The sequence below is a fragment of the Paenibacillus polymyxa genome (genome assembly GCF_001719045.1).
In the GTDB taxonomy this organism is placed as follows: domain Bacteria; phylum Bacillota; class Bacilli; order Paenibacillales; family Paenibacillaceae; genus Paenibacillus; species Paenibacillus polymyxa_B.
The window spans coordinates 3,257,501-3,315,171 of sequence record NZ_CP015423.1; the positions used below are offsets into that span (position 1 = coordinate 3,257,501).

Sequence of the window (57,671 nt, forward strand, 5' to 3'; positions counted from 1 at the left end):
AGGGTGAAGGTGCGGTAACACGCACTGGAGGCCCGAACCCACGCATGTTGAAAAATGCGGGGATGAGGTGGGGGTAGCGGAGAAATTCCAATCGAACCCGGAGATAGCTGGTTCTCCCCGAAATAGCTTTAGGGCTAGCCTCGGAAAGAAGAATCGTGGAGGTAGAGCACTGATTGGGTGCGGGGCCCGCAAGGGTTACCAAGCTCAGTCAAACTCCGAATGCCATAGATTTAGTTCCGGGAGTCAGACAGTGAGTGCTAAGATCCATTGTCGAAAGGGAAACAGCCCAGACCATCAGCTAAGGTCCCCAAGTGTGTGTTAAGTGGGAAAGGATGTGGAGTTGCACAGACAACCAGGATGTTGGCTTAGAAGCAGCCACCATTGAAAGAGTGCGTAATAGCTCACTGGTCGAGTGACTCTGCGCCGAAAATGTAACGGGGCTAAACACACCACCGAAGCTATGGCTTGATGCAATGCATCAGGGGTAGGGGAGCGTTGAATGCGGGTTGAAGGTGTACCGTAAGGAGCGCTGGACTGCATTCAAGTGAGAATGCCGGTATGAGTAACGAAAAGATCTGTGAGAATCAGATCCGCCGAAAGCCTAAGGGTTCCTGAGGAAGGTTCGTCCGCTCAGGGTAAGTCGGGACCTAAGGCGAGGCCGATAGGCGTAGTCGAAGGACAACAGGTCGAAATTCCTGTACCACCGTAATCCGTTATGAGCGATGGGGTGACGCAGTAGGGTAGTGACGCGGACTGATGGATGTCCGTCTAAGCAGTGAGGCTGATGTGTAGGCAAATCCGCACATCGTTAAGGCTGGGCTGTGATGGGGAGCGAAAATTGGAGTAGCGAAGGTCATGATCTCAGACTGCCAAGAAAAGCCTCTAGCCAGGAGAAGGTGCCCGTACCGCAAACCGACACAGGTAGGCGAGAAGAGAATTCTAAGGCGCGCGGAAGAACTCTCGTTAAGGAACTCGGCAAAATGACCCCGTAACTTCGGGAGAAGGGGTGCCTCGGTAGGGTGAATAGCCCGAGGGGGCCGCAGTGAAAAGGCCCAAGCGACTGTTTAGCAAAAACACAGGTCTGTGCGAAGCCGCAAGGCGAAGTATACGGGCTGACGCCTGCCCGGTGCTGGAAGGTTAAGGGGAGTGGTAAGCCCTTCGGGGCGAAGCTATGAACCGAAGCCCCAGTAAACGGCGGCCGTAACTATAACGGTCCTAAGGTAGCGAAATTCCTTGTCAGGTAAATTCTGACCCGCACGAATGGCGTAACGACTTGGGCGCTGTCTCAACGAGAGATCCGGTGAAATTTTAATACCTGTGAAGATGCAGGTTACCCGCGACAAGACGGAAAGACCCCATGGAGCTTTACTGCAGCTTGATATTGAATTTGGGTACGATCTGTACAGGATAGGTGGGAGCCGTAGAATCTTGAGCGCCAGCTTGAGAGGAGGCATCCTTGGGATACCACCCTGATCGTATCTAGGTTCTAACTTGGTACCGTGATCCGGTACGAGGACAGTGTCAGGTGGGCAGTTTGACTGGGGCGGTCGCCTCCTAAAGAGTAACGGAGGCGCCCCAAGGTTCCCTCAGAATGGTTGGAAATCATTCGAAGAGTGCAAAGGCAGAAGGGAGCTTGACTGCGAGACCTACAAGTCGAGCAGGGACGAAAGTCGGGCTTAGTGATCCGGTGGTACCGCATGGAAGGGCCATCGCTCAACGGATAAAAGCTACCCTGGGGATAACAGGCTTATCTCCCCCAAGAGTCCACATCGACGGGAGGTTTGGCACCTCGATGTCGGCTCATCGCATCCTGGGGCTGAAGTAGGTCCCAAGGGTTGGGCTGTTCGCCCATTAAAGCGGTACGCGAGCTGGGTTCAGAACGTCGTGAGACAGTTCGGTCCCTATCTGTCGTGGGCGTAGGAAATTTGAGAGGAGCTGTCCTTAGTACGAGAGGACCGGGATGGACGTACCGCTGGTGTACCAGTTGTTCCGCCAGGAGCACCGCTGGGTAGCTATGTACGGAAGGGATAAGCGCTGAAAGCATCTAAGCGTGAAGCCCCCCTCAAGATGAGATTTCCCAGTATGTAAGACCCCTTGAAGACGACGAGGTAGATAGGTTGGGGGTGGAAGTGCAGTAATGCATGGAGCTGACCAATACTAATCGGTCGAGGGCTTATCCTAAGAATAAAACGCAAATAAGTTTCGGATCCAGTTTTCAGGGTGTAACCTTGAATGTAGAATTTACGATGTAAATTCATGTTTGGTGGCGATAGCGGAGGGGTTCCACACGTACCCATCCCGAACACGACCGTTAAGCCCTCCAGCGCCGATGGTACTTGGACCGCAGGGTCCTGGGAGAGTAGGACGTCGCCAAGCAAAATAAAAGAGCACAGCCTTTAAGGCTGTGCTCTTTTTCCTATAACCAATTCATTTATTATTCACATGAAAGGTCTTTCTCATGGATTCGGTCAAAAGTTTTATGATATCCTGGTTGTCCTTTGTATAGTGGTGCTTAGTTAGCATTTTTAACTAAGGACAGTATTAACTGGGGAAGTTAATCTATTTCAACCTGTTCTGTCTGAAGGACACTCAAGGCTTGAAGTTTACGGGTAATTTCTTTTTGCCACTTGGTATCTCCGACTTGTACGGCAAGATTGAGAAGGTCCAAATAATCATCAATATGCAGGGAGGTTTTACTGAAAGTTTCTTTCACTGCGGTCCTGCCTCCTTTAAAGTCTATGTGTATTTATCATTTAATAATGATAATCATTATCATAATATGATCTTATTCATATTATGCCTGTGTTCTAGATAAATTGCAAGTTATGATATGAATGAATTTTGAAGCACGCAAATGAGGGCTTGAAAAAACAAACCCTTCTCCTTAAGTTCACGCATTGTTCACGTCTTTTCTATGGAACATAATGAAAAGAACAAGCGGGCATTGAGTGTCCACCAATAAGGAGGGCAAATTGCGCAATGCTTCAACAAGAGGAGGAAAAAGACCATGAGCAGAACAAAAATGAAAGCGTTTGCTATTGTGGTGGTGAGCGCCTTGGCATTGACGCTGGCAGCTTGTAATAACGGACAAAGCGCAAGTCCGGGAAATTCAGGAGAACCGAGCAGAGGCACCGAAACGAAAGATGTTACGATTACCTTTCAGAACATTAATCCTGATCCGAGCACCCCTTCGTACAAAATGATTAAGCAAATTGTAGGTCAATACGAGCAGGATCATCCTCATGTCAAAATTGAATTGGATTCGCTAAATACAGATCAACAAAAGCTTAAGCTGAAAACACAGGCAGCGGCGAAGGAAGTACCTGATATCACGATTGTAAACCCGGCTGCACAGATGAAGCCATTCGTAGATGCCGGGCTGCTGGCTCCATTAAACGATGTGGCTGATAAAGAGGGGTTAAAAGATACATTTCAGAATGGACTTCTTAATTACTATAGTTTCGACGATAAGCTCTATGCTTTTCCGGACGGTAACAATATAGAAGTGGTGTTTTACAATAAGGAACTGTTCAAGCAGGCGGGAATCCAGAAGTTGCCGACCACCTTTGACGAGCTGATTACGACGGTCAAAACGCTGAAGGCGAAGGGAATTACTCCGATTGCCATTGGGGAAAAGGATTCATGGACGGGGTCCCTCCTTTTTATGAACATTTTGTTGCGTACGAATGAAGGACCGAATTTTCTCAATGATGTACTGGACGGCAAAAAGACGTTTAACGACCCGGCTTTTGTGGAAGCGGTGGATGCATTTCAAGAATTGGTGCAGGCAGGAGCTTTCCCGGATGGAGCTACATCTATTGACTACAATGCAGGCGGTAATATTTTTAAAACAGGAAAAGCCGCGATGTATATCATGGGTACATGGGAAACGGGGTCAATTGATGCTTCTTCGGTAGCGGGTAAGGTAGGAGCGTTTCAATTCCCTACGGTGAATGGCAAGGGTGATGTGAATGAGTATGTAATTGCGCCGGGCAGCGCATTTGCGGTATCTGCGAACAGTGAACATTTACAGGAAACGAAGGATTTTCTGCACTATTTTATTAAGGAGATGCCCAAAATTCAGTTTGATCTGAAAAATGCGATTGGCAGCGGTCAGAAAATGAAAGGTGATCTGAAGGAAGCGGGCTACTCCGAGTTAGCGATTAGTCTTAATGAGCTGTTCAAGAATGTAAAAGGGGGCGATCTCGCTTTTGATAATACGATGAATCCGGCTATTGCGCAGGCGCATCTGAGTAGCATTCAAAACCTGTTCGTGCAAAAGGAAGACTCTGCACAAGTTGCCAAGGAACATCAGAACACTTTTGAAGCGAATAAATAAGTGAGGATTTTGCAAAAATCCAATAAGCGACTTCCAATGAACAATATATAGATCGAAATGGCCTAGTTCGTCTAGATATTACACTTTGGAGCGACTGGCATTGAATTTTGCAAAATACTGAAGTAGCAGGCACTAGGGAGGGGGCAGAATGCTCCTTCCCTGATTGGAAATCATGTAGGTTGCGCATCCTCAGAAGATGTTCAGAATCAACACAAAGGAGATTAGAGCATGAATGTACTGAAGGTGCCAGCACGTACCATTGCCGTTTTCGTGCTACCCTGCCTGTTGTTGTATACCTGCATGGTATTTGTTCCGATTCTGGTGTCGGTGTATTGTGGATTGCTGGATTGGAACGGTATTGCCGAGGCAAAGTTCGTGGGGCTGGCTAATTTTGAGCGGATTTTTACAGCAGATTCAGTATTCTGGCCATCCGTGAAACGGACTATGATGTTTGCTGTGTTTTCCATGCTGGAGATTCCGTTCTGTCTGCTGCTGGCGATCTTGCTTAATCGTTATGTGCGTAAGGCCAATACGCTGGTTACGATGTATTTTTTGCCGGTTATTCTGTCGGTGGTCATTATCGGGCAGCTGTGGAAGACGATCTATAATCCGGCCTCGATGGGTGGAATGCTGAACGGTATTTTGATGGCGATTGGGCTGGAAAGCTGGACACGCTCATGGCTGACGGAACCGCAGATAGCGATGTACGCCCTCTATTTTGTATCGTTGTGGCAGTATTTCGGCTATCATTTGCTTATCCAGTTTACCGGGGTACAAAATATACCGAATGAGCTGTACGAAGCAGCCAAAATTGATGGAGCTGAAGGATTCAAAGCAGACCGCTATATTACGCTGCCGCTCATTGTACCTATTTTCAAGATATCAATTGTATTAGCATTTATCGGCTCCCTGCAATCGTTTGATTTGATCTGGGTGATGACGGGTGGAGGACCAGCCCATGCGACGGATACAGTATCCACGTATATGTACAATATGTCCTTTTTATCGATGAAATACGGATATGGCAGCGCATTGGCTTCAATTCTCGTAGTGATTTGCTTGTCATTTACAATTGTGATAAATTTTGTTTTCAAACGAATCGAAAATAAGGTAAGCTAAAGGAGATGGAACTGTTGAATGCCTTGAAAAAAACGGGAGTCTTTTCCTTATTGGCAATCTTAATTGTCACGCAGCTGTATCCACTCTTTTGGCTGCTGACCTATTCGTTGAAGACGAATGAAGAGATATTGAGCTCAAGCTTCTTTGCACTCCCTCAAGTGCCCCAGTGGCACAACTATCAGGAAGCCTATGAATCAGGGAGCTACTTGCGTTATTTAGGAAACAGTGTGCTGGTGACCGGGGTTACGATGATTTTCGTCATTTTATTAAGCTCGATGACTGCTTATGCGATTACACGTTTTCGTTGGCGCTTCGGGGCTGTTGTGCTGACTTTGTTTTTGATCGGGATGATGATCCCGATGCAAGCCACACTACTGCCACTGATGGTGATGTTTAAAAACGTCCATATTCTGAATACGTATTTCTCACTGATTTTACCCTACATTGCTTTTCAGACACCGATTGCGGTCTTCATCCTATCCGGCTTTATGCGGTCCATTCCCCACGAAATTGAAGAATCCGCTTACATTGACGGAGCAAGCATTTATCGTATTTTCCGCAGTGTAATCTTACCCATCTCGATTCCGCCTATCATGACGGTATGTATTTTAACTTTCATTAACATCTGGAATGAATACATTATGGCTGCCACCTTTATCTCATCCGAGAAGCTCAAAACTCTCCCTTTCGGCGTATATACGTTCGTCAGCCAGTATTCTGTGAACTACGGTAATATTGGTGCTTTTCTAGTCATGGGTGCCTTACCGGTCATTATTATTTATTTTGTTCTGTCCGAAAATATCACCAAGGGCATGGTTGCGGGAGCGGTTAAAGGATAGGCGGCCGATGCGAAAGGAGCGCACGGAGGTATGATGCGCCGTTTTCAATCCATTCAATACCGCTTGTTTGTTCTGTTCCTATTGAGCATGTCCGGCATTGTGCTGGCGGTCAGTCTATTATTTTACAACCGTACTACGGTGCAGTTCCATGATAAGGTCAGCGAACTGGCGCGTAAAAATGTATCCCAGACGGCAGGCCTATTCGAATTGCTACTCGGCAGCTATAACAGTCTCTCCAAATCGATCAGCAACAATATGGATTTGGTGCGTCTGTTGACGACGGATAGTAGTGATTTACCTGCTGTCAATTACATCAACGAACGTACGATTACGAATATTCTGGGGGCTATCTATTATTCGCGTGAGGATCTGATTGGCATCCATGTCATCACAGACACAGGCAAGGTATATAACTATGGAAATTATATGAATGTCATTGATACTCATTACGAACATACGGAATGGTATAAGGAAATTCGAAAGTCGGCTGGCAAAATTGCATGGCTGGGCGTGTATCCTCACTCTGTCATTGATCAGGTGGAAACCAGACCCGTGTTTGCGTTTGGACGGCAGCTCTATGATCTGGATGAACACAAGCCGATTGGTATTGTCCTGTTTGAGGCTGAGCCGCGTTCTGTTTTGTCCGCTCTCCACAATTTGCGGTTAGGCACCAATAGTCAGGTATATTTGTTGGGTCATGAAAATCGAATTGTGTCGGCCACTTCCTCTGATCCGCCACCGGATTTGCAAAATTTAGAGCAGCAGGTACCGGAGGAGGATGTTATTGTAAATCGAAGTAATGAAAGAGTTGTAATCGCTTCCAAGTTGCCGTTTGCCGACTGGTCTGTGATTAGTGTGACACCTAGTGAGGATCTGAACGTGGAGCTGGTGCAAAATCAAAGGTACTTATTTATCGTGGCACCTATACTTATTATTGTGTCGGCGTTAATTGCATCTATCGTCTCCAGGGGCATTTCCCTTCCACTCAAGCGAGTCATTCGGGAAATGAAGCGGGTAGAGACAGGAAATTTCCGTCATACGGTAAACACCAAATCCTATGAAGAAATCAATCAACTAGCTACCTCTTTTAACCATATGGTAAGACGGATTGCAGAGCTAATCGAGCTGGTGCGTATATCATCGGTCAGTGAAAAAAATGCGGAGCTGCACGCGCTGCAGACGCAGGTCAATCCACATTTTCTGTATAATACGCTGGATATGATCTATTGGATGCTGGATGAAAAGGGACAAGATCAGCTCGGAGAGGTGGTTCTCTCCTTATCCCATATGTTCCGTTACAGCAGCCATTGGGAAGAGGGGACTGATGTAAGCCTTCGTGAAGAAGTGGAGCAGGTTGGCCACTATCTTACCATTATCCAAGCCCGGCTGGAGGGCAGGGTATCCGTAGACATCAATATTGAAGAACGATGGATGGATATCCGCTTGCCGAAAATGACCTTACAGCCATTAATTGAAAATGCGGTGAAGCACGGACTGGAGCCTCTTCATGCAGATACAGGTGGCAAGTTGCTCGTCAGAGCGGAGGAATATGGCGGTGTATTGAGTCTGCACATCATCGACAACGGTGCAGGGATGGAGTACGAACGATGGGAGGTGGTCCAGGTCGCTTTGGCAGAACCCGGCAAACAGGCGGGCAGCGGGCAGGCGGGAGGCATCGGCCTGCAAAACCTAAATTTACGGCTACGGCACATGTTCGGAGAAGAGTACGGCCTACGGATCTCTAGCGTACCTGGGGCCGGAACAACAGTCACTGTAAGTGTGCCTCTGCCACAGAAGGAGGAGAAACATGAATATTCTGATAGCTGACGATGAAAATATGATTCGGCAGGGGATTCGGCGTACCATTGGCCAAGCTCTACCAACCTGCGGCATTCATCTCGCTGCTTCCACCGAGGAGGCAGCAGGCATTCTGGCGGAGCATCCTGTAGATATTGTATTAACTGATATCCTGATGCCCGGTATGGATGGTCTGGAATTCATGCGTATTTCTAAGCGAAAGCATCCTCATCTGCAGTGGGTTGTCATTTCGGCCCATTCCGACTTCCATTATGCACAAAGAGCAGTAAAGCTGGGTGCCAAAGACTACCTGTTAAAGCCGATTGGTAAAAGAAAGCTGCTGGAATGCATTGAAATACTGGCAGCCGAAGCGCTTGTGGCCTCGCAGCAGGCGAACGAGGGTAGGCTTCTCAAATCCAATATGGTTTATTTGCGTGAAGCCGTTTTCCAACGCTATGCCCTTGGACTGGACACGGGCAAGCTGGATATACAGCCTTTTGTCGAAAATTATCCGGAATTCCATCTCTTCATGGTTCGCATGGAACCTGATCACAAGCAGACGCATCTGGAGCATTTTATGATTGAAAATGTACTGTCCGAGCTCATTGAGGCAGGAGGCAGCGGCTTTGTCGTCAGTCTAGACCGCCATAGTCTGCTGGGCATTGCAAGGCTAAGGGATGAGGCAGAGGCCGCACGGCTAGAGACGTTGCTCGAATCCCATTTGAAGCGTTATGTGAAGGTGCCCCTACAAATTACACGTTCGGGTGTTCATCACAATTTTGCCTCCATACCTGAAGAGGTGGCGCGACTAAGACGTACACCAGAGGAGATTGCAGCCGCAGCAGCGGATACAGGAGAATGTCTGCGCAAAGGCATGCATACGGTAGATGTGGCATTGCAATACATTCGGGCTCACTTTACAGAGGAGCTGTCGCTGGAGAAGGTGGCTTCAATCGTATTTTTGAATCCGGTGTATTTCAGCCAGTTATTCAAGCAAAAGACGGGACAAGGCTACAAGGATTATGTCATTTGCCTGCGTATGGAGGAGGCGAAGCGGCTGCTCAGTGATCCTCATCTGCGGCTGGCTGATATTTCGGAGCGGATCGGCTATCAGGATATGCGGCATTTTACACAGGTATTCCGGCGCAAATGTGGAATGACTCCAACCGAGTATCGGCATCAAGGAGTCAAGTAAGGCGGTTACCAACGACCGAATGAAGGAAGTTCATCTAGCATCAGACTGTTTCAGGAGTAGAGCGGTAGAGCATCTACTCGGGAACAGTCTTTTTCGCGTCTCCAGCTTGTAGCAGTTCAACAAATTTGCGAGCTGCATTGGATAAATAACGATCTTTGCGCCATACGACGGCAGGCTGTGTGAAGGGGAATGGCTCCTTAATGGAGAGTGTGCGAAATCTGTCCCCGTATTCTTGTCCCAAGCCAGCGTCTGGAATAATGGTAATTCCCATGCCTGTGGAAACGAGCGAGAGAATGGTCGATATTTCTGGACAGTCTAGTACGACGCGCGGAATAAGATGGTGTTCCTGAAATTTGCGGATGACGGTTTCGTATAGTCCGTATCCTTCTGTTCGGCGTCCCAACAAGAGGTCATAGCTGGCAGCTTCCTGTAAGGTAATTTCCCCACTGGGATGGCGATCTGCCCATTCACACGGAAGAACCGCAACAAAAGAAACGCCCTCCAGTTCAATCGTATGGTACGATTTGTCATCTACCGGAAGCAGCAGCAGGGCCAGATCAACTTTATTTTGGTGCAGCAGCTCTTCCAGATGATGTGTGTCTCCGTGTCCTATTTTAACGTATACCTCTGGATAAACCTGATGAAAGCGACTGAGTTGTTCAGTAATCAGAGACATACAGGCGGATGACGTGCCTATAGCAAGTGTGCTGGTTACTTTGTTTTCAAACTCCCCAATTTCTCTACAGGTGTCCTCCATTTCAGCCAATAATCGTTTGGCGCGTGTATACAGTGTATACCCGGCCTCGGTAACTTCCCACTTCTTTCCTTCACGGTAAATCAGCTTTACACCAAGCTCGTCCTCCATATTTTTGAGTTGTTGACTCAGTGGAGGCTGGGCCATGTTGAGCGTTCTGGCGGCCTTGGTGATTTGCCCTTCCTCCACGATGACGCAAAAGTAATGGAGATGCTTCAAGTCCATTGGGGATTCCTCCTCATTTCTAAACAACGCTTCGATTTGAATACTTTTAAAGTATGCATTACATATATTATATATATTTTTCGTGTGCAGGGAACGGGCGTATAATTTTTGACAGTAATGCATGGGTGAACATAAAACGATGGGATGGAAGGAGGGGACATATGAAGAAAATCATTGTAGGAATATCGGGAGCGACAGGGTCGATTTTTGGTATCCGTATATTACAACAATTACGAGAGGCTGGGGTCCAAAGCCATCTGGTGCTATCCCCGTGGGCTATTGCGAACATCCCCTATGAGACAGGCTACACGGTGAAGGAAGTGGAGGCGATGGCGGATGCGGTCTACTCGTATAAGGATCAGGCTGCGCGTATTTCCAGCGGCTCCTTTCGAGTAGACGGCATGGTCGTCGCTCCTTGCAGCATGAAGACCCTTGCCTCCATTCGTATTGGTATGGCGGACAACCTGCTTACCCGATCAGCGGATGTGATACTGAAGGAGCGAAAGAAGCTACTGCTCATGACCAGAGAAACACCATTAAGCAGCATCCATCTGGAAAATATGCTGGAGCTGTCACGTATGGGCGTGATGATCCTGCCGCCGATGCCTGCCTTTTATAATCATCCTGCAAGTATCGAGGAATTGGTGGATCATATTGTTTTTCGTGCATTGGATCAGTTCGGTATTGTCACAACCGCAGCCAAACGCTGGGATGGAATGAAGCAGAATGACTCCAGGCTGCACCAGAATTGAGAAATCGAAAGACGAAGGAGAATGAATAATGGCTTATAAAGACTTTCGCGATTTTCTACACACCTTGGAAAAGGAGGGACAATTACTCACGATCAGCGATGAGGTAAAGCCGGAGCCGGACCTCGCAGCAGCTAACAGAGCATTAAACAATCTTGGAGATAAGACGCCTGCTCTCTTTTTCAACAACATCTATGGATATACGAATGCTCGTATTGCAATGAATGTGATGGGCTCCTGGCCCAATCATGCCCTCATGATGGGAATGCCCAAAAACACGCCGCTCAAGGAGCAGTTTTTTGAATTTGCCAGACGCTATGAACAATTTCCGGTGCCCGTGAAGCGGGAAGAAACCGCACCCTTTCATGAAGTCGAGATTACAGAGGATATTAATTTGTTTGATATTTTGCCGTTGTTTCGTTTGAATCAGGGGGACGGTGGGTTTTATCTGGATAAAGCAATTCTAGTTTCACGCGATCTGGATGACCCGGACACCTACGGTAAGCAAAATGTCGGCTTATACCGGATGCAGGTGAAAGGCAAGAACCGTTTGGGCATCCAGCCTGTACCACAGCATGATATTGCGATCCATATCCGTCAGGCTGAGGAGCGCGGAGAAAATCTGAAGGTGGCTATTGCCCTCGGATGTGAGCCTGTGATTACAACGGCTGCTTCTACGCCGCTGCTGTACGATCAATCCGAATATGAGATGGCGGGCGCCATTCAGGGTGAGCCTTATCGTGTGGTCAAAGCGAAGGATGCAGATCTGGATCTGCCTTGGGGAGCCGAGGTCATTTTGGAAGGCGAAGTGTTAGCAGGTGAACGTGAGTATGAAGGTCCATTCGGTGAATTCACAGGTCACTATTCCGGCGGCCGCGCGATGCCAGTCATTCAGATTAATCGTGTATATCACCGCAAACAGCCTATCTTTGAGCATCTGTACATCGGGATGCCTTGGACCGAAACGGATTATATGATCGGTGTGAATACAAGTGTACCGCTGTTTCAGCAGCTTAAGGATGCTTTTCCTAATGAAATCGTGGCTGTTAATGCCATGTATACGCATGGGCTGGTCGCTATTATTTCCACGAAAACCCGGTATGGCGGCTTTGCAAAGGCTGTGGGAATGCGTGCGTTAACGACTCCGCATGGATTAGGGTATTGCAAGCTCGTGATTGTGGTGGATGAGGAGGTCGATCCGTTCAATCTGCCGCAGGTCATGTGGGCTTTATCCACCAAGCTTCATCCAAAGCATGATGCTGTCATTGTTCCTGGCTTGTCTATTTTACCGCTTGACCCCGGCTCTGATCCGGCAGGTATGACGCACAAAATGATATTGGATGCGACGACACCTGTAGCACCGGATATTAGAGGACATTACTCGCAGTCGCTCGATTCCCCGTTGGGTGTAGCAGAATGGGAGAAAAAGTTGAGCCGAATGCTTCGCTGAATATTTTTAAAAATAAAGAAAGATTAAAGGAGTGCTGACAGATGCATATTTGTCCCCGTTGTGAATCTAATCGTTCGGAGGTTGTTACCCGCTCGCCAGTTAAAGGCGCCTGGGAGGTTTTGTTGTGTCCTGTGTGCCTGTTCACATGGCGGACCTCAGAACCGGATAGCATTACGGATCCAGCAAAGTATAAATCGGCGTTCAAGGTAAACCCCCAAGATATTCCGAATGCTGCTCATGTTCCTCCTATTCCCGAGCGGATATAGGGTCGTTCGTAAGTAGCCGTAAATTATGGTACTTTGAAGTTATAGGCCAAAAGTAAAGGGGAATATACTTCATGCAGACACCAAGGATCGGTAAGGAACTGTTTACGCTGTTGGACGGTAAGGAGCTGAAGGACAAGCAGCATGAAGCAATGATGCTGCTGACGGTCACGGAAGATCAGTGGCCGCACATAGCGATGATTAGTGTGGGCGAGGTTGTAGCGCTGGACGAGGGGAATTTGCGTCTGGCACTATGGCCGGGTACGACCACGACGGGCAACATGATCCGTACTGGGAAGGCGACGCTTGCGGTGTTCACCGGGGGGAAGGCGCATTATGTGCGGTTATCACTGGAACATCTGCCTGCTTTGCCTGGAGCCAAGCATGTACGTGAGCGATTTGCGGCTCATGTTTTTGCAGCCAGAGAAGATTCGGCCCAATATGCGGATATCTTGACAGGTGTCACGGTTCGTCTCAAGGAACCGGAATCGGTGATCCATCGCTGGAAGGAAACGGTGGCTGAGCTGTTAATGTAATGCCATCTGATTACTCCGTCGTTTATATGCACCAACTGGCTCCTAATATGGAAGAATACCATCATTTAAGAGTTCGCGCAGCAGCATATAGCTGTTTGTAAATGCGAGATTGTGGATCTGTTGAGAAAACTCTTCACTATGGCTCTGAAGCTACACAAATTGTAATGTCTAATCTTTATCAGAAACGATCTAGTTAATAAGGACCAAATTTCCTTCGAAGCCTAAACTATTCTTTTCCATATGACGACATAAAACGTAGGTGTAAGGATTTTGCGAAATCCTTAATTTAAGTTTTGAAATGGGAGGGAATTAGATTTTGAAGAATAGATGGTCCGGTTTTCTGGCGTTGGTCATCCTGATTTCAAGTTTTACATCATATGCAGGATTTGCATCTGCTGCGGATGCGGTGCTTTCCAAGATTGTCCTTTCATCTAACGAGGTAACTTTGCAGCAGGGAGATACGGCTGCGTTGACGGCTACTGCTGTTTTTAGCGATGGGACAACCTCGAATGTAACCGTAAGCACGGAATGGAAAAGTGATAATACAGCTATTGCTACTGTGTATAATGGTACAGTTTCGGCTAAGGCTGAAGGGGAAGCCACCGTGGTTGCGACCTATAAAGAGAAGGTGCAATCGGTTCAGGTACATGTCACGAAAAAGGTTAAGGCGCTGACATCCAGTGTACAAAGCCTGAACTTGCGTTCAAGCGGTACAGGACAGATTGATCTGACAGCGACTTACAGTGATAATACAACAGCTCAGGTTTCAGGCGATGCGGCCTGGACTTCGGATAATCAGAAGGTAGCGACTGTAGTCAACGGATTGGTTACCGCTCAAGGAGCCGGTACAGCCAATATTAAGGCTGTATATGGACAACAGACCGTAACGATTGCTGTACAGGTGGAGCAGGTTAAACGGCTGGATGCCAGTACATCAGAGGTTTCTCTTTTGTTGAAAGATACGGAGAAAGTTAAATTGACAGCAACGTTCCCGGATGGATCAATTCAGGATGTTACAGAGTCTGCCGAGTGGAGCTCCAGCAATACAGCCGTGGCAGATGTTCTGAAAGGCACTATTACCGGCTATAGCACAGGGAAGGCGACAATTACAGGTAAATATGGCACGATGTCCGCTACGATTGCAGTGGATGTGGATCAGACGAATAAGCTGAAAGCCAGCGAAACCAATATTTTTCTCCGTTTGGATGAATCTAAGAAAATACAGGTGTCTGCTGTGTACCCGGATGGAACGGTAACAGATATCACAGATAAAGCTACTTGGACATCAAGCGATGAAAAAATTGCGACTGTGAATAAGGGAACGATTATGGCTATTGGAGCGGGTTCGGCTACGGTGACCGCTAAGTATGGAGATAAGACCGTTTCGATCAAGACAGATGTCGAAACCTCCAGATATCTGGATTTGAGTGAGGACAAGCTGAGCCTGAATGCCAAGGAATCCAAAAAGCTCAAGCTGACCGCAACGTATGTAACAGGTACGGAAGAAGATATCACAAGTAAGGCAGAGTGGAAGTCCAGCAATGAAGACATCGCTTTTGTCAGTGCGGGAGAAGTCACGGGTTATAAAACAGGTGAGGCTACGATCACCGCTTCTTATGGTGGCAAAACAGTTACAGCTACGGTATCCGTAAATGTACCCGGTGATCTGTCTTTGTCCTCCAAAACGGCAACGATTGATATTGATGAGGACTATACTGCAACTTTGACGGCTACTTATGCGGATGGACGTAAAGAAGATGTAACACAGGATGCAGAATGGACTTCAAGCGCAGAAGATATTGCCTCTGTGTCCAAAGGAACGATTACGGGTAAATCCGCTGGTAAAGCGGTTATTACAGTGACCTATAATGGCAAAAAACTGACGATTAACGTGCAAGTAGGCCTTGTAGACCGTCTGGAAACAGACTCGCGTGTAATTGCGCTTGGTGCTCAGGAAACGAAGCAACTGAAAGTAACAGGAGTTAAGAGTGGCGGTACAAAAACAGATGTAACTAAGGACGCCACCTGGACAACTAGCAATGTAAAAGTGGTTGAGGTTAGCGAAGGTTTGATCAAAGCGAATGGTAGCGGTAAGGCAACTGTGACTGCTTCATATGGCAAGCAAAACATTACGTTTACGGTAGAAGTGGACGTAGCGCAAAAGATTGAAGCGGATGCAATCGCGCTATCGCTCAAATCTGGAGATCAAAAAACCATCGCGATTGTGGTTAAATCGAGTGATGGTAAAGAAAAGGACGTTACGGCCCAAGCTGAATGGAAAACGTCTAATTATAAGGTAGCCACTGTTAAAAAGGGTCAGGTTACCGCGGTTAGCTACGGTAAAGCTAACATTCAGGCGAAATTTGGCGGGAAGGTAATCAGCGTACCTGTGGATGTTGATACGCTTAAATACCTGCAAACAGACGAAGTCGCATTGAATTTGAAGGCAGGACAGCTGGCTAAGGTTACGGCTACAGCCACGTATAAGGATGAGTCGGAGAAGGATGTCTCCAAACCGGCTGTCTGGTCCTCGTCCAGAATTATTGTTGCGACCGTCAAAGACGGTAACATTAAGGCACAGGGCAAGGGTAAAGCTGTAATTACTGTGAAATATGCAGGTAAAATGACGAAGGTACAGGTAACCGTTCAGTAAAAAAGAGAGCAAGCATACGTCCAAGGACGATAGGCTTGCTCTTTTATTTTAAGGAGGCTACCGCTTATAATTTATGACTTATCCTTCTTGGTTGGTGTGTTGCGTGTAAGTGATTCGGTCAAACGCTTGCCAGTCGGCGTCTGGGCCAAGCCGCCTTTGGCGGTCTCGCGGTGCTTCGACGGCATCGCACTGCCGACTTCAAGCATCACGTCAATGACTTCGTCAGACGGAATAGCGCTGCGCACACCCGCCAAAGCCATATCTGCTGCGGCAAGTGCAGTCACGGCTCCCAGCCCGTTGCGCACGATGCACGGGATCTCCACGAGTCCGGCGACGGGGTCGCAAATCAGGCCGAGCGTGTTCTTAAGGGCGAGACCCACGGCGTGAACAGCCTGTTCAGGCGTACCACCGCGCAGCTCGACCATAGCGCCAGCGGCCATCCCGATAGCTGAGCCAATCTCAGCCTGACAGCCTCCCTCCGCGCCAGAAATGAAGGAGTTGTTGGCGATCACGTAGCCAATGGCTCCAGCGGCGAATAGGCCGTTCACCATATGCTCATCATCCCAGCCGAACCGCTCCTGCGCACTGATGAATACACCAGGGATAACCCCACATGAGCCTGCGGTAGGCGTGGCGACAATGCGACCCATGGATGCATTAACCTCCGACACGGAGAGGGCATAAGCCATGGCGAGCGCGGAGGCATCGCCAGAGCAGGTTTCCCCTGCCCGCAGATACTCGGTTAGGCGCTTGCCGTCCCCGCCCGTCAATCCACTGCGGGATACGGTGTCTTGTGTTTGTCCGCGATGAACGGCTTCCTTCATGACTTCATAATAATCAGACATTTGGCGGAAGATTTCTTCCTCCGTTGTATTCGTCTCTTGTACCTGTTCTTGAATCATCAAGCGGCCAATTGTGGTGGATTCTTCAGCGCATAAAGCGCTGATTTCATGCAGATGGCTAAACCGCATCGGATTCAGCTCCTTTTTTCAAATTAATCATTTTAATTTCATACATATGAGGTAAAGAACGCAGTTCCGCAATTAGTTCAGCTGGAGCAGAACTGTCCGTTTCAATGGCGGTGAGTGCTTCACCGTCCCGGCCCTTGCGATCTACGTGCATATAGGCAATGTTAATGTGAGCCGCGCCCAGCGCTGAAGTTATCGCGCCCAATGTACCGGGCTTATCTGAGTGGAGAAGCACCAGCGTAGGCAGCTCCCCGGTCAGATTGACCCGGAATTCGTTCAATTGCTGGACATGGATGCTGCCGCCGCCGATGGAGGAGCCCAACAGTGTGCGCTGATCCTCGCCCTTCCACAGCTCGAAACGGACAGTGTTCGGATGAGGGGCGGGGAGTCCGCTGACGGCGAATTCTACGGCCATCCCGGCTTGCTCTGCCCATTGCTCGGCATCGGGAATCCGGTGATCGTCCGTATCGTAATTAAGCAGTCCTGCGATGAGCGCCAGATCTGTACCGTGTCCTTTATACGTATCGGCAAAGGAGCCGTATAATGTCATGCGGGCACGGTCAGGCTGCGCTCCGAGCCAGTGCCGGGCAACGCGTGCGAGTCGCACCGCGCCTGCGGTGTGTGAACTGGAAGGTCCGGTCATGGCCGGGCCGATAATGGAAAATACATCTTTGAAACGCATGGTGTGGCCCCCTGTATGTTCTAATACCATACTATATGGTATTTCCGCGTCTTTGCGCGTTTATGACGGTTCCTAATGCTGACGCGCAATGTGAGCACAAAAAAGGACAGGATAAGGAAGTTTCCCTTATCTCTGTCCTCGTTACCTGAGAGTTTCGTGCGGTGTTCTTACCGCCTTACCCCTTGGGTGGCTTGCGCTCTCTCCAGAGTTGCGTCAGATGACGATACATGGACCTGAGAGATTATCCGCCAGCCGGGTGCTGGCGTCTTGCTCCTTCGGTGCCGCCAGAGTGTAGGCTCCCTGGACAGACTCTCCCGTCATCTTCATTCGCGTATACCGTTCTACATGTCTTCCTTAGGGTAATGTATGCCGTGCTCGGTGTCAATCACAGGGTTCAATTTTTACATAAACAGGTGCGTTACCAATAAAGAAGATTAAAATTTACATAATTATGGATGGAATCAGGAAGGAATTAGAAGATTGGCGGCTAATCTGATAAAGGACAAGTACATTTATGGAAAACATAGGAGGGATATTGACGTATGGTAAAAGGCTTGCGGTTCACAGATTCACGCTTAAAAGGGATGCTGCATCTAGCAGCAATCGTATCACTGCTGATCGGGATCTTCGTACCATTCGGTCAGGTCAAGGCAGAGGGAGCATTGACAGTAGCCGAAGCAATTCAGGGCCAAAGCAGTGGAGGTACGGTGACGGTGGAAGGCTACATCGTCGGACATGCTACCGGATCGAAAACGGCTAACTTTTCTTCTCCGTTCGCGAATGATTTTAACGTACTGATTGCCGATCAGGCAAATGAACGTAATACGTCTAATCTATTGGATGTACAGCTGACTTCAGCGTACAGAGGGCAATTTGGGCTGTCAGGCCACCCTGAGCTGATCGGCAGCAAAATTCGTGTGACGGGTACACTCGGCGCCTACAATAATTTTGGTGGAGTGAAAAGCCCAAGCGCTGTTGAACTGGTGAGCGGAAGCGAGCCGGGGGAACCAGGTGAACCTGGCGAACCTGGCAACCCGGGTCAACCCGGTACTACTTTGCCGGATGGAAAAGGCAAAAAGGTGCTGTTCGATAATACGCACGCACAGACCGCTGGTGCAGCAGATTGGGTCATTGAAGGCGCCTTCTCCGACTTTGCCAATGGACTGCGTAATGTAGGCTTTACGGTAGACCAATTGAATCGTCCCATTCCTTTTACTTATGGAGAGCAGGCCATAACATATGACAAGCTGCGCCAATATGATGTGTTCATTATTGGTGAAGCGAATGTTGCCTTTAAGGCATCCGAGCAGGCTGCTCTGCTGCAATACGTGAATAACGGGGGGAGCGTCTTCTTCATCTCCGATCATTATAATGCGGACCGTAACAAAAACCGTTGGGATTCCTCCGAAGTTATGAATGGCTACCGTCGTGGAGCCTATACTAATCCGGCCAAAGGCATGACTGCAGAAGAAGCAGCATCACCGGCGATGCAAGGATTAACAAGCTCCGATTGGCTGGCGGCCAACTTTGGTGTTCGTTTCCGTTATAATGCGCTTGGTGACGTGAATGCTACCGACATTGTAGCCGCAGATCAATCTTTCGGCATTACCAAGGGTGTGCGCTCGATTGCGATGCATGCAGGATCTACGCTGGCTATTATTGATCCTACCAAGGCTAAAGGCATTGCTTTTATCCCTTCAGGCACGAAAAAATGGGGGAATGCTGTAGATCAGGGAGTTTATAACGGCGGGGGCCGTGCGGAAGGACCTTATGCCGCTATCTCCAAGGTAGGTCAAGGCAAGGCAGCGTTTATCGGTGATTCTTCCCCTGTAGAAGATGCTACACCGAAATATGTGCGTGAGGAAAATGGACAGTCGAAGAAGACATATGATGGTTTCAAGGAAGTGGATGATTCCACCTTCCTGGTACAAACGGTCCAATGGCTTGCATGGAAGCAGGACTACACGAAATTGTCCGATGTGGCAGGTTTGACTCTGGATCAACCAACGAAGCTTCTGCCATTCGAGGAGCCTGCGGCTTCCACGGAACCGCAGGCTGAGCCTTGGGCTGCTCCGGCAGCAGGCTACAAATGGTATGATCCTAGAACGTTCAAGTCTGGCTCCTATGGAGCGGCTTCGTAATTATCGTGAGGAGCTCAATGTGAGCTGGTGCTAATTAGTCGTTTGATCCCTGTAGAGGGATCAGGCGACTTTTTTTGTGATGAAAATTAACCTGTGGTTGGTTATTTCATTACATTTTGTGCCAGAAAGGCCGCGCTACTGCTGGATCATTGATTTTTTAAATGATGTTGATAGCATAATCTTAATTGATATATCCATATACTGGTGATAGGATGTATTCAAATTATTCCGACAAAAACGGTATGTAATGTTCATGAGAGGTTTTAAACATCAAACATGGTGAGAATAAGCGGGACAAGACCATGGAGAATGGAGGAAGCGCGCATTGAATACCGAACCTGTGTTGGAAATTAAAGGATTATCCGTCTCTTTTCGCATCAAGGATCAATATCACCCCGCAGTCGACCATCTGGATCTGACGGTCAACCCCAATGAAGTGCTGGCTGTAGTCGGAGAATCTGGCTGTGGCAAAAGCGCGCTGGCGCTTTCTATCCCGCAACTGCATGACATGGAACGCACGCGTGTAGAGGGAGAGATCCTTTTTAAAGGCACGGACCTGAACCGTCTTTCTTCAGGGCAAATGAACAAAATCCGCGGAGCGGGCATTGGCATGATTTTTCAGGACCCGCTGACAGCACTCAACCCGTTGATGAGCATTGGCAAGCAGATTGAAGAAAATCTTGATTATCATACGTCACTATCTATGAAGCAAAAAAGGGAACGTGTGCTGGAGCTGCTGGAAAGTGTAGATATACCGAATCCTGTGCGTGTGTATGATCAGTATCCGCATGAACTGTCAGGAGGGATGCGGCAGCGTGTGATGATCGCGATTGCCATAGCTTGCCGACCTTCTCTTATTATTGCAGATGAGCCGACGACTGCGCTCGATGTAACGATCCAATCGCAAATTCTCGACTTGCTCAAACAGCTTCAACAGGAGACTGAGAGCGGAATTATCCTGATTACGCACGATCTTGGTGTTGTGGCAGAAGTAGCTGACCGCGTGGTGGTCATGTATGCCGGAGAAATCGTGGAGAGCGCTGATGTTTTTGAATTATTCAGGCATCCACAGCATCCGTATACGCGTTCTTTGCTTGCTTCTATGCCGGGATCTCATACCAAGGGGGAATCACTGCATGTCATCGGCGGCATTGTTCCCTCATTACAAGATATCCCCCGCAATAGTTGCCGCTTTGCTCCGCGTATTCCTTGGATTCAGGAGAGAGTGCATGAAGACCATCCCCAACTAAATGAAATTTCCCCTGGACATTGGGTCCGTTGTACATGTTATCAGCATTTTCATTTTGAAGACGAGGCAAAGGGGGAGGCTGCTCATGGCACTACTAGAGTTAAATGATCTGAGGGTCCACTATCCGGTGCGCGGTGGTTTCTTCCAGCGTGTTATCGATCAGGTGAAAGCAGTGGATGGCGTGTCGATCAGCATTGAGGCAGGCCAGACATACGGGCTGGTGGGAGAATCCGGCTGTGGAAAAACGACGACAGGCAGGACGATCATCGGTCTAAATAAGCTGACGAGCGGACGGCTTCTGTTTAAAGGAAAGGACCTTGCAGCTCTGAGCCGTAACAATCGCCATCCACTGCGTAGAGATATTCAGATGATTTTTCAGGACCCATACTCTTCGCTCAACCCGCGTAAGCGCGTATTGGATGTCATTGCTGAACCGCTGCGAAATTTTGAAAGGCTGAGCAGTGAGGAAGAACGAAGGAAAGTACAGACGTTGCTGGAAAAGGTCGGCTTGAACGCCGATGCAGCCTACAAATATCCGCATGAATTTTCCGGGGGGCAGCGGCAGCGGATCGGGATCGCGCGTGCGCTTACATTAAACCCCAAGCTGATCATAGCTGATGAGCCGGTGTCGGCGCTGGACGTTTCCGTGCAGGCACAAGTGCTTAATTTTATGAAGGATGTGCAGCGGGAGTTTAATTTAACGTATTTGTTCATTAGTCATGACCTAGGTATTATCCGCCATATGTGTGACCAAATCGGTATTATGTACCGAGGACGTCTAGTGGAACAGGGGAGCGAGCAAGACATTTATGAGCGTCCACAGCATCTGTATACCCAGCGCCTTATTGCAACCATTCCCAATATTGATCCTACAAAACGACTGGAAAATGCCCAAAAAAGGCGAATGCTTTTATCCTCCTACAAAACAGAGCTACCCAAACATCTAGACGCGAGTGGAAAGCCGTTTGCACTAAAATCAGTAAGTCCATCCCATCAAGTCGCGCTACCATAAGGGGGGTACAGAATATGTGGAAATTTACACTGCGTCGGCTGCTGGTTATGATCCCTCAACTTTTTGCACTGAGCGTGCTTATATTTTTCCTAGCTAAGGCTATGCCGGGGGATGCCCTGACAGGACTTATTACTTCGACACCCAATCTGAATCCGGCCGCACTGGAAGAACAGCGACAAAAACTGGGACTGAATGATCCGGTGTGGGTGCAGTATGGGAACTGGCTCGTCCAGCTTGCTCACGGGGATCTGGGCAAATCTTATGTACATAAAATTAGCGTTACCGATCTGATTGGCAGCCGTCTGGGGAACACGTTCTTTCTGGGCGTAGTAATTCTGGTTCTGACGTATCTGATCGCCATTCCGCTCGGCGTACTCAGCGGTCGTTATCAGCATAGTCTGCTGGACAAAACCGTAGTGGGCTATACCTATCTCAGCTTTGCGACACCTCTATTTATACTCGCGTTGTTGCTGCTGTACGTATTCGGATTCAGGCTCGGCTGGTTTCCAACCAGCGGCAGTGTGGATGTAGGCGTGGAGCCGGGGACATGGTCATATTACGTGAACAAGTCGTATCATCTCATTTTACCGGCGGTTACAGGCGCATTGCTCAGTACAACGGCTACGATTCAGTATTTGCGCAATGAGGTCATTGACACAAGACTGAAGGATTTTGTGAAAACAGCGCGTTCCAAAGGGGTGCCCGAAGGTAAAATTTATTCCCGCCATATTTTCAAAAACTCTCTATTGCCGATTGCTGCCTTTTTGGGCTATGACCTGACGGGAGTAATTGCAGGCAATATTTTTCTTGAATCTATTTTCGGTTATCCGGGGTTGGGCCAATTATTTCTCCAGTCCATCACTCAACGGGATTTTTCAGTCGTGAACGCGCTGGTCATGATCTCTGGTTTCTTGGCGCTATTAGGAACTCTTTTATCTGATGTCATCCTCAGCAAAGTCGATCCCCGCATTCGAATTGAATAGCGAACAAGTCTAGAGAAAGGGAGGGATTATGGTGTCTATACAGGTGGAGGAGGTCTTCACGCCGGAAATCATTCGTAAATCACCATCCAGTTGGTCTGTACTGCGTCGTGAGCTGGTGCGTGACAAAATGTCCTTGGTTTCCATTGGCTTTGTAATTCTGTTCTTGATCTTTATATATGCCTCTGTCCTGTTTGTAAATCAGGATGTAGTCACGACAGTCGATTTGGGCGCGATCCGTGAAGCTCCAGGCTCAGTGCATTGGCTGGGGACAGATCGAGCGGGCAGGGATATTTTCGGTCAGCTGGTCATTGGAGCCCGCAATTCCTTCACCATCGGCTTTACGATTACATTGTTATCCGCCGCTATTGGCTTAACGTTAGGTTTGTTGGCTGGTTTTTATGGGGGACTGGTCGATAACATCATCATGCGAATCATTGATTTTATTCTGGTGCTTCCGTTTTTGATGCTGGTTATCGTATTTGTCAGCATTGTACCCAAAAGCGGCATAGGGTCCTTTATTTTCATTATGACTGCCTTTTTATGGATTGGGAAAGCACGTCTTATCCGGGCCAAGGTGTTGTCGGAGCGCGAACTCGATTATGTGCAGGCTTCCAAAACCCTTGGCACACCCAATTGGAAAATCATTTGGTTTGGCGTGCTGCCCAATCTTAGCTCGGTCGTGATCGTCAATCTGACCCTCAGCCTCGCGGGGAATATCGGGATTGAGACCGGGCTTTCTTATCTCGGCTTTGGCTTACCGGAATCTACGCCAAGCTTGGGTACACTGGTGAGTTATGCCAATGACCCGGATGTTTTGCAGAATAGCTGGTGGATGTGGTTGCCAGCCTCACTGCTTATTTTGGTGCTAATGCTGGCGATTAACTTTATTGGCCAGGCGCTCAAACGCGCCACGGATGCCAGACAACGATTGGGTTAACTGAAGTTCAAGGATAAGGACAATGACAAGGAGGGATTTACAATGGTTAAACACTGGAAAAAAGGAATTCTGCCTGTTCTATCTGCAATTTTGGTATTTTCACTGGCCGCATGCAGCGGTTCGCCTTCCGCTTCAAATGGAGGGAAATCGTCTGACGGTACAGGCGGCTCAGGGTCCGACAGCAAGCAGGTGAATGCGACAGCGCTGGCGAAGGCGGTCAAGAACGATAAGGCGCCGATTAAGGGTGGCATCATCAATTATGCACTCGTGTCTGATACCCCTTTTGAAGGTATTCTGAATCCTGTATTTTATGAAGGCAATCCTGATTTTGAAGTCTTCCAGTTTTTCTACCCTTCTATGTTTTCGATTGACTCCAATCTAAATATTGACGATAAAGGAGCGGCGACAATTTCCTTTTCCCCAGACAATAAGGCTGTGACTGTCAAAATTGATCCCAAGCTGAACTGGACGGATGGTAATCCCGTAACGGCAGAGGACTATGCTTTTTCCTATGAAGTGATTGGTCATAAAGACTATGAAGGTCCGCGTTATGATAGCTTTATGACCAACATTGTGGGCATGGAGGATTATCACGCGGGTAAGGCCAAAACCATTTCTGGCATCAAGGTGCTGAATGAGAAAGAGGTTACCATTCACTTCAAGGAACCTAATCCTTCGGTGAAATCGGGGCTTTGGTCTACACCACTGGAGAAAAAGGTATTTCAGAATATTCCCGTGAAAGATATGGCCGGATCTGATCCTGTCCGTAAAAACCCGATTGGCTATGGGCCGTTCAAAATTAAATCTATGGTCACAGGTGAATCTGTGGAATTCGTCAAAAATGAAGATTATTTCCACGGTGAGCCCAAGTTGGATGGCCTTCATCTGAAGGTGGTGAACCCGAATGTCATTACCGAGGCGCTGAAAAGTGGAGAAGTCGACTGGGCCAGCTATCCAACCACCCGTTACAATGAGGCCAGCAATCCGAAAAATGTACAGTTTCTCGGTCAGGAGGAATTATCTTATAGCTATGTGGGCTTTAAGATGGGCAAATTCGATCAGGCCAAGAATCTAAATATCATGGACCCGAACGCCAAGCTGGCGAACAAGTCATTGCGTCAGGCCCTCGGCTATGCGCTGAATAATGAGCAGGTCGGCAAGCAGCTCTATCATGGACTTCGGATTCCAGCAACATCCCTGATTCCGCCTGCCTTTAAGGGATATCATGATATGAATGCAAAGGGCATCACGTATGACCCGGACAAGGCGAAAAAGCTGCTGGACGAGGCAGGCTATGTGGATACCAATGGAGATGGATACCGTGAGGACCCTAAGGGCAAGGAACTGGTACTCCATTATGCAGCAATGAGCGGGGATGCGACAGCCGAATCGCTGGCGAAGTTTTATTTGCAAAATTGGAAGGATGTCGGGCTTCATGTCGAACTGGTGGACGGTCGTCTGCTTGAGTTCAATTCTTTCTATGACCGTGTGCAAAAGGATGACCCCGGCATTGATATTTTTGGCGGCGCATGGAGTACAGGTACAGATGTAAACCCTAGTGGGCTGTATGGACGCGGAGCCAGCTTTAACTACTCGCGCTTTACCAGTGAAGAGAATGATAAGCTGTTGCAGGAAGGGGTGTCTGTGAAAGCCTTTGACGACAATTATCGTAAAGATATATACAATCAGTGGCAGGCGTATATGAGCGAGGAGGCACCCATCGTACCGACGTTATTCCGCTACTCGTTAGAGGCAGTGAATAATCGGGTAGCCAATTACGATATTACTCGTGGCAAGGAGTATGATGCAGACACGTTTGCGAATATTACGTTGACTGCGGAAAAAGCAGAAGTAGCCCAATAATCTCAAAAAAGCGCAATAACCTGAAGAAGAAGCGCGAACCGGATGGATCCGATTTTGCGCTTCTTTTGACCTTTTCATGCAATCATTCTGGGGATTCTCGAAGGGAGAGAAGGAAGACGGAAATACGTCAGCTTCAATACTTCATTGCTGTATGCGAGGAACTACATTTTACGAAAGCTTCGGAAAAGATCGGAATCTCCCAACCCACGCTCAGCTTGCAAATCAAGGCGCTGGAGGAGGAATTGGGCATGACGCTTTTTGATCGTGCAGGTAAGAAGATTAAAATAACAGATGCCGGGAAGTTGTTGCTGCAACACAGTGCACATGCGCTCAAGGATTTGCAGCAAGCAAAGGCTTCCATTGAGGAGTTGCGCACCGAGCAACGCGGGAGTTTGCGGATTGGTATTGCATTACCGGAGCTGGAGGAGTCATTGCATGAAATGCTTATCCATTTTCATCAGTCATTTCCTAGAGTCAGCCTGCACATCCATCCATCATTTGATGTAACAGAACAGCTGCTGGATAACCGAATGGATGTTGGCATTACGCTGCATTCGGGTACGGATGAAAGGCTTGTCCAGCTTCCTCTTCGTACGGAGAACTACTGTCTTGTTGTTCCGGTAGAGCATGTGTTTTCCAACCGTTCTTCCATTACGCTGGACGAATTGAGGCATGTACCCTGGGCGATGCAGCCAGAGTGTCATCCCGGCAGGAGGCTGATTGAGAAGTGCTTCCGGGATCGCGGGTATCCCTTTGCAACCGTCTTGGAGACAAATTCCATACCTTCAATCCTGCACTGGGTGCAGGAGGGACTTGCCGTAACCCTACAGACGGAGTCCCTTGCGGCAGAATTGGATCGCTCACAATTTTGCACTGTACCTATTTTGTGCGGCGTGCTCCAGGGTCAGCTAGAGTTGATTTATCGGTCTGGCCGTTATCAGGGAGAAGCATTGAAGCGATTAATTGAAAAGATACAAGCTGTACTAACAGTGCGTTCCAACTAGTGGCAACGCTGATGAGTATCACGAGCTTTAATGTGTACGAACTTCCAGCCTGCGTGCAATCAGTGACATACTGTAATTGACAGCAAAGTACAGGAAAGCTGCGAACAGCAGGGCTGGAATGACAAAGGATTGATTTTGCCCACCGACAATCTGAATGTTATGCGTCAGCTCCGGCAAACTGATAATGACAGCCAGTGAGGTATCCTTGAATAGGGAAATGAACTGGCTGACAATCGGGGGCACCATGCGACGAAGCGCTTGGGGCAGAATGATATGCCATAAGGTTTGAGAGTAGCTTAGACCGGAGGAACGTGCGGCTTCCACCTGTCCTTTATGGACCGAATTCAGACCGCTGCGCACAATCTCGGCGATCATGGCTCCCTCGAAGATCGACAGGCCTGTAATGGCTGCCCACTTGAGGGAAATCGACAATCCGATGGATGGTAAAACCATACCGATGAAGAAAATAATGAGCAATAATGGAAGATTGCGAATGAGATCAATGATAAAGGCTGCAACCTGTGAAATGACAGGTAAGCGGGTATAGCGCAGGATGCCGAATAAGATACCGAGAACGAAGCTGAACACGATAGAGTAAATAGCAACCTCCAGCGTGAGCAGGAAGCCCTCCAGTATAAAACGCACATTAGGCCACACAAATAATCCACCGAAATCCATACGGGCTTCCCTCCTTAGGATGTTTTGGACAGACGCCGTTCCATATATAGTACAAGAAAGCTAAGCGGAACCGTCAAGATAAGATACAACAGCGCCGTGATGGCGTAGACTGTGATGGGCAGGAAGGTATCCGAGTTAATGAGGTCCGAGTAATACATTAGGTCCAGTCCGGCCACAATAGCCAGCACGGAAGAGTTTTTGACCAGATTAATGAATTGGTTGCCGATTGCAGGCAGTACAATTTTGATGGCTTGCGGTAAAATAATGCTGATCATCGTCTGGTTGTAACTCAACCCGGAGGACCTTGCCGCTTCAAATTGCCCCTTGGGCACAGATTGAATGCCGGCACGTATGGCTTCAGCAATAAAGGAGGCCGTGTATACGGTCAATCCAAGCGTTCCAGATACGAATCCGTCCAAAGGGATGCCCAAAGTGGGAAGCCCGAGATAAAAAAACAGTACGACGATCAGCAATGGGATATTGCGGATGACCTCTACATAGACGGTACCGATCCAGTTCAGCCATTTAAAAGGCGCAATTCGGAGGATGGCAATAATAGCCCCTAGAATAAAGCTTCCGATCAAGGCAATGACACTAGCTTGAACGGTATGAAGCAAGCCTTCTCTGAAACGGTCGCTATGATCAAAAAGTACGTTGATATCAAAAGTAAGCATCTGTGAATGTACCTCCTTATCCAGACCTAAGAAAGGAAGGAGCTCGCAATCGCGGCTCCTTCACAAGAATACTATTCGGGTTTAACCCCAAGCCATTGCTCGTGGAGCTTATCGTATTCACCGTTGCTTTTCAGTTCCTTGATCGTATCATTAATGGCTTGCAGCAGTTCAGGCTGTCCCTTCTTCACTGCAATGCCGTAAGGTTCCTCTGTGAAGTTCCCGCCTACAAGAATATAATTCGGATCTTGCTTCTGCATGCCGAGCAGAATAGAGTTATCGGTAGTTAACGCTTCTCCTTTACCTGCTTTGAGGGCGTTGAAAGCATCCTGATAGTTTTCGAATTCCAATATCGTTGCTTCAGGAGCTTTTTCACGGATATTTTTGGCGGAAGTAGAGCCTTTCACGGCGAGCACCTTGGTTTTTGGGGTCAGAGATTCCAGCCCGGTGATGGGGCTCCCCTTTTTCACGAGCAGAGATTGCCCGGCGTTAAAATAGACGTCGCTGAAATCAACCTGTTTTTTACGTTCATCCGAAATGGTCATCGTCGCGATAATGGCGTCAATGTCCCCGTTTTGCAATAAGGTGATTCGTGTTTTGGACGTGACCTCTTTTAGTTCAAGTTTGGTTTCATCGCCAAAAATATGTTTGGCTACAGCCTTAGCGATGTCGATATCAAAGCCTTCTACTTTTCCGCTAGCCGGGTCTTTCAGTCCGAACAGCTTGGTATCGTATTTCACACCAACGACCAGTTTGCCACGCTGTTTGATCGCTTCCAGCCCGTTGGCTGCTGCCGGCTCATTCCCCGACGTTGCCGCTCCTTCTTTGCCTCCACAGCCTGCCAAGACGAGCAGACAAGATAAAGCTACCAGCACCAAAGTACTCCATTGAAATCTTTTTCTCATCAGAACATTCCCCTTTCGATTTACGCTACATTGGTAGTCTGTTTAATGATGAATCAGACGGCTCAGGAACAGGCGAGCCCGTTCCTCACCCGGATTCTGAAAAAATTCGGCAGGTTGGCTGTCTTCCAAAATCTGTCCTTTATCCATAAAAATCACGCGGTCCGCCACTTCACGTGCAAAGCCCATTTCATGAGTGACAATGACCATTGTGATGCCCTGATGGGCGAGCGAGCGCATAACATCCAGTACCTCTCCGATCGTTTCGGGATCAAGAGCTGAAGTAGGCTCGTCGAACAACATAATTTTTGGATTCATCGCGAGCCCACGGGCGATCGCGACCCGCTGCTGCTGTCCACCGGACAATTGGGCGGGGTAGCTCTGTGCCTTTTCTTCGATTCCGACGCGCTTTAGATAGGTGATGGCTGTTTGAGTAGCTTCTTCTTTCGAGATGCCCAGTACCTTCATAGGTGCCAGTACAATGTTTTCAATCACCTTTTTGTGTGGATACAGATTGAAATGTTGGAACACCATCCCGATGTTGCGGCGGAAGGCATTAATATCAATCTTTTTGTCATGTACAGGGACCTCGTTAACGATCAGCTCCCCATCCGATATCGTTTCCAGACGATTGATGCAGCGAAGCAGGGTGCTTTTACCCGAGCCGGAGGGACCGATGATTACGACGACCTCGCCCTCCTTAATTTGAAGATTGATGTCTTTGAGTACATGGAAGTGACCATAATGCTTGTTGACATTGCGAAACTGGATCAGAGAGCTCACCCCTTTTAGACTTGGATACATAGCTTAGTAGACGGATTGACATGATCAAGCTCTATTAGAATTTCAAAATTTCTCTCATGATACTATAAGCTTACAATAAAAAACAAGATTTTATGTCATAAAACTTTACGCATAGTATATTTTGGTATGTCCTTTTGCTTGTTAACTGCTATTTATATGATAAAATCAAATGAATATTCACAATTTAATGTTATTTAATTTGACATGGAATAATAGCGTTCGACATGCCAAGGGAGAAACGTGACAAAAGCAACGCTATGTTTTACAGTAGGGAAGAAGGAATTTAGGGTAAAGGAAGGTTAGACAATGACGAAAGCTATTTCACCGCTAGTAACGGCATTGGGCATGGAGCCCCATCCAGAAGGCGGCTGGTACAAAGAGATGTGGAAGGCCCATTTCCAAATTCCGAAGCCTGTACTGCCGGATGTGTATTCCGGTCCGCGCTTTGCAGCTTCGTCTACGTATTTCTTGCTGCATCCGGGCGAGTTCTCCGAGTGGCATGTGGTCCATTCTGATGAGCTGTGGTTATATCATAGCGGAAGCCCTGTAGAGTTGAAATTGGGTGGAAGCGGAGAAGAGCCTGGTGAAGAAACTGTGATTATCGTCGGTGCGGATGTGGAGGCAGGACAGCATCCACAAGCACTCGTCCCAGGAGCAGTATGGCAAACGGCACGTCCGCTTGGGGATGAGCCCGTGCTGGTAACCTGTGTGGTTGCACCAGGATTCCACTTTGATGATTTCAAGCTGATTGCTAAGAATCCAACTGAATCATGATGTGAGCATTGGCGGGTGTATTTCTGTAATGAACAGGAATGGCCCGCCTGATTTATTTTTACTCATAGAAATAGGTACTTTAAAATGGCTTTAGGTGCTTAGTTTGGCCTGAACAATGAGACGATGGGTGGGGTTGACGAGAGGGTCACATGTAATCAGCGTGAGCAGCTTTTGTTTTTTGAAGCTTTTTAGAACAGACACGTCCGTAGGATCAACCACCTTCAGGCTATAAACGCTATATACATATTGGTTACCCCGAGTGTTGACAACAATCTTATCCCCAATCTTCAATTCATTTAGACGATTAAATAAACGTCCAGAGGTACGGGCCCGATGAGCAGCAATGGCGGCATTCCCCGCTTGTCCCAGCGTCCCCGTTTCCGGCATATGTACAGCCGCGTGTCTCATATTTATCCTCGTTGCGCCTTCCAACACAGGGAGCTTTAAAGCAATACGACTTATACTAATAGTGGCTATGGGAGTTTGTTCATTAGCGCTTGCCATGGGAGCAGGGGGTGGGGAAGTATTTTGTCGCGCTTCACTAACCGGAACTTCCGTAAGACGAGTAGACAAGCGAGCATAGCTGTCCGTAAGACTGGCGGTCCATAGCGCATCGCTTTTTCCTGTTGGTAGCTCGGCTGTTTTTAATAGCTTGCTTTGTTCCCGATCCTCATTCCATTCCGTCGCTTTAGGAAACAAAATAAAAAGTAAGCCTAACACAATGAATACGTAGGAAAGTTTACGCAGACGCAGCAATCTCGCCTCCCCTAAGCAAAGTACGGATTATACATACTTTTTAAAAAAATGCCCCATTCCCGGCTCATTCTAATCGGGAATGGAATGAGCCGGGAGATCAGGGCAGGTGATTAGTTTTATTTTTTGTTTGTCCGTCTGAATTTCAAAAATACGCCCCATATAACCATCGCTATGCCTGTCAAATAGAACGGAACGGGGCTGCTTTCACCTGTTTGGGGTAATTGATGGACCGCAGGTGTATCTTCCTGCTCTTCAGGTTCTTTCCCTGGAACCTTGAGACGGATCTTAGGTTCGGGATCGTCTTTCGAATCCACCGGAGGAGGAGGATCTTGATGAGGCATGACGGCTGGCAGTTCCGGCGGTATAGGCGCAGGTTCCTCCTGTGGAGGGACTATGTCCTCCGGAGACTTTGGCAATGACGGAGGGACGATTATAGACGGAATATCGGGTATTTCCGGATCTTTGTCATGTTTTTTACCTGAGCCTCCGGACGGGGGTGAGGGGTTTGGATGAGTAGGCGTTCCTGGTCCTGAGGGATTCGTGGGGTTTGTTGGAGTTCCCGGGTCTACAGGTGGTTCAGGGTCGTTTTTCTTTTCTTTACGATTGGTGATCACAACCCTCTTTACGCCAGAGCTTTGTCGCAGTGTTGCGTCTATTTTGATCTCAAGCTTGCCCTCGGTGATTTTATAGCCCTCCGGTGCTGCCAATTCTTCCAAGATGTAATCGTCATGAAGCAAGGAAGAAAAGATGATTTTGCCTTCCTGATTGGTGGTCTGAATGAGAGGGGCTCTTTTTTGACCTTTATCATAGAGCGCAAACTGTGCGCCAGGCAGTACCTTGTCAGGCATATCCTGATCTACCTTGGTCAGCTCAAGACTTTCGGTCACACCCCCGCCAGAACCGGAGCCGGAAGACGTTCGTACGATGATTTCCTGGCTGGTTTCCCGCAGTTCTGTCGTCAAGCGATCCCCCTCAAAGGCAACCTTATTACTCACCTTGGCTTTGTCTTCAGCATGAATGAACGATTGGTATTCAAGTATAAAAGCAGTGGAAATATCCTTAGCAAAAGTAAGTTCAAAAGTTTGCTGGCCTTGAGCATCTGTCTTGATATACAGCTTGTAATCTTGGTTTCTAATCAACTCGGTGCCCTTGGTGGTATTTCCGTTGGCAGCGATGATTGTAGAGTACAAATGAAAGGAATCCTCAATTAAGATTTGATTGCTGCTAGGCTGGTCTATAATTTTAGCATTGGATACATGGGACTGTCCTTCATTGATGCGGATGCTCCAGTCAATCTTATTTCCATTTTGTGTACCGACTTTAGATACATATTCTCCGCCATGGGGTACCGTGACTTGCGCTGCCCATTCGGAGACAGTTTTTTGTCCATCCAGTAGAAGGGCTTGATTATGGATTTCCTTTTCAATCAGTTCTCCTTCCAATGAAGTTTGAAAGGTAATCCAGTAGGGAGTCTGTATCTTATTTTTGAACTGGATACGCAATTCATTACCATTTTGCTCGGAGGGAGGAATAATGGTGTATTGATCTGCTGGGATTTCAGCCCCTTTTTGTACGCCATCCCACCATCCCAGCAAGGTCATATCGTATACTTTTACGGAGGCGGGCAGTAACTTCTGACCTTGCAACAAGGGGTCTCTCACTTCCGCGTGATTCAGGATCTTGCGATTGTAGTTAGCTTTAATGTCCCAGGTAATGAGCTTGGAGGTCGCATTATAGCTTCCTTGCTTGGCACCGTTTCGTTGTGTCATAAAGTCCGGCCAGATCGGGCACTCCACTTCTTGCGATGATCTTTCTCCGTCTTCAAACTGGTATTCTATATGGGATTTATTACGAAACTCGGGCTTCGTCGTATCCGTTTTCCAGTCATTATTATAGGTAGTTGAATACTTGATTGTATAAGCCTTCTGAATGGCTTTATGAAAAATGAGCGTAAATCCTTGTTTATAGTCCTGTGATAGCGGAATCAGCTCATAATCCGTGGGTGCACGTAGCTCCGTTGTTCCGTCAACACTTTGAATTTTTAGGGTGTCCGGTAACAAGGCCAAGCCCCCGTTTGGAAACACATCCTGAATGACAATATTTTTCATGATGTACAAGTCTGTATTGATGGTAATCACCCAAGGTATGATTTTGGTGTTGTAATTGGGTGTGTCATACATTTTAGTCATAACTCCGCTTATGATTTCCGTCGATACGATCTTCTGGGTTCCATCTGAGGTTATGATGTTTGTAACTTTTCCATTATCATAGACACGGCCTCTGGCTTGAGTCTGGTATCGGATGGTATAGGCTGAATCTACGTCGAAGTTGAATTGAAGTTTGAAGCCGTTGCGGTCCGGATAATCAACTGGGATGACAGTATACGCCCACGATGGGAGCTCTTCCAGTGTGTTTCCCTTAAATACTTTCAAAGAACCGGGCAGCAATTCTTGAGTTTTATTGAAATGATCAATTAAAAGAGCTTTGGCTTCGGGAATTTTTGTCTCGCTGAAGTTATATCTTATGGCCCACGAGAGTGTTTGTGTGGAATGATCATATTTTTCAACCTTTTTGGACAAAAATTCACCACGTTCCACCTGAACAGTAGCGGTAGCAACAACGTTCTCTATCGCATCTCCTGAAAGCGTTGCTGTGTTGGAGAAACGAGTTTCATCGCCAATAATACGCGTGGAATATTGAATCTGATAGGCCGTGTTAATGCTATCGTCTTGAAAACGAATCACAAACCCTGTCCTGGCTTGATCTGCTTCAATGGCATATTCACTTGCATTCACTAGGTCTCGAACAACGGTCGAGCCGTCGATATTGACTTGTAGATGATAGAGCCGGATAGAGTCTCTTCTGAGTTCCAACCCTGAAGGAATTGGATCGGTGATGAGGGCATGCTTTACGGTGTTTAGCTGTTTGTTCACATCAATGGTCCAGTCAATCTGATTGGTGCCAGCTATTTTCCCTTGTTTGCTTAGGGTTGGCCCTGACTGGGGTTTTACATTCACGATGACCGTTTGTACCCCGCCTTTGATCGGAATCGCAATGATGATCTCTGTACTGCCTTTCATCATCTCTTTCGTAAACTCGGTTTTGATTTGCAGTTTGCCGCTGACATTGGAATGATTCTCTACATATTGGTTAAAGGTCATGATCACCTTGCCCTGACGATCTACTGTGAAGTATCCCACGGTTCCGTCGGTAGTGACTAGTGGAGATGAGATATCAGTGTAGATGACAAACTGTTCTGGTAAATGAAAGGTGAAGGTGTCCCCTGACTTATAGGTATTGTCAGGAAGCTCCCATTCATAGCCTAGTTGGATGGCTGATCCGATGTCGAATTGGCTGTCTGGACTATATACCGCATCAATGACACGCCCTGCTTCGTCGGTCAGGCTCAACTTCGTTAATATGCTCTGCGGAGCTGCATCATGTTGAGACTTTGAACTGGTTGCTCCTTGAACGAAGGGAACCGTGTTTGAAGGAATCTCCCTAGGAGGTTCAAGGTTTGGGACAACGTATACAGCATCCGTAACGGTATGGTTAGGATCGGATACAGCACTCTGCGGCAGTTCTGGGGCTGGAGCATCTGCGTAAGCCAGCGTTACGCTGAAAAAGTTTTGGACAATGAGCAATAAGGCAATGATCATTACATTTATTTTTGTTCTCATGCTCCAAGTGATTCTCCTATTCATCGTAATATGGCAATGCTTCGGCGGTTATGTTTTTCCTTCCCTCCTCCTAGTTCGAAATTAGTATATTCAGCATGCTAGGCTGACATGACTATCCCAATAGAAAAAAAGCCCTGATCATAGCGATCAGGGCTTTCTTCGAGAGAGGTAAAGCAATTTGTGATGGATCTATGTAAAAAAGACATAATAAAAAGCTCGTTCATCTGGTAGCTGGCTGCCATCTGGAAAGGAAGGCCCTATAGTTTTGCGTCACTGCCTTTCGACAGTTTTGCCATTAACTTGAATAGCTTGTGCGTCTATCATCTATCAAACTGATTTCATGTAACCTCTCATTTACAACTTTGAACGGTTCCCCCATTTTTTGCGGAAGGAATGAGGTGTTTCTCCTACATGCTCCTTGAATAGGTTAATAAAATGGCTCGTATTGGGAATCCCTACGTACCTTGCGATATCCACAATGGACATGTCACTGGTTTTAAGCCAGCTTTGAGCGGCTGTGATACGGACATTAATGAGATAATCAATCGGAGAGAAACCGATCTGCTTTTTGAAATTTTTAGCCAGATTAAACTTGTTTAATTCAAACATATCTGCCAGCGAGTCCAGTGTTATTCGCTCACAGTAGGACTGATCCAAATATTGCTGTACCCGACGTACTTCGCTCAGGGTTTCAGCATTCACACACGGATGATCATAGGGATGTTGCAAAATGCACGTTAGTATTTCACCAATGAGCCTGGACGTTAGTAGCTCAGCGGAAAGACTTCTGTCAGACTGCCCACAAATCAGAGCATGGAGCTTATCCAATATAATATGCGGATTATGCATGGAAATGACCGGTTTATTATGCTTGGCAAATTGTTCGTAAAAATTTTCAATCAGATTGCCATACAGGTACAGGCTGATAAACTCCCAGGATTCATGACCGGAGGTGCTGTATTGAACATATTCCTCGCAATTAACAAAGAACAAATCTTGAGGTTTTATGATATATTTCTTGCCCCGGTACAGTAATTCTCCCTTACCAGACAACGTAAAGACAAGCAAAAAAGAGGCAAGTTCTTTCCTTTCCATCATAAAAGCAGAAGTTTTTTGGAAGTAGCCTAATTCCTGGATATACAAAAGGGATTGCTTGGCAAAAGCGGAGGGAGTGCGTACAATAACGACCGGATCGCCATTCCAGAGGCCCACGTTGTTTTTTTGGTCTGTTGTCATATTCAATTCCTTTACAAAAAAGCAATTTTATCTAGCATATCTTGGTTTGAATTACCAATATATAATGACTGATTAAACATGATTCCCTATTTATAAAAGTTTATTTTATCACATCAAATATGTCTATATAGCAAAATATGTGTTTGAATTTTATGGGAGTATCACTTTTATGGATATATAACCTGGTAATCCATATGAAAAAGTCGAATGCTGTTGAAAGAATCTGGGGTTATCATGGATTCAAATCCTTTCTGAGGTCAAATACCAACATGGTACTGAAAAAAGGTATCTTATGCCCATTCAACTTTCTTGTTCACTTCTCCTTTCGGTTTAAAAAAAATGGGACTTGGTTCTGATAAAATGGTTCGTAAGGCTTATTATTGAAAATAAGAGTTTGGGCCCAGTGCTGTGATTTTGTTCACAAACATGAATGTAAAAAAGAGAGATATATGCATAAAAAATTACGCAAAAAGTGCCCTTCCGCGTTTCATCTCAAGTGCTTTCAACTTTGGAAATGACACGGGCAATGATATGATGGGTAATACAGGTATAGTGCTTTACTTACTCGATAGTCAGTTTGGAGGATTACAGGATGGGAAAACCAAAAAATACGAAAACCGCAGCGGCTTGGTCGCTCGTTATTCTAGGGGCAGGCTTTGCAGCCACATTGCCCTTCCAGCAATATGGCTGGGCTCGTTTGTTAGCCGGAGCTTTTGAGGCAGGACTTGTAGGGGGACTGGCAGACTGGTTCGCTGTCACTGCTTTGTTCCGTCATCCGCTAGGCATTCCGATACCACACACCGCGCTGCTTCCTAAAAATAGGGACAAGCTCACGAATGCATTGGTGAGTACGGTGGAAAATAACCTGCTAAACAAAGACAGCATCGCGTCTAAAATTGCAGATATCCGTTTGGCCGATTTGGTGCTGGGCGGTGTGGAAAAAGGATTGCGCACGCCGGAGGCGGCGGCATCCATAGATGTTCTTGCCAAGCGGCTTGTTCAGTCCCTCCCGCTCGCGGAATTGGCTCCGGTCATCGTGGCCGAGCTGAAGCGGCAGATGACTGACTTTGACGCCGGACCGCTGCTGGAGGCGCTTGCTCGTCAGACCAGCGAGAAGGGCTATGATCGCCGCGCACTGGATTACACGCTGGAGCAAGCCGAGTCCTGGCTTTTGCGACCCGAAACGGGTTATACGCTGGGCACCTTAGGGATGCAGGCTGTCAGTGGTTTGCAGGTGAGCGGGCTGATGCAGTTTGCTTTGAACGCATTCCTCGGCTATCTGAACGAAGAGCGTATGGGTGAAATGATTCGTCATTTCCTGCTGGATCAGGTAGCAGAACTACAAAGGGAAGAGCACCCGCGCCGTCAGGCTGTGCTGGATGGTCTGAGGACGCAGGTGACCCGATTGGCGACGAAAGATACGGTTCAGGAAGGGTTGAACGGCTGGAAGGATAGCCTTGTTGAAGCCTGGGAAGGCGATGCGTCAGTGCTGGGCAAAATGGAAGAACTGCGTATACGCTTATTGGACTACATGGAAGACGGAAGCTATGTGCAGACCTATATTTTACCGCTATTGGATCGGATGCTGACTGATTTAAGAGGGAATACCGAGCTGCTGGACAAGATCAATGTGCGAATTGTGGAAGGTATTACTGGACTGGTGGAAGCCAACCATAGTCGAATTGGTAACTTGGTACGCGAAAATGTAGACAAAATGGATAACAAATCCCTGATTGCACTGATGGAGGACAAACTGGGACAGGATTTGCAGTGGATACGTATTAATGGCGCAGTTACAGGCTTCCTGATCGGTATTGTGCTGACAGGTATCCGTATGCTAATCCAATAATACAGAAAAAGCTACAGATAAGGTTGTGGAAGCTTGAGGCTTTGGCATGAACATTTAATCGACAAGTTACCCCGTCCGCAACTGCTGGGGCAACATCGTGAGTGCTGTGCCCTGCGCGGGAACGGGTGGGGCAAGCCACACGCCATCGTGAATTATGTGTTCGATTATCACCCCATGCTGCTGGTGCGCTATCATAGGCTCATTATGGACGAAATGAAAAGCAGAGGGTACAATGTTGATCCACTATGGGAACAGCCGTTGTATCGCGGTAAGCAGTGTGAGCCTTGGGAGGCGGAGCTGGGTGAGGAACTGGCAGGCGCGGGTGCATATGTGGAGCATGACGATGAGTATATGAAGGAATGCTTGGACAACCTGGCTTCCAAGGGTATTTTAATAGAGATTGAAGTGACCTAAAAAGGCGGGCTGCGGTAGGTTCATCATTCAGATGAAGTGCCGCAAGCCCGCTTTTTACGTGCTTCAATGTTCAGGGTTTGGGAAGAGGCTCGGGATATTAGATTACAGGACCCAGCGTGTGACCTTTTCCAGTGGTTGTCTGGATTTTTCCCGCTTGGGTTCATGAGCACGATAACCGAAGGCGGCAATGACTGAAATATCGAGCAGCCCGTTCTCCAGCAGTCCTTCTTCCTCCAAAATGGCATGCACCTGATCGTAGTTAAAGCCCTCAATTGGACAGGAATCAATACCGATCTGAGCCGCTGCTGTCATCATATTGCCTAAGGCAATGTAGGTTTGCTTGGAAGCCCAGTCAAATAACGTACGTTCGTTTTCCAACAGACGTTGACTTTCACCCTGGAAAATCTTATAGCGGCCTGGCAGTGAGGCAAAGTCCTCCTCAGACATACCTTTAACCTCTTTATACATATACTCCACGTAAGGAGAATCATAACGAACATCCTTGCGCGCCAAAATCAGGACGACGTGGCTAGCTGCAGGGATCTGCTTTTGACCGCCGCTGGAAACTGCAGCCAGCTTTTCTCTCAATGCCTGATTTTGTACAACTACAAACTGCCATGGTTCAAAACCGACGGAGCTTGGAGAAAGTCGTCCGGTTTCGAGAATGAACTGAAAATCCTCTTCCGGTATGATGCGATTGGGATCGAATTCTTTCGTGGCGTGCCTGAACAGAAAGGCGTCCAGAATTTCCTGTTTTTTAGCTGATGTATTAGACATAAAATGTACTCCTTTGGGTATGGGTTTAGTTGGTACTCTATGGGTTTTCTGCTACTATAATGAGAGCTGATATCGAATATATAGTTATCATATAGAAAGTTTTTGCAGGGAACAAGTACGCACATATTTGTTCCTTGTCATACGTCTGGGGCTATTGGTTTACACATTCTACAGAAAGAAGGGGTATACATGGCACAGGAGATGGAACATGCAGTTAGCGTTAATTTTGGATGTCCGGTAGCGAAAACCGTCGGGGTTATAGGCGGCAAATGGAAGGGAGTCATCTTGTATCATTTGACCACAGGACCACGGCGCTATAACGAAATTCGACGGACCTTGCCTAATATTACACAACGGATGCTAACCTTGCAGTTGCGTGAATTGGAGCGAGATGGCATTGTGCACCGTGAAATTTATAATGAGAACCCACCGCGTGTGGAATACTCGCTTACCCCGTTAGGAGATACGTTAAGACCGTTGCTGGATTTTATGAGAGACTGGGGGATCTTCTATGGAGAACAGGGTTGCGAGCCTGTGACGACAACTTCCAAATCAGGCAAGCACTTTTGTTAAAGGGCATGAAGAAAGCCCGCCAAATGATTTCATAGAAGACGCATAAGAAATCATTAGCGGGCGGAATAAGGTCAGATACACTTATTTAAACTCGATGGCTTCGTTCATCTGTGCCCAGGCTGTTTCTCCAATGATACCCAAGCGCCAGATAGCGATTCCTTTGAGGTCATAACGTTTGGCTAAACCGATCTTGGCGTTAATGGTGCTGTCTTTTTCGCTACCCATCGAAATCCCCAAAATGAGCTTGTCCCGCGAGGTTTCCTTCAAGGCCAGTTGTATGGCTTCATCCACTTTTTCCAAAGGCTCAGGCGTAGCCTTCTGTCCGTAATCATAGGCCATGATGATCAGATCGTCCGCCAGATTGCCCAGCGTTTTGTAGTCATAGCCAGAGTAAGAGCTGTTCAGCGGATGCAGAACGACGGTGAGCTTGAGCCCGGCCTGATGCGCTTTGGCCGATAGCTTTTGAATAAAGGCGTTGTAGTCTGAACGCGCTTTAGCTTTATCGCCGCTCCAGCCCAATCCTTCCAGGTCTAGCGTAATGCCTTTAAATTGTTTGTCGGTGGCGGTGCTGACGATTTGGGAAATGGTCTGTTCTTGAAGCTGCGCATTTTCCAAAATCTTGGTCAGCTCGTGATTGCCATCTCCAGAATAGACCATCAGGTAAGGGGAAGTCCCCTGGCTGTCTGCCTCCTGCACAATGGACTCCGGTGTTACGGTTCCAGCGGCTTGAGGCCATTTGTATTCCTTGCCGTTTGTCGTAAATTGTCCGTTCGTATCAATTCGACTCCAGCCGAAGGCAACTGCGTTAAAATCGGGTATTTTGGATTTTTGGTCAAAGGAAGACAGCGCATAGAAGCCTACTGTATACATAGCTTCACGTGGCGATGTAATGGAGACCGTCCGTGTTCCCTGGTTCCAGTTCACCGTGGCTCCAAACTGCTGCCCGAAAAAGCTCAGCGGAATCATGGTGCTGCCGTGCACGGTTTGCGGAGCGGCTGTTAGTTGAACCGTTTGTCCGTCCACTGTGGCATTGCGGCTACCCATCTTTAGAACCACCTGCTTGGTAGCAGAGCCTTGCGCTTTGGTAGCGGTGATGCTTTGGCTGGCTTGATCCCATTTCACTGTAATGCCAAGAGCCTCAGAAATAGCGCGAAAGGGAACCATGGTCGTGCCGTTCATCATGGCAGGTTGTACGGGGAACGGTAATGGATATCCGTCCAGCATAATGCTGATCTTGCCAGCCTCGGCTTGTGCCAAGGGGCTATAGATGCCGACTGTGGTACTCAGAAAGATAGCACTAGATAACAGAGCCTTATTTACGATTTTCATCCTATGATCTCCTATGCTCAATAGATTGCAATGCTATCATGTTAGAATCGTGAGGGTTCTACCTATTTTACCAAAAAAATGATAGAAAGGTGAATGTGAAATAATAGGATGAGATGAATCTAAGTATATTTAAGCTGAATATTATCGTTTTCTTTCATACCAAAAAAGCTGACCCCTTTTAAATAGGTGTCAGCTTTTCTTTTTAAAACGGTCTTAACCTTTATCCGTAACCCAGATTACTTGTGGCGCTTGAGTGCAATGCCGACAGCTGCGGCACCAAGAACGACTGCAATGATTGAGAGGACGAGTGCTGTCGTTTGTGCAGCAGAGCTGGCTGGAGCAGAAGCGGCAGGTGTAGCTTCTACAGCATTGTTCGAAGCAGGTGCGGGGCTGCTGCTATCTTTATCCGCATCTGTGCTCGTATGGCCTGCTGCCGTGCCCGCTGAATCGTGTCCGCTGTCTGCGGCAGGGGCAGGAGTTGCGGACGTGGCATCCGCCGTGATTTCAGTAATGGAATGTGGATTATTACTTCCTTCGTCACCTGTCCATTCCACGATACTTCCGTCACTGTAATATTGGAAGGCGTCCCAGGGTGCTGCGGTATTTTGATCTGCATTTTGCGCTACAAAGCTGAAACGCTGATACTGACCCGCTTGAATTCCGTCTTTTTCAGTCGTCCAGGTCACGGTGGTTACTTTGCCGGAGCTGTCTTTTTCGGTGGCTACTTTCCAATCCGGTACAGGCTCGTATTGTTTGAAAACGACCTCTTTCGGAATTTTCAAGGCGACTTTGGTGGTTGGAATGTTTTTTTCCACGGGTACTTTCAATGTGTACGTTTCCCACGCATTAGGTTGTGAAACAGAAGGCTTGACTGTCACATGTGCACTGGCCATACCTGCAAAAAGTAAGGCACCCGCTGCAATTAGACTCACAGAGGTCGCAAACCTGGAAAATATGGATTTTGCTGTTTGAATCGTTGTATTCATATTCAATTCGCTCCTTTTAAACATAAAATAATTATTTTTTACCGCCTACATGCAGGGTGAATTCAGCATCAACCGCATCGAGTGATGCCGTCAGAGCATGTACTTTTACCGCCCATGTTCCTTCGGAGGTCATCAATTCCTGACTGTGGAATGGCTGTTGCTGCTTCACGGGCAGAACAAATTCCTGTTGATCTTGGTCAGGGTCTGCTGGAGTGAGCGTTAATGTAACCTGCTGGATTCCTGAAATGGCAGCACCCTTGCTATCCTGAACGGATACCTTAAATTCATTGCTGCCCACAGCATTGGGACTGACTGACAGCGTAACGTTGTATCCGCCCGTAGTGCGAGTCTCCTCAAACGGAACAGCAGGTGCCTGGCCGGGTGACAGGTGAGTGAGCACCGCAGTCAACAGCATCACGAGCAGGCCGACGGACACCTCGGCACGCAATCCCCGGGCGGCTCGCTTGCTGGGCGCCGCTTGCCTTGCGCTGCGGAACTGGCTGGCCGCAAAGGCAAGCATGACTAGCAGCAGCGCTGCCTTGCCGAGCAGAACGAGTCCATAGGACGTGTTCAGCAGCATGGAGGGAGCCGGAATGTACAGCACGGCTCCATATATACCGGTGGCAAGTAGCGCTGCCACCATAGCAATGCCCCAGCCGGCAAAGCGGCGCAGGGCGGCTTGCCGCAGAGTTGCCCGCTCCGATACGGGCAACTCCGCTCCGGCAACAGGCAGGCACACGACCATGACGGCAAGTGAGCCGATCCAAAATGCTGCTGCCGCGAGATGGACAAAGTCCGCCGCAATGGCCGGAGCTGGATGGGTAGCCGCTGCCGGATGACCGACAAAGGCTTTGGACAGCATGAGGCATAGCGTTAGGAGAACTGAGCTGTAGCCCCAAAGACGGCGCTGGCGATCCGAAATGCTGTAATCCAGCGCGTAAATCAGCGTTACGCTTAGGAGCAGCACGAGAATCATCTGGATAAACCAAATTTGCCCGGCTCCAGTAAACTGGAGAGCTTCTCCCAGAATCGGGAGTGAGAAGCCCTCCCTGATGGAAACCCCGGCATCCCATGAAGCCTGAAGTGGCAGGCTGATCAGAATGGCGGCAGACGTTATGCCGTAGCCGCTCCATAGCAGCTTAGTCCAGCGGGGCAATGTTTCAAAGGGCCGCTGATTTTGCTGATGCTGTTCACTTCGATTCTTGTCTTGGCTTATGCTCGGTAAGATGAACAGCCGGAAACAAATCGCTCCAAAAAGCAGCGATAGTCCTATGTAAAGAAACCAACGGACAGCGATTAAGTCGATTCGTGATGTCCCTGAGCTTTCAGATGCGATAGCTTGATGAGTAGGCGCATTGGAACCGCTACCTACTTGAAATGGAATGACTCCATTAACCGGATGTCCGTCTGCGGATAAAGCTCTCCAATTGACGGAGTAAATTCCATTTTTCACCCCTGGAATCAATTGGATTTCCATGGTGGCTTTGTGATTCGGGTCAAGCTGTGCTTTTCCTGTGTCGACCCGCTTGCCTGTTTCATCGGTCACTTTGATCGACATAAAGGCAGATTGCAAATCTTCATTGAAGGTGATGGTCACCTGAGAAGGCGACTTGTCCAAAACCTGATTTTCGGTCGGACTGGATTCAATGACAAATGCATGAGCCCACGAAGAGTGAGGAAACAGGATTAGAAGGGGGAGACACAGCAATAAAAGACAAGCCACACGGGCTGGTCTGGACAGGTACAACATGCCTGTGAAGTCACCTTCTCTCGATTACTTGAAGCGAGGATATCCCCATTTGTAACATTTTATACGGACAAACCCATTCCTATCTTAATCATAGTGCATATAGCGTGAATAGATGGAGCGAATTATGACATTTATATGAAATTTGAAATAATAAGCACTATACAAAATGCCAATCATATGAAAACCCCTAGCGTGGTTGAATTCAGGACGATTTCAACCACGCTAGGGGCAAAGAGGAAGAGCCAATGAAGGAATTAGAGCCCTGTTTCCATGAAATCCGTGAAAGCAGGTTGCTTATGTTGAATATAATGGATAAAAGTAGCCGTTAGTTTGGGATCGAATTGGCTACCCGAGCAAGCACGTAGTTCTTCAATGGCCTCCTCGAACGTTTTGGTGGGTTGATAGGGGCGCTCAGTTGTCATCGCATCAAAAGAGTCGATGATCGTCAGCATCCGACATAAACGTAGAATTTGCTCGCCCTTAAAGCCAAACGGATAGCCTCCTCCGTCATAACGTTCATGATGCAGCTCCACAAAAGGAACCAAATCTATGAATCGTTCGTTGGCTTCGACAATTCGTTTGCCCCACATAACATGCGCTTGCACCATCTGCCATTCCTCACCGGACAGCTTCTCTTTTTTATTGAGGATATTCCAGGGAATCTCCAGTTTACCAATGTCATGAATGAGGGCACCTAGTATGAAACGCCGCTTATCCTCTGGTCCGAGCTGAAGCACATCGCTCATGTCTGCTGCATATCTGAATACCCGTTTGGAATGCTTGAAAGTGTTAATATCCTTGTACAAGAACAAATTAAGCTGCTGTTCAAGATCACGAATATCCTGCCCCAGATCGACCTCGCGCTCCACTTCATTTAAACTTCCATGCGTATGAACGATGTTTTTTCCCTGTTTCTTGGCGTAGTACAGGGCTTTATCCGCCAGATCGACCAGCTGTGATTTGTCGTAGATGTCAATGCGACTTTGTGCAATGCCTGCGGAGAAGGACAGACAGCCGTGTGGAAAAATTTCAACACCCTCATAACGAGAATCATTTAATCTTTTTCGAATAGCATTAACTATTTCGTATGCTTGTTCAGCGGTATGATCGGGCATCAGCAGGGTGAATTCTTCTCCACCATAGCGGGATACGGTGATGTGGGTGCCGGAGGTCTCCTTTTTAAGAAACTCACCGAGAAATCCCAGTAGCTGATCGCCTTTGAGGTGACCGAAATGATCATTGTATTTTTTGAAATCATCTATATCAATCAGAGCCAGACTGAGAGGAGTATTCTCGGATCTGGATATATTTAATTCAGCTTCAAGTGTATTTTCAAAGTAGCTGTGATTGTATAGCCCTGTTCTGCGATCCATGTTCGCTTTTTCTTCGATTTCCCGATACAGCGTGAACATTTGCTTGAATGCGTGAGACAGGAGCATACTTAGCCCAAGGAACAGCAAAAGTCCTAAAATGCCATTGTCATAAATCAGTGTAGTCAATACCAAAGACAGAATGAGTGTACATAAGTATACGAGCAGAGATTCAGCCAAAAAAGCCTGTTTAAGCTCATTGAAGGACCCTTTGTATGCGATATAAAAGTAGATGCCCAGTGTGATGGTGTTCACCGCAAAGTAGCAAATCAACGCCAGCAGGTAGGAAGCGAAATGATCTTGGTTTAAAGCCCCCTGCGTTCCGCCGCTTAGTTCAAATACTGTTGAAGACAGGAAAATGGAAAGGGCGTAAATGGAAAAATTGGCGGTATGCTTCCACCAGGACAGCTCTGTGTGCCGGAACATGGCAATGATTACATTTAACAACAAAATCAGAATAGCAATTTCGGTGCCATGCACAAAAATACAAGCCAGATACACGGAGGAATCCATGGACTGTTTGTTACTGGCCGGTGGTAGCTGGAATGTAAAATGCTCCAGAATCAGAACAGCTCCCAACAGGGAATAGATCGTGACCCACTCTGTTGTCGTATAGTGCAAAAAGGACCATTGGTTCGTATACAGGAGGACGATCACGCCTGCCAAACATATGAAAAACACATATATTCCCGTCGCGGTAACCCGTTCTTGCAGCTTTTTTATTATACTCATCATTTCTTCTCCTGCCTTGTCGTATCTTGATGTCAAAGCTACCAGGGGTGAATGGGATAATTTACAATTTTGTAATCGAAAATTTCACATGAAAAAACAGGCCGGAATCCAGCCTGTTTTGTTGAGCCTGTGCTTCCTTTTTTTCTTATCGGTGACTAGCCCCCGATTTTGTAACCGGAAGTCAAAGCAATTATGACAGAAGCCACGATAATAGCATTGATAATCACACGGGAGTATTTCAAGTTTTTCATAGGGTTCCCTCCCTTCCTTGGAATAAGGTGCGTACTAGGCGTGGTGGGGATTGGTTTCTTGCTGCTTATCCTTAGTTCTCTTCACGACCATAATGCTTTGGATAAACAGGAACATCCCGAAGTTCATGACCACATCTCCAATACTAATTACCTGCGTGCGGGGATAGGGCTTGGAGAGAGGAATAATGTCACCAAGCAATGATAGACGCGTGCTCGCATCCATCATGTAATGTTTCGAGATGATACTTCCAGATTTAAGCATATCTGTATAATAGGGACCCAGCACCTCCGAAGCGCTCAACGAGACCGGCATCCTGCCGCCATTCACCGCCATAACGATAAAATTCATCAATACGCCGATTATAATAAGCTTGAATCCCTTATGATGTCTGTTCAACCAGAGAAATATCAATCCAACCACGTAGACTCCCATAAATAGATACCCGTTAATGGCTGCCAGCCAAGCCCACTTTTCCTGGGCATAAAAAATAATGAATTGTACCAGCAGCAGCACAGGGAACATCCAGCCGGCTATAAGGCGAATTTGACTGAAACGGATCAGACCTTGCCGCCAGCCTCCTCTGAACAGACCTACAATGAGACCCAGTAGCACTCCATCATAGACCATTATCATTCTCCAGATTCCACAAATTTTTTGTTTTGGTTATCGTATAATTCGACCTGAAATTGGTAAATTCCTGCCTGATATATAGCAGTTTTGAAAAAAAATTGCGGATTAGCGTGTAATTATTCGAAGCCAGACGAAATGAGTGATATCATGATGTATTGAAGTAATTATTTATATTTTTGTGAAAAGGATGATTATTATTATGAACCGGTTATCCAATACTGTTATGGTTGCCGCAGATATGACCAAATCGCGAATATTATGGATCGCCTTTGTCCTGGGTGCATTGAGTGCTTTCGGGCCGTTGTCCATAGATATGTATTTGCCGTCGTTGCCTACATTAGCCGACAATTTGCATACGACCACTTCGCTGGCGCAGCTTAGTTTGACCGCCTGTCTGTTAGGACTGGCCGTTGGCCAGATCGTTGCTGGTCCGCTTAGCGACGTAAGGGGTCGCAGAGGACCGCTGGTGATCTCGCTCATTCTGTACGCTGCTGCTTCGCTGCTATGCGTGTTTGCGCCGAATATCGGTATGCTCATTGCGCTTCGCTTTATTCAAGGGCTTACGGGGTCGGCGGGGATCGTGATCTCCAGAGCTGTAGCCCGTGATCTTTACTCGGGCAAAGAGTTGACACGCTTTTTCTCACTGCTCATGCTGGTGAACGGCGTGGCCCCCATTGCTGCACCAGTACTGGGCGGTGTCATATTGAACTTTGTTTCCTGGCGTGGTGTATTCATGGTGCTTTGTGTAGTCGGCGTGGCTATGCTAATTGCCGTCGTGTTGGGTTTGCCAGAAACGTTGCCAACTAACCGCCGCTCGTCCGGTGGCTTGAAGCAGACGCTGGGAACACTCGGTCATCTGTTTGCCGATCGACGCTTTATGGGCTATGCCCTCTCACAGGCGCTGATTACAGGAGCGATGTTCGCGTATATCGCTGGCTCACCATTCGTGCTTCAGGATATTTTCGGGGTTTCCCCTCAGACGTATAGCATCATTTTTGCAGTGAATGGTTTGGGGATTGTACTGTTTTCGCAGTTGACGGGTAGACTCGTGGGTCGCTTCAGCGAACGACAGTTACTCTTGTCGGGTCTGATAATTGCGGCTGTAGCCGGAATCAGCCTGCTTACTGTAGCTTTTACCGGAGGCCAATTGTTTGCTGTTTTAGTTCCTCTGTTTTTTGTCGTTTCCTGCGTAGGGATTGTAAGTACAACGACGACTTCATTGGCAATGCAGAGTCAGCAGCGCTCCGCAGGCAGTGCGTCCGCCATGCTTGGTTTGTTGCCTCTATTGCTGGGTTCCATCGCTTCACCGCTAGTAGGCTTGGGGAGTGGAACAACCCCCGTACCGATGGCGGTCGTTATAGCTATAGCTGAGGTTGGCGCGCTATTAAGCTTTGTCGTACTTGCTAAGGGAGCACGCGCGAAGGCTTGAAATAAGGCGAACTTGAACTGAAAAACTCCCATGGACTGATACGTGAACCATTTCAGTCCATGGGAGTTTTTTACCGTTTTGCAATCGAGATATCTTCGGCTTCCTTTGCGGGCAGAGGTGTCTGTTTTAAGTACATACGAGATGGTTTGTGAACCAGAATGGAAATAAGCATGCAGATATGAACGGGAAAGAAAGGGTCTATTCCGTTGATGTTTAAACCAAAAATGGATACGAAGAGCAGTAAAGTAAGGGTAAGTTTATACTTTTTTGTCGCAATAAACAGCAGGATCATTATTGTAGGAAGTAATCGAAAGAGCAATTTTCCAAATACAAATCCGACCATATGAGCGGTAGAACCTTCAAGTGGATGTGTGATGGATAGCGTGCGGGAGGCCATATGGATTAACCGAGACTCCCCACCTGTCGGTTGGGCTGAAATAAATACACATCCTGCGATAATGATTACAAGGATTTTAAACCACAACAGGCCTTGGATAAGCCGTAACAAGGGTGTAATCTTTATTTTCATTGACTTTTAATAAGCTCCTTCGATGTATGATTTGTTATTATTGCTCGTTTGGATATATACAAGCCAAGTGGGAATTGTACTTTAATATTATATTAATATATTACCAAAAGAGTAGTCCTGCTAAAGAATGATTATGCGGAGACTATTTTCCTGATGTTGAGATAGAATCGAACGATATTTCGGTTTCCTGCCAATATATAGTGTGAGATGAGAGAAAGGGGGAGATCAGGATTGGACAACGCAAGGAGGCGGGCAAATTTGACAAAGAATGATTTGGTGATTGCTCTTGTTGCGGAGACGCTGGCTGGCAGTCGTAAAGCTTACAGGGAACTGTATGATCAAACAATTCATACAGTCTATAGAACGGTGCATTTTCTGTTGGAAGAGAAAGTGGATGCTGATGATGTGGTGCAGGAAATTTATATTCATGTATATAAATCACTTGAGCAATTTGACGAAAGACGTCCTTTTCAGCCTTGGCTAATGGGAGTCGTTATGCGTCAGATCCGGACTTACCGGAGAAAACAATGGATGAGGCTACGAATCACAAACAGAGCAAAGAGGCTCGAACTTCATACATCTCATGATTTTTCTGAAGAAATTGTGAACAAGGTATCAAATCATGCGTTGTTATATGCTGTTCAGCAGCTTTCATTCAAGCTTAAACAGGTGATTGTGTTGCACTATTTGCAGGAATATTCCCAAGAGGAAATTTCCAACATTTTAGAGATACCATTAGGCACGGTGAAATCACGAATTCACGCGGCTTTGCAAAAGCTTCGATTGAAAGAGCAGCAGGAACATTTTCTAATCGGAAAGGTGGAGAAGATCCATGAAGCTTGAGCAAGAACTACGTAGGGTGATGCAGCAGGATGATGACCACATATTGGCTCCGGCTGAATTAAAAGAAAACATTATGGGTCAAATTGAACGGCTTGAAAAAGGAGGACCTAAACCTATGAAAAGGTATATTGTGATAACTCTTCTCGTAGTGTTATTACTGATTCCAACAGGTGCTTTTGCTACTTACACTTATTTGGCGGATACAATGTATGGTTCACAGGAAAAGCTAATTGAAATGGGAGGATCGCCAGAGGAATATAATAGAGTAGAATCCAAGTTGCAGCAGGCCCAGGGGCATTTAACGAAAGAGGAGTTCACTGTTTTTATAGGGTTATTGAGAGAACTCGGGGCCTATAATCTGAAAATGACGGATGAAAACGGCGCACTCCACAAGGAGCGCTTAAGCGCAGAGGAACAGCGTGGATATGATCATATATCTGCCAAGCTGGAGCCGTATTTTGACAAGTTGAATCAGGGAAAAGTGCTAACCCAAACGGACGATGGTAAAAAAGATGGCGGTGATTCTGCCATTTCGGGCACATTAGATTCAAAGGCCCACGCAGGCATCGATTTACAGGTTGAGCTGGACTATGCGAAAAAGGTTCTGACTGAGGATGAATTTGTAAAGTTTCGTGTACTGTTCACGAAGTTCTACGAGTATGTACCCCGCATTACAGGGGCCAAAGGTGTACTATATCCAGATCGTTTATCTGAGAGGGATAGAAAAGATTATGAGGAACAGTTAGAGTTGCTGCAGCCTTATTTTGATCAGTTTAATTCGCTTGAGTAGAAACAGTGGCGAAAATTAAGACGAAAAAGTGACATCTTTCTGGAAGGTTGACATACCCCATGGGGGTATATTATGATAAGGATATAACAAATGCATAAATGCATATATACACCACACAGGAGGCTGATGTATGGCTGAGGAGCAACCTGTTTCCCACACTCAAATCCATGAGAATCACTGTGGAACAGACGGGGAAAAGACAGTTAGAAAAAGTCATCATTCGGCAGAGTTCAAGAACAGCCTCGTATCCCGGTTGAACCGTATTGAAGGTCAGGTTCGCGGAATTAAGGGCTTGATTGAGAAGGATACCTACTGTGACGATGTACTGAACCAGATTGCGGCTGTCCAGTCCGCACTGAATGGTGTCGGTAAGCTGCTGCTGGAAGGGCATATGAAAAGCTGTGTCATTGAGCGCATGCAGGCAGGAGAGCAGGAAGTGATTGACGAGCTGCTGGTTACGGTCAAAAAGCTAATCCGTTAAGAGTAGTATTCATACACATTATGGGTACGGAAGTATCCCTGAGGAGGAAAAGAAATGGCACAAGTTACATTGAACGTTGAAGGTATGAGCTGCAATCATTGCGTGAAAGCAGTAGAAGGGGCTTTGGAGAAAGTTGGCGCTACCGGCAAGGTCAGCCTCGAAACGAAACAAGTGAATGTAGAATATGACGAGTCCAAGCTGAACGTTGAAGCTCTGAAAACAGCCATTGAAGACCAAGGCTATGATGTTGTTTAAGCTGAAGATATTTTATGTGTGAAAGACTTGTTTCGAAGGAGAAGCTTCCATATTAGAAGCTTTTTCTTTTTGGATATGATATACCCCACTGGGGTATAAGAGGAGGGTTACTATGGAAAACCGTGCGACCGACGGTGACAAGCAGACAACGCTTCACATTACGGGGATGTCCTGTGCCGCTTGCGCAAGCCGTATTGAGAAAGGTTTAAATCGAATAGATGGTGTGGCACAGGCTAATGTGAATTTGGCTTTGGAGCAGGCGTCGATATCCTATGATCCCAAGCAGGTGGAGATCCCTGAGTTTCGCGATAAAATTGCTTCTCTTGGGTTTGGAACTGTCAGTGAAGAAGCCAATCTGAATGTGACGGGCATGACTTGTGCGGCCTGTGCAACCCGGATTGAAAAGGGATTGAATCGGATGCCTGGTGTAACAGGTGCCACGGTAAACTTGGCGATGGAAACAGCTCATGTGGAATATGCCGCGGGGAGTATTGCGGTTGGTGATCTGGTGAGCAAGATTGAACAGCTAGGCTACGGAGCGATCCCGCAGAGCGCTGAGGACAATATCGCGGATGTGCGCAGTAAGGATATCCATCGTAAAAAATGGAAGTGGATTGTGTCCGCAGTGCTGTCGTTTCCGTTGTTGTGGGCGATGGTGGCTCATTTTTCCTTTACGTCATGGATTTATGTGCCGGAACTGTTCTTGAATCCATGGTTCCAACTAGTGCTGACAACGCCGATTCAGTTCGTCATTGGTTGGCAGTTTTATGTGGGCGCGTACAAAGCGCTTCGCAACGGGAGTTCGAATATGGATGTGTTAGTTGCACTGGGTACGTCTGCGGCTTATTTTTACAGCTTGTACCTTACGCTGCGTCCGTCTGATGTCATGGAGGGGATGGCGGGAATGCCTGTCATGACCATGCCAGAGCTGTATTACGAGACAAGTGCAGTACTAATTACGCTTATTTTAGTGGGTAAATGGTTCGAGGCGGTAGCCAAAGGGCGTTCGTCCGAGGCGATCAAGAGCCTGATGAGCTTACAGGCGACGACGGCACGTGTAGTACGTGATGGACAAGAGACTGATATACCGATCGAACAGGTACGTGTGAAGGATATCTTTATTGTACGACCCGGCGAGAAAATTCCTGTCGATGGTGTGGTTGTGGACGGACGTTCGGCAGTGGACGAATCCATGTTAAGTGGTGAGAGTCTTCCGGTTGAAAAAGAAGCGGGTTCCGCTGTTACAGGGGCGACGCTCAATAAAAACGGGGTATTACGTATTCAGGCCGAGCGTGTGGGTGGTGATACAGCGTTGTCCCGTATTATTAAGGTCGTGGAAGATGCGCAAAACTCCAAGGCCCCGATTCAGCGGATTGCGGATCAGATTTCCGGTATTTTTGTCCCCATTGTTGTTGCTATTGCTGTGTTAGCCTTTATCGTCTGGTTTTTCCTTGTGACGCCGACTGATTTTGCAGGCTCACTGGAGAAAATGATTGCAGTTCTCGTCATTGCTTGTCCTTGTGCGCTCGGATTGGCTACTCCAACGTCCATTATGGCAGGCTCGGGACGTGCCGCTGAATACGGTATTTTGTTCAAGGGCGGCGAGCATTTGGAAATGACCCGTTCAGTCAACGCAGTGGTATTGGATAAAACAGGAACAGTTACGAACGGCAAGCCAGAGCTGACAGATGTTATGGTTGGTGCAAGCGGCTTGGCTGAAAACGATTTGCTGCGGTTGCTCGGTGCAGCAGAAAAAAGCTCGGAGCATCCGCTGGCGGAAGCCATTGTAAAGGGGATTGCAGATCGAGGAATTGAGCTGGTAGGACCGACAGATTTTGAAAATATTCCGGGTTATGGTGTGAAAGCGCATGTGGAAGGTAAGCAGGTATTGGCGGGTACACGCCGATTGATGAGCAGGGAAGGCATCGCAATAGATGACTCAGCCGAGCAGTATATGAATGAGCTGGAAAACGCAGGGAAAACCGCGATGCTGGTCGCTGTGGACGGTTCCTATGCCGGACTGGTGGCTGTAGCGGACACGATTAAAGAAACGTCACGGGAGGCCGTTGCCCGTCTGCGGGCGATGAACATTGAAGTCATCATGATTACGGGTGACAATGAACGGACTGCGCGGGCTGTTGCCGCCGAGGCCGGGATTGAACGAGTGCTGGCGGAGGTGCTGCCTGAAGGAAAGGCTGAGGAAGTGAAACGGCTTCAGGAACAAGGCATGATCGTAGCTATGGTTGGGGATGGTATTAACGATGCGCCTGCGCTGGCTACTGCTAATATTGGGATGGCGATGGGCACGGGAACGGATGTGGCCATGGAGGCGGCGGATATTACCCTCATGCGCGGCAACCTGAACAGCATTCCTGACGCGATCGAAATGAGCCGCCGGACGATGACAAACATACGGCAAAATCTGTTTTGGGCGCTCGGTTATAACGTGATCGGTATTCCGATTGCCGCTTTGGGCTTCCTTGCTCCATGGTTGGCGGGAGCAGCCATGGCATTTAGCTCTGTTTCGGTTGTGCTAAATGCACTGCGTCTCCAACGGGTGAAGCTGTAAATGTATGGATGCACCAGCAGGATAGCGTGCTGCCGGACATCTGTAGCGAGATAAAGTTATTATCAGAGTATAGAGCAAGTACGCACAATTGGTTTTCTGCGTGCTTGCTTTTTGTTGTGTTTGTTTTTTTTAAAACCATACTGTTAACCCTCATCACGTCAGGTTGCTTATCATTCGCGAAAGTTTCATAATATTTGTAGGAGTGCCATGCAAGCATGCAAGAACTTCTTCGTATACTCACAGCTAGAAGTAGATAAAGAGCTTAAATTATGGATTAGGAGTGAAGCAGTCATGAATGATACGATTTCCTTGTTGATGAATCACCGGTCTGTGCGAAAGTTCAAGTCAGACGCCGCCGTTACCGACGAGCAGCTCGCAGCTATTGTGGCAGCTGGCCAAATGGCATCCTCGTCCAGTAATGTGCAGGCATATACCGTTATTGCCGTTACCGATCCTTCTTTAAAAACAAAACTGGCCGAGTTGGCAGGAGGGCAGGCTTACGTTGAGCAATGCCCCGCGTTTCTGGTATGGTGCGCAGATCTGTACCGTTTGAAGCAGGTCACACTCCACCATCAGCCAGGTCAGCCTTCCTATGAAGGGTCCGTCGAAAATTATACGGTTGCGACCATTGATGCCGCGTTAGCTGCACAAAATGCAGCGGTAGCCGCTGAATCACTGGGCCTGGGCATCGTCTACATTGGCGGCATTCGTACTAAAATAGCAGAGGTATCTGAGTTGCTAGGGTTGCCAGAGCTGGTGTATCCAGTGTTCGGTATGTGTATTGGTGTACCAGATCAGGAAACGGGCTTGCGCCCACGTCTTCCGCTGTCCGGTGTTTTGCATATGAACGGCTACGACAAAAATCAGACGATGAAAGCTGTAGAGGTATACGACCACACATCAGCCGAATATTTGAAGGAGCGTACGGGCGGTCAACGCTCCACGCCATGGTCTGAGCAAATGGCCGCGAGACTGACCGAGCCAGCACGTTTGCAGATGAAGCCATTTTTGGAACAGAAGGGTTTCTTGAAGCAATAAAAGCTGAGTAGCGACAAAAAACTCTGCAAAATACAAGAACCTCCTTATTTACGCATGATGATGTCCCGCGTAAATAAGGAGGTTCTTTGCTTTAGTTGCATGTTGTGGTTGTAAACCTTCCAGTGAGTAAATAGCTGGTATCCTTTATCAATCAGATAGTGAGTAAAAGCGTCTCGTATTTTCATGAAATAATTGACGCACGGCAGATTCATCTTGATGGGTCAGCTTGCTATACGCGCGAATGACGTCGGCAGTCATCCGTGGATGTGTCTGTTGTCCGGTAAAAGGCCCCTCGAACGGCCAGGGACCGTCTGTCTCTGCCATGATCTGATCAAACGGATACTGTCTTGCCAAACTGCGGATCTCTTCTTCGTACAGAAGATCCGGTGTGAAGGAGACATAATAGCCGTTCCGGGCCATACGTTCGGTTGTGGCGGCAGAGCCTTTAAACCAGTGAAAATGCGCCTGCGTGACGCTGTGACGTTCCAGAAGGTCACAGGCGATGTCTGCGTCCTCATAAACGGCGTGTAGGATAATGGGCTTGTTATGCTTGCTTGCAAACTGGATAAAACGCTCCAGCAGCGCTATGTAGGGAGCGAGGTCAAAAGGTGAACCACTCTGTGAGGCTTCCAGCCGATTGTAATAGGGCAAGCCGACTTCACCCACGGCGACCATCTGCTGTATATGTTCGTCCATCCAGTAGAACAAGAGGTCAAGCTCAGCTTGCGGTGGAAGAGTCTGTTCGGGATGAAAGCCAAAGGCTGGTCGTACCAGCTCGGGGTAACGCTTGGCTAACCGTAGATTGGCTCGGCTGGAGCCCAGATGCATCGACACGGCTATCACGGTTTGGACGCTGCTATCGGCAAGTGAAGCGAGCAATAACTCCTGTTGTTCAGGCGGGTAGCTGTCTACATGAATATGCGCGTCGATCAATGGAGCGGGCTCAATTGCGGTCAAATCCAAGCCTGGCTTTGTTTGGCTGTTCCATTTCAATGCACATCGAACTTTTACGTCACTCATGTCGATTCAATCCATCTTCCGGGATATTCTTGTGGACGCTCTGAGCATTGTCCATGTCGCCGTCCAGTTTGTACTTTTCCTCGCGCATCCAGCTGGTCATGGTCCGCTTCCATTCAATAAAGAGCGGATCGAGGGTGATTTCTTCCCTACGCGGGCGGGGAAAAGGGACATCTACGACATGCACCACCGAAGCAGGTCGCGCCGACAGCACATAGATGCGGTCGGAGAGCAGCAGTGCTTCTTCAATGCTGTGGGTAATAAACAGCACAGAACGGCGGTTCTTTTCCCACATACGTAATAACCATTGCTGCATGTCTGCACGTGTCAGCGCATCGAGTGCGCTGAACGGCTCATCCAGCAGCATTAATTCCTGCGGGCTGAGTAGTGCTCGTAGAAAGGCGGCGCGCTGTTGCATTCCACCAGACAGCGTATGTGGATACGCCTTGGCGAATTTACCAAGTCCAACCTGTTCGAGCCATTGCAAGGCTTCTTTGCGACGCTCGCGTTCACTTGCGTACTGAGGGGGGACTACTGTAGTCTTACGTGGAGCATTTTCCTGCCCAAGCAGTACGTTGTCCAGCGTGGTACGCCACGGAAAAAGGGCGGGCTGCTGCGGCATATAGCTGATATGCCCACGTTCACCAGTCATGTCCCGTCCGTGCATACGGATACGTCCCTGCTGGGGTTTGAGTAGCCCACCGATGATGTGAAACAGCGTGCTTTTGCCGCTGCCTGACGGACCGATGAGGGAAACGAATTCTCCCGGCTTGACTGTGAGGGATACATCCTGCAGTACGGGCAGTAAGCTTCGCTTTTCGCGGAAGGCAAGGCTGATCCCGTCCAATTCCAAAGCAGGAGGAGCAGTTGAAGGACTCTGTTGTTCCCCGGCTCGTTGTTCATTAGCCACGTTGTGTGATGATAAGTCAATCGGATGCAGACTCATACGCGCCACGTCCTTTCTTTGCTGTATTTAATTCAAGGAGGAAGCTACTCTCGATCGGGTTTCCAGCGAACCAACCATTTCTCCAGTAGTAAAATAACCACAAACATGAGTAAGCTGAGTGCGACAATAATGCCGATGGCTGCAAAAATGAGGTCCGTGCGATAGGCCGATTTTTGCAGCAGCATATAATATCCAATTCCTTCACTAGCTCCGATCCATTCGGCAATGATCGCGCCCATCACACTATAGGTAGCAGCAATTTTAACGCCAGAAAAGACTTGCGGCAGGGAATGTGGCAGCTCCAGCTTCATAAAAATAGACATGCGGCTTGCACCCGACATCCGCATATAGTTCATCATCGTACGGTCTGTTCGAGTCAGCCCGTCCATGGCCGCTACAGCCACGGGAAAAAAGCATACTAAGGTAATGACCATGAGCTTGGGCAGCACGCCAAAACCAAACCACACCATGAGCAGCGGACCCAGAGCGATGATCGGAATGTTTTGGCTAAGGATCAAGAGCGGGTATAGAGCAGATTTGAGAAAAGGAATCGTATGAAGAACGATGGCGATCAGCAGTCCCGTAGCTGTCCCTATAGCGAATCCCGCAAGTGTCAGACGAATTGTAGCCCATGTATGGGTGCCAAGCAACGCCGATTGCGCCATGCCCTCTTGTACGATGAGAGATGGAGCTGGCAGTAGCCAGGATTCAATATGTAAATAGGAAACCGCTCCCTGCCAAGCCGCTAAAAAGAAGAGGACCGCCACAAGGGGCGGCCATACGCTTTTCCACCAGGATGCGTTCTTGCCTTTCGGATTCATGGGCGATATTTCTCGGTCAGCTTGTTCATGCT

At 47.7% G+C, this 57,671-nt stretch carries 50 protein-coding genes, 2 rRNA genes, 1 pseudogene and 2 riboswitches (2 of these 55 running past the window's edge); of the genes and pseudogenes, 31 read left to right on the forward strand and 22 right to left on the reverse strand.

Features of this window, described 5'->3' with window-relative positions; translation table 11 throughout:
* Together AOU00_RS14595 and rrf are read left to right on the forward strand one after the other, a co-directional pair.
* Positions 1 to 2,181 (forward strand): 23S ribosomal RNA (locus tag AOU00_RS14595) (it extends 749 nt beyond the left edge of the window).
* A 78-nt stretch (positions 2,182 to 2,259) separates the two neighbouring features.
* A 5S ribosomal RNA gene (gene rrf, locus AOU00_RS14600) occupies positions 2,260 to 2,376 on the forward strand.
* 178 nt (positions 2,377 to 2,554) lie between these two features.
* On the opposite strand, the gene AOU00_RS26620 is transcribed toward rrf, so the two are convergent.
* On the reverse strand, positions 2,555 to 2,713 hold the full coding sequence (locus AOU00_RS26620; protein WP_165147892.1) for a hypothetical protein: 159 nt from the start codon (positions 2,711 to 2,713) through the stop codon (positions 2,555 to 2,557).
* 294 nt (positions 2,714 to 3,007) lie between these two features.
* On the opposite strand from AOU00_RS26620, the gene AOU00_RS14605 reads away from it, so the two are divergent.
* The 5 genes from AOU00_RS14605 to AOU00_RS14625 all read left to right on the forward strand — a co-directional run bounded on the left by AOU00_RS14605 (position 3,008) and on the right by AOU00_RS14625 (position 9,289).
* Positions 3,008 to 4,339, forward strand: a complete 1,332-nt coding sequence (locus AOU00_RS14605; protein ID WP_061832100.1) for an extracellular solute-binding protein — start codon at positions 3,008 to 3,010, stop codon at positions 4,337 to 4,339.
* Positions 4,340 to 4,567: 228 nt separating this feature from the next.
* Complete coding sequence (locus tag AOU00_RS14610) at positions 4,568 to 5,458, forward strand: carbohydrate ABC transporter permease (RefSeq protein ID WP_061832099.1); 891 nt, start codon at positions 4,568 to 4,570, stop codon at positions 5,456 to 5,458.
* Positions 5,459 to 5,463: 5 nt separating this feature from the next.
* Positions 5,464 to 6,297: a carbohydrate ABC transporter permease gene (locus AOU00_RS14615; protein WP_013308419.1), complete on the forward strand. Its 834-nt coding sequence runs from the start codon at positions 5,464 to 5,466 to the stop codon at positions 6,295 to 6,297.
* A 30-nt stretch (positions 6,298 to 6,327) separates the two neighbouring features.
* Positions 6,328 to 8,124, forward strand: coding sequence for a sensor histidine kinase (locus tag AOU00_RS14620; RefSeq protein WP_061832098.1), 1,797 nt, complete (start codon positions 6,328 to 6,330; stop codon positions 8,122 to 8,124).
* Positions 8,105 to 9,289, forward strand: a complete 1,185-nt coding sequence (locus tag AOU00_RS14625; RefSeq protein WP_025723834.1) for a response regulator — start codon at positions 8,105 to 8,107, stop codon at positions 9,287 to 9,289. Before AOU00_RS14620 ends, AOU00_RS14625 begins: the two co-directional genes overlap by 20 nt.
* Positions 9,290 to 9,362: 73 nt before the next feature.
* Here the strand turns inward: AOU00_RS14625 and AOU00_RS14630 are convergent, their stop codons facing one another.
* On the reverse strand, positions 9,363 to 10,268 hold the full coding sequence (locus AOU00_RS14630) for a LysR family transcriptional regulator (RefSeq protein ID WP_061832097.1): 906 nt from the start codon (positions 10,266 to 10,268) through the stop codon (positions 9,363 to 9,365).
* Positions 10,269 to 10,429: 161 nt separating this feature from the next.
* On the opposite strand from AOU00_RS14630, the gene AOU00_RS14635 reads away from it, so the two are divergent.
* The 5 genes from AOU00_RS14635 (at position 10,430) to AOU00_RS14655 (ending at position 15,919) form a co-directional block, all read left to right on the forward strand.
* Positions 10,430 to 11,020: a flavin prenyltransferase UbiX gene (locus AOU00_RS14635; protein WP_013369033.1), complete on the forward strand. Its 591-nt coding sequence runs from the start codon at positions 10,430 to 10,432 to the stop codon at positions 11,018 to 11,020.
* Positions 11,021 to 11,048: 28 nt separating this feature from the next.
* Positions 11,049 to 12,467, forward strand: a complete 1,419-nt coding sequence (locus AOU00_RS14640; RefSeq protein WP_061832096.1) for a non-oxidative hydroxyarylic acid decarboxylases subunit C — start codon at positions 11,049 to 11,051, stop codon at positions 12,465 to 12,467.
* Positions 12,468 to 12,508: 41 nt separating this feature from the next.
* Positions 12,509 to 12,733 (forward strand): non-oxidative hydroxyarylic acid decarboxylases subunit D, encoded by a 225-nt coding sequence (locus AOU00_RS14645; RefSeq protein ID WP_028541239.1) that lies wholly within the window; start codon positions 12,509 to 12,511, stop codon positions 12,731 to 12,733.
* A 71-nt stretch (positions 12,734 to 12,804) separates the two neighbouring features.
* Complete coding sequence (locus AOU00_RS14650) at positions 12,805 to 13,266, forward strand: hypothetical protein (RefSeq protein WP_061832095.1); 462 nt, start codon at positions 12,805 to 12,807, stop codon at positions 13,264 to 13,266.
* A gap of 316 nt (positions 13,267 to 13,582) precedes the next feature.
* On the forward strand, positions 13,583 to 15,919 hold the full coding sequence (locus AOU00_RS14655; RefSeq protein ID WP_061832094.1) for an Ig-like domain-containing protein: 2,337 nt from the start codon (positions 13,583 to 13,585) through the stop codon (positions 15,917 to 15,919).
* Positions 15,920 to 15,990: 71 nt separating this feature from the next.
* Here AOU00_RS14655 and sdaAA read toward each other — a convergent pair whose 3' ends face one another.
* Both sdaAA and sdaAB read right to left on the reverse strand, forming a co-directional pair.
* On the reverse strand, positions 15,991 to 16,890 hold the full coding sequence (sdaAA, locus tag AOU00_RS14660) for an L-serine ammonia-lyase, iron-sulfur-dependent, subunit alpha (protein ID WP_069290900.1): 900 nt from the start codon (positions 16,888 to 16,890) through the stop codon (positions 15,991 to 15,993).
* On the reverse strand, positions 16,880 to 17,569 hold the full coding sequence (sdaAB, locus tag AOU00_RS14665; RefSeq protein ID WP_039270247.1) for an L-serine ammonia-lyase, iron-sulfur-dependent subunit beta: 690 nt from the start codon (positions 17,567 to 17,569) through the stop codon (positions 16,880 to 16,882). The genes sdaAA and sdaAB overlap by 11 nt, the downstream gene beginning before the upstream one ends.
* Before the next feature lie 211 nt (positions 17,570 to 17,780).
* Positions 17,781 to 17,896: riboswitch (glycine riboswitch) on the reverse strand.
* A gap of 215 nt (positions 17,897 to 18,111) precedes the next feature.
* Here sdaAB and AOU00_RS14670 point away from each other — a divergent pair.
* From AOU00_RS14670 to AOU00_RS14700, 8 genes and pseudogenes are all read left to right on the forward strand, one after another.
* Complete coding sequence (locus AOU00_RS14670) at positions 18,112 to 19,710, forward strand: DUF6359 domain-containing protein (RefSeq protein WP_069290901.1); 1,599 nt, start codon at positions 18,112 to 18,114, stop codon at positions 19,708 to 19,710.
* 325 nt (positions 19,711 to 20,035) lie between these two features.
* The gene (locus AOU00_RS14675; protein WP_061831947.1) at positions 20,036 to 21,067 is read left to right on the forward strand and encodes an ABC transporter ATP-binding protein; all 1,032 of its coding nucleotides are present in this window, start codon (positions 20,036 to 20,038) and stop codon (positions 21,065 to 21,067) included.
* Positions 21,045 to 21,971, forward strand: a complete 927-nt coding sequence (locus tag AOU00_RS14680; RefSeq protein WP_061831946.1) for an ABC transporter ATP-binding protein — start codon at positions 21,045 to 21,047, stop codon at positions 21,969 to 21,971. The genes AOU00_RS14675 and AOU00_RS14680 overlap by 23 nt, the downstream gene beginning before the upstream one ends.
* A 14-nt stretch (positions 21,972 to 21,985) precedes the next feature.
* Positions 21,986 to 22,954, forward strand: coding sequence for an oligopeptide ABC transporter permease (opp4B, locus tag AOU00_RS14685; protein WP_061831945.1), 969 nt, complete (start codon positions 21,986 to 21,988; stop codon positions 22,952 to 22,954).
* Between the two features lie 28 nt (positions 22,955 to 22,982).
* On the forward strand, positions 22,983 to 23,891 hold the full coding sequence (locus AOU00_RS14690; RefSeq protein ID WP_013308435.1) for an ABC transporter permease: 909 nt from the start codon (positions 22,983 to 22,985) through the stop codon (positions 23,889 to 23,891).
* A 42-nt stretch (positions 23,892 to 23,933) separates the two neighbouring features.
* Complete coding sequence (gene opp4A, locus AOU00_RS14695; protein WP_061831944.1) at positions 23,934 to 25,754, forward strand: oligopeptide ABC transporter substrate-binding protein; 1,821 nt, start codon at positions 23,934 to 23,936, stop codon at positions 25,752 to 25,754.
* A gap of 65 nt (positions 25,755 to 25,819) precedes the next feature.
* Positions 25,820 to 25,996: pseudogene (locus AOU00_RS27075) on the forward strand (LysR family transcriptional regulator); the annotation flags it as partial.
* Positions 25,997 to 26,002: 6 nt separating this feature from the next.
* Positions 26,003 to 26,758: a LysR substrate-binding domain-containing protein gene (locus AOU00_RS14700; protein ID WP_231109517.1), complete on the forward strand. Its 756-nt coding sequence runs from the start codon at positions 26,003 to 26,005 to the stop codon at positions 26,756 to 26,758.
* A 27-nt stretch (positions 26,759 to 26,785) separates the two neighbouring features.
* Here the strand turns inward: AOU00_RS14700 and AOU00_RS14705 are convergent, their stop codons facing one another.
* The 4 genes from AOU00_RS14705 to AOU00_RS14720 all read right to left on the reverse strand — a co-directional run bounded on the left by AOU00_RS14705 (position 26,786) and on the right by AOU00_RS14720 (position 29,813).
* Complete coding sequence (locus AOU00_RS14705; protein WP_039270255.1) at positions 26,786 to 27,436, reverse strand: amino acid ABC transporter permease; 651 nt, start codon at positions 27,434 to 27,436, stop codon at positions 26,786 to 26,788.
* Positions 27,437 to 27,450: 14 nt separating this feature from the next.
* Entirely contained in the window at positions 27,451 to 28,110 is a 660-nt protein-coding gene (locus AOU00_RS14710) for an amino acid ABC transporter permease (RefSeq protein WP_023986681.1), read from the reverse strand.
* 71 nt (positions 28,111 to 28,181) lie between these two features.
* A complete protein-coding gene (locus AOU00_RS14715; RefSeq protein WP_061831943.1) occupies positions 28,182 to 29,012 on the reverse strand; it encodes a transporter substrate-binding domain-containing protein in 831 nt (276 codons plus the stop codon).
* Positions 29,013 to 29,054: 42 nt separating this feature from the next.
* Positions 29,055 to 29,813, reverse strand: coding sequence for an amino acid ABC transporter ATP-binding protein (locus tag AOU00_RS14720; RefSeq protein WP_165178777.1), 759 nt, complete (start codon positions 29,811 to 29,813; stop codon positions 29,055 to 29,057).
* Positions 29,814 to 30,119: 306 nt separating this feature from the next.
* Between AOU00_RS14720 and AOU00_RS14725 the strand changes: the two genes are divergently transcribed.
* Complete coding sequence (locus AOU00_RS14725; protein ID WP_013308442.1) at positions 30,120 to 30,587, forward strand: cupin domain-containing protein; 468 nt, start codon at positions 30,120 to 30,122, stop codon at positions 30,585 to 30,587.
* A gap of 90 nt (positions 30,588 to 30,677) precedes the next feature.
* Here the strand turns inward: AOU00_RS14725 and AOU00_RS14730 are convergent, their stop codons facing one another.
* The 3 genes from AOU00_RS14730 to AOU00_RS14740 all read right to left on the reverse strand — a co-directional run bounded on the left by AOU00_RS14730 (position 30,678) and on the right by AOU00_RS14740 (position 36,259).
* Positions 30,678 to 31,343 carry a class D sortase gene (locus AOU00_RS14730; RefSeq protein WP_069290902.1) on the reverse strand — a complete coding sequence of 222 codons (666 nt, stop codon included), beginning with the start codon at positions 31,341 to 31,343 and terminating at the stop codon, positions 30,678 to 30,680.
* 116 nt (positions 31,344 to 31,459) lie between these two features.
* Positions 31,460 to 35,023 (reverse strand): LPXTG cell wall anchor domain-containing protein, encoded by a 3,564-nt coding sequence (locus tag AOU00_RS14735; RefSeq protein ID WP_061831941.1) that lies wholly within the window; start codon positions 35,021 to 35,023, stop codon positions 31,460 to 31,462.
* A gap of 223 nt (positions 35,024 to 35,246) precedes the next feature.
* A riboswitch (cyclic di-GMP riboswitch) is annotated at positions 35,247 to 35,327 on the reverse strand.
* A gap of 50 nt (positions 35,328 to 35,377) precedes the next feature.
* On the reverse strand, positions 35,378 to 36,259 hold the full coding sequence (locus AOU00_RS14740; RefSeq protein ID WP_061831940.1) for an AraC family transcriptional regulator: 882 nt from the start codon (positions 36,257 to 36,259) through the stop codon (positions 35,378 to 35,380).
* A gap of 592 nt (positions 36,260 to 36,851) precedes the next feature.
* Between AOU00_RS14740 and AOU00_RS14745 the strand changes: the two genes are divergently transcribed.
* Positions 36,852 to 38,108 carry a DUF445 domain-containing protein gene (locus AOU00_RS14745; protein WP_069290903.1) on the forward strand — a complete coding sequence of 419 codons (1,257 nt, stop codon included), beginning with the start codon at positions 36,852 to 36,854 and terminating at the stop codon, positions 38,106 to 38,108.
* A gap of 33 nt (positions 38,109 to 38,141) precedes the next feature.
* Positions 38,142 to 38,522 (forward strand): TIGR02328 family protein, encoded by a 381-nt coding sequence (locus AOU00_RS14750; protein WP_069290904.1) that lies wholly within the window; start codon positions 38,142 to 38,144, stop codon positions 38,520 to 38,522.
* A gap of 102 nt (positions 38,523 to 38,624) precedes the next feature.
* On the opposite strand, the gene AOU00_RS14755 is transcribed toward AOU00_RS14750, so the two are convergent.
* Positions 38,625 to 39,299: an NAD(P)H-dependent oxidoreductase gene (locus AOU00_RS14755; protein WP_069290905.1), complete on the reverse strand. Its 675-nt coding sequence runs from the start codon at positions 39,297 to 39,299 to the stop codon at positions 38,625 to 38,627.
* A 189-nt stretch (positions 39,300 to 39,488) separates the two neighbouring features.
* Between AOU00_RS14755 and AOU00_RS14760 the strand changes: the two genes are divergently transcribed.
* The gene (locus tag AOU00_RS14760) at positions 39,489 to 39,872 is read left to right on the forward strand and encodes a winged helix-turn-helix transcriptional regulator (protein WP_023986690.1); all 384 of its coding nucleotides are present in this window, start codon (positions 39,489 to 39,491) and stop codon (positions 39,870 to 39,872) included.
* An 81-nt stretch (positions 39,873 to 39,953) separates the two neighbouring features.
* Here the strand turns inward: AOU00_RS14760 and AOU00_RS14765 are convergent, their stop codons facing one another.
* From AOU00_RS14765 to AOU00_RS14785, 5 genes are all read right to left on the reverse strand, one after another.
* Positions 39,954 to 41,201 carry a stalk domain-containing protein gene (locus AOU00_RS14765; RefSeq protein WP_069290906.1) on the reverse strand — a complete coding sequence of 416 codons (1,248 nt, stop codon included), beginning with the start codon at positions 41,199 to 41,201 and terminating at the stop codon, positions 39,954 to 39,956.
* 236 nt (positions 41,202 to 41,437) lie between these two features.
* Positions 41,438 to 42,187, reverse strand: coding sequence for a YcnI family copper-binding membrane protein (locus AOU00_RS14770; protein ID WP_069290907.1), 750 nt, complete (start codon positions 42,185 to 42,187; stop codon positions 41,438 to 41,440).
* A 31-nt stretch (positions 42,188 to 42,218) separates the two neighbouring features.
* Entirely contained in the window at positions 42,219 to 43,937 is a 1,719-nt protein-coding gene (locus tag AOU00_RS14775) for a copper resistance CopC/CopD family protein (RefSeq protein ID WP_069290908.1), read from the reverse strand.
* A gap of 254 nt (positions 43,938 to 44,191) precedes the next feature.
* Entirely contained in the window at positions 44,192 to 46,042 is a 1,851-nt protein-coding gene (locus AOU00_RS14780) for a bifunctional diguanylate cyclase/phosphohydrolase (RefSeq protein WP_069290909.1), read from the reverse strand.
* Positions 46,043 to 46,324: 282 nt separating this feature from the next.
* Positions 46,325 to 46,918: a DUF5317 domain-containing protein gene (locus AOU00_RS14785; protein ID WP_069290910.1), complete on the reverse strand. Its 594-nt coding sequence runs from the start codon at positions 46,916 to 46,918 to the stop codon at positions 46,325 to 46,327.
* 202 nt (positions 46,919 to 47,120) lie between these two features.
* On the opposite strand from AOU00_RS14785, the gene AOU00_RS14790 reads away from it, so the two are divergent.
* Positions 47,121 to 48,350: a multidrug effflux MFS transporter gene (locus AOU00_RS14790; protein WP_069290911.1), complete on the forward strand. Its 1,230-nt coding sequence runs from the start codon at positions 47,121 to 47,123 to the stop codon at positions 48,348 to 48,350.
* 70 nt (positions 48,351 to 48,420) lie between these two features.
* Here the strand turns inward: AOU00_RS14790 and AOU00_RS14795 are convergent, their stop codons facing one another.
* On the reverse strand, positions 48,421 to 48,879 hold the full coding sequence (locus AOU00_RS14795; protein WP_069290912.1) for a hypothetical protein: 459 nt from the start codon (positions 48,877 to 48,879) through the stop codon (positions 48,421 to 48,423).
* A gap of 258 nt (positions 48,880 to 49,137) precedes the next feature.
* Here AOU00_RS14795 and AOU00_RS14800 point away from each other — a divergent pair, with 258 nt between their 5' ends.
* From AOU00_RS14800 to nfsA, 6 genes are all read left to right on the forward strand, one after another.
* A complete protein-coding gene (locus AOU00_RS14800) occupies positions 49,138 to 49,722 on the forward strand; it encodes a sigma-70 family RNA polymerase sigma factor (RefSeq protein WP_069290913.1) in 585 nt (194 codons plus the stop codon).
* Positions 49,712 to 50,512 (forward strand): DUF3600 domain-containing protein, encoded by an 801-nt coding sequence (locus AOU00_RS14805; protein ID WP_069290914.1) that lies wholly within the window; start codon positions 49,712 to 49,714, stop codon positions 50,510 to 50,512. Before AOU00_RS14800 ends, AOU00_RS14805 begins: the two co-directional genes overlap by 11 nt.
* 130 nt (positions 50,513 to 50,642) lie before the next feature.
* Positions 50,643 to 50,993 (forward strand): metal-sensitive transcriptional regulator, encoded by a 351-nt coding sequence (locus AOU00_RS14810; protein WP_069290915.1) that lies wholly within the window; start codon positions 50,643 to 50,645, stop codon positions 50,991 to 50,993.
* Positions 50,994 to 51,047: 54 nt separating this feature from the next.
* The gene (locus tag AOU00_RS14815; protein ID WP_013308457.1) at positions 51,048 to 51,248 is read left to right on the forward strand and encodes a copper ion binding protein; all 201 of its coding nucleotides are present in this window, start codon (positions 51,048 to 51,050) and stop codon (positions 51,246 to 51,248) included.
* A 112-nt stretch (positions 51,249 to 51,360) separates the two neighbouring features.
* Positions 51,361 to 53,817: a heavy metal translocating P-type ATPase gene (locus tag AOU00_RS14820; protein ID WP_069290916.1), complete on the forward strand. Its 2,457-nt coding sequence runs from the start codon at positions 51,361 to 51,363 to the stop codon at positions 53,815 to 53,817.
* Between the two features lie 291 nt (positions 53,818 to 54,108).
* Complete coding sequence (nfsA, locus tag AOU00_RS14825) at positions 54,109 to 54,855, forward strand: oxygen-insensitive NADPH nitroreductase (RefSeq protein ID WP_069290917.1); 747 nt, start codon at positions 54,109 to 54,111, stop codon at positions 54,853 to 54,855.
* A 147-nt stretch (positions 54,856 to 55,002) separates the two neighbouring features.
* Here the strand turns inward: nfsA and AOU00_RS14830 are convergent, their stop codons facing one another.
* The 4 genes in view from AOU00_RS14830 to AOU00_RS14845 are tightly spaced (at most 44 nt apart) and all read right to left on the reverse strand, a layout consistent with a single transcriptional unit that may run on beyond the window.
* Complete coding sequence (locus AOU00_RS14830; protein ID WP_081330713.1) at positions 55,003 to 55,875, reverse strand: TatD family hydrolase; 873 nt, start codon at positions 55,873 to 55,875, stop codon at positions 55,003 to 55,005.
* A complete protein-coding gene (locus tag AOU00_RS14835) occupies positions 55,868 to 56,818 on the reverse strand; it encodes an ABC transporter ATP-binding protein (RefSeq protein WP_069290918.1) in 951 nt (316 codons plus the stop codon). The genes AOU00_RS14830 and AOU00_RS14835 overlap by 8 nt, the downstream gene beginning before the upstream one ends.
* A 44-nt stretch (positions 56,819 to 56,862) precedes the next feature.
* A complete protein-coding gene (locus AOU00_RS14840) occupies positions 56,863 to 57,639 on the reverse strand; it encodes an ABC transporter permease (RefSeq protein WP_069290919.1) in 777 nt (258 codons plus the stop codon).
* Positions 57,636 to 57,671, reverse strand: partial view of an MTH1187 family thiamine-binding protein gene (locus AOU00_RS14845; protein ID WP_069290920.1) — the 3' portion only. It continues 258 nt past the right edge of the window; the window shows 36 of its 294 coding nt (coding positions 259–294); its start codon lies beyond the right edge, outside the window — the gene reads right to left on this strand; the stop codon is at positions 57,636 to 57,638. The genes AOU00_RS14840 and AOU00_RS14845 overlap by 4 nt, the downstream gene beginning before the upstream one ends.

Bases quoted from the DNA above. Each gene is read 5' to 3' on its own strand.
- AOU00_RS14605 (WP_061832100.1), top strand. From the start codon at position 3,008: ATGAGCAGAACAAAAATGAAAGCGTTTGCTATTGTGGTGGTGAGCGCC.
- AOU00_RS14610 (WP_061832099.1), top strand. From the start codon at position 4,568: ATGAATGTACTGAAGGTGCCAGCACGTACCATTGCCGTTTTCGTGCTA.
- AOU00_RS14615 (WP_013308419.1), top strand. From the start codon at position 5,464: ATGGAACTGTTGAATGCCTTGAAAAAAACGGGAGTCTTTTCCTTATTG.
- AOU00_RS14620 (WP_061832098.1), top strand. From the start codon at position 6,328: ATGATGCGCCGTTTTCAATCCATTCAATACCGCTTGTTTGTTCTGTTC.
- AOU00_RS14625 (WP_025723834.1), top strand. From the start codon at position 8,105: ATGAATATTCTGATAGCTGACGATGAAAATATGATTCGGCAGGGGATT.
- AOU00_RS14630 (WP_061832097.1), bottom strand. From the start codon at position 10,268: ATGGACTTGAAGCATCTCCATTACTTTTGCGTCATCGTGGAGGAAGGG.
- AOU00_RS14635 (WP_013369033.1), top strand. From the start codon at position 10,430: ATGAAGAAAATCATTGTAGGAATATCGGGAGCGACAGGGTCGATTTTT.
- AOU00_RS14640 (WP_061832096.1), top strand. From the start codon at position 11,049: ATGGCTTATAAAGACTTTCGCGATTTTCTACACACCTTGGAAAAGGAG.
- AOU00_RS14645 (WP_028541239.1), top strand. From the start codon at position 12,509: ATGCATATTTGTCCCCGTTGTGAATCTAATCGTTCGGAGGTTGTTACC.
- AOU00_RS14650 (WP_061832095.1), top strand. From the start codon at position 12,805: ATGCAGACACCAAGGATCGGTAAGGAACTGTTTACGCTGTTGGACGGT.
- sdaAA (WP_069290900.1), bottom strand. From the start codon at position 16,890: ATGCGGTTTAGCCATCTGCATGAAATCAGCGCTTTATGCGCTGAAGAA.
- sdaAB (WP_039270247.1), bottom strand. From the start codon at position 17,569: ATGCGTTTCAAAGATGTATTTTCCATTATCGGCCCGGCCATGACCGGA.
- AOU00_RS14670 (WP_069290901.1), top strand. From the start codon at position 18,112: ATGGTAAAAGGCTTGCGGTTCACAGATTCACGCTTAAAAGGGATGCTG.
- AOU00_RS14680 (WP_061831946.1), top strand. From the start codon at position 21,045: ATGGCACTACTAGAGTTAAATGATCTGAGGGTCCACTATCCGGTGCGC.
- opp4B (WP_061831945.1), top strand. From the start codon at position 21,986: ATGTGGAAATTTACACTGCGTCGGCTGCTGGTTATGATCCCTCAACTT.
- AOU00_RS14690 (WP_013308435.1), top strand. From the start codon at position 22,983: ATGGTGTCTATACAGGTGGAGGAGGTCTTCACGCCGGAAATCATTCGT.
- opp4A (WP_061831944.1), top strand. From the start codon at position 23,934: ATGGTTAAACACTGGAAAAAAGGAATTCTGCCTGTTCTATCTGCAATT.
- AOU00_RS14700 (WP_231109517.1), top strand. From the start codon at position 26,003: ATGACGCTTTTTGATCGTGCAGGTAAGAAGATTAAAATAACAGATGCC.
- AOU00_RS14705 (WP_039270255.1), bottom strand. From the start codon at position 27,436: ATGGATTTCGGTGGATTATTTGTGTGGCCTAATGTGCGTTTTATACTG.
- AOU00_RS14710 (WP_023986681.1), bottom strand. From the start codon at position 28,110: ATGCTTACTTTTGATATCAACGTACTTTTTGATCATAGCGACCGTTTC.
- AOU00_RS14715 (WP_061831943.1), bottom strand. From the start codon at position 29,012: ATGAGAAAAAGATTTCAATGGAGTACTTTGGTGCTGGTAGCTTTATCT.
- AOU00_RS14720 (WP_165178777.1), bottom strand. From the start codon at position 29,813: ATGTATCCAAGTCTAAAAGGGGTGAGCTCTCTGATCCAGTTTCGCAAT.
- AOU00_RS14725 (WP_013308442.1), top strand. From the start codon at position 30,120: ATGACGAAAGCTATTTCACCGCTAGTAACGGCATTGGGCATGGAGCCC.
- AOU00_RS14735 (WP_061831941.1), bottom strand. From the start codon at position 35,023: ATGAGAACAAAAATAAATGTAATGATCATTGCCTTATTGCTCATTGTC.
- AOU00_RS14740 (WP_061831940.1), bottom strand. From the start codon at position 36,259: ATGACAACAGACCAAAAAAACAACGTGGGCCTCTGGAATGGCGATCCG.
- AOU00_RS14745 (WP_069290903.1), top strand. From the start codon at position 36,852: ATGGGAAAACCAAAAAATACGAAAACCGCAGCGGCTTGGTCGCTCGTT.
- AOU00_RS14755 (WP_069290905.1), bottom strand. From the start codon at position 39,299: ATGTCTAATACATCAGCTAAAAAACAGGAAATTCTGGACGCCTTTCTG.
- AOU00_RS14760 (WP_023986690.1), top strand. From the start codon at position 39,489: ATGGCACAGGAGATGGAACATGCAGTTAGCGTTAATTTTGGATGTCCG.
- AOU00_RS14765 (WP_069290906.1), bottom strand. From the start codon at position 41,201: ATGAAAATCGTAAATAAGGCTCTGTTATCTAGTGCTATCTTTCTGAGT.
- AOU00_RS14770 (WP_069290907.1), bottom strand. From the start codon at position 42,187: ATGAATACAACGATTCAAACAGCAAAATCCATATTTTCCAGGTTTGCG.
- AOU00_RS14775 (WP_069290908.1), bottom strand. From the start codon at position 43,937: ATGTTGTACCTGTCCAGACCAGCCCGTGTGGCTTGTCTTTTATTGCTG.
- AOU00_RS14780 (WP_069290909.1), bottom strand. From the start codon at position 46,042: ATGATGAGTATAATAAAAAAGCTGCAAGAACGGGTTACCGCGACGGGA.
- AOU00_RS14785 (WP_069290910.1), bottom strand. From the start codon at position 46,918: ATGGTCTATGATGGAGTGCTACTGGGTCTCATTGTAGGTCTGTTCAGA.
- AOU00_RS14790 (WP_069290911.1), top strand. From the start codon at position 47,121: ATGAACCGGTTATCCAATACTGTTATGGTTGCCGCAGATATGACCAAA.
- AOU00_RS14795 (WP_069290912.1), bottom strand. From the start codon at position 48,879: ATGAAAATAAAGATTACACCCTTGTTACGGCTTATCCAAGGCCTGTTG.
- AOU00_RS14805 (WP_069290914.1), top strand. From the start codon at position 49,712: ATGAAGCTTGAGCAAGAACTACGTAGGGTGATGCAGCAGGATGATGAC.
- AOU00_RS14810 (WP_069290915.1), top strand. From the start codon at position 50,643: ATGGCTGAGGAGCAACCTGTTTCCCACACTCAAATCCATGAGAATCAC.
- AOU00_RS14815 (WP_013308457.1), top strand. From the start codon at position 51,048: ATGGCACAAGTTACATTGAACGTTGAAGGTATGAGCTGCAATCATTGC.
- AOU00_RS14820 (WP_069290916.1), top strand. From the start codon at position 51,361: ATGGAAAACCGTGCGACCGACGGTGACAAGCAGACAACGCTTCACATT.
- nfsA (WP_069290917.1), top strand. From the start codon at position 54,109: ATGAATGATACGATTTCCTTGTTGATGAATCACCGGTCTGTGCGAAAG.
- AOU00_RS14830 (WP_081330713.1), bottom strand. From the start codon at position 55,875: ATGAGTGACGTAAAAGTTCGATGTGCATTGAAATGGAACAGCCAAACA.
- AOU00_RS14835 (WP_069290918.1), bottom strand. From the start codon at position 56,818: ATGAGTCTGCATCCGATTGACTTATCATCACACAACGTGGCTAATGAA.
- AOU00_RS14840 (WP_069290919.1), bottom strand. From the start codon at position 57,639: ATGAATCCGAAAGGCAAGAACGCATCCTGGTGGAAAAGCGTATGGCCG.